The following is a 56940-nucleotide window of genomic DNA, read 5'->3' on the forward strand; positions in this document are numbered from 1 at the left end:
TGCTCGAAGCCCTGCACGAGCCGCTCTCGGGCATCGTCAGCGCGGTCAAGCTGGCGCTGGAGCAGACCCCGCCGGAACTGTGCGCCGACGTCGCCGAGCGCGGCATCGTGCTGACCGGTGGTGGCGCCCTGCTGCGCGACCTGGACCGTCTGATCTCCGAGGAAACCGGCCTGCACGTGCAGGTGGCCGACGACCCGCTGACCTGCGTGGCCCGGGGGGGCGGCCGTGCGCTGGAGCTGGTGGACATGCACGGCAACGAGTTCTTTGCGCCGGAGTAAGCCGTACCGGCCCTGTTCCAAGGACGCGCCCCTGCGGCGTGATGCCGGTGGCGTGCGCGCCACGCCGGGCATCGCAGCGCTGGGGCGTTGTCGCATCCCCAACACCTTTTCCAGTCGAAGCCTGTCGTGCCGCCCTATGCCGGTCCTCCCGTAGCCTCCCGCCAGGGTGATGCCAGCAGCCCCCTGCGGCTGCTCGCCTACCTGGCCCTGGCCATTGTCCTGATCGTGCTCGACGACCAGGCCGGCTGGCTGGCGCGCCTGCGCGCGCAGGCCAATGTGCTGGTGCAGCCGGTGTGGGCCCTGGCCGGATTGCCGGGCAGGCTTGGCACCCAGGTCAAGGACAACGCGGCCAGCCACAGCCAACTGGTGGCCGAGAACCGCGAACTGCGCAACCAGCTGCTGATCGCCAATGCGCGCCTGACCCGCCTGCAGACCGCCGCGCTGGACAACGCCCAGCTGCGCGAGCTGCTGAACGTGGCCGAGCGAAGCGGCCTGGACGTGCAGCTGGCGCCGATTCTGGACATCGACCTGGATCCGGTGCGCCAGCGCCTGGTGCTGGCCGCAGGCACCCGCGACGGGGTGCACGTGGGCCAGGCGGTGATCGACGCGGGGGGCCTGATGGGACAGGTGATCGCCACCACCGGCAACAGCGCCACGGTGCTGCTGCTGACCGACCCTGACCACGCCGTGCCGGTCACCGTCGCGCGCAATGGCGTGCGCCTGATCGTCTACGGGCGTGGCGACACGCTGGAACTGCGCGACATCCCGCTCAGCGCCGGTGTCGAAGTAGGCGACGAGATCGTCACCTCGGGCCTCGGCGGTCGGTTCCCGGCCGGTTTCCCGGTGGGCAGCATTACCGCGCTGCGCCCGGACGACACCCATGCCTTCCTGGTCGGCGAACTCAAACCGGCCGCCCAGCTCGACCGTGGCCGCGACGTGCTGCTGCTCAGGCCCGGTGCTGCCATCCACGTTCCGCCGAACCTGCCGCTCTCCGAAGCCGCCGGCGGCCCGGCGGCCGCACCGGCCACCCTCCCGGCCTCGGCCCCGCCGGCCGCCACCCCGGCCGTGCCGGCCGCTGGCCGGCAACCGCAGCCCTCTGTCCCAGCCCCGGCCCCGGCCCCGGCATCGCCGGCCGTCGCGCCCCGCGAAACGGACGCAACGCCGCCGGAGGAACAGCGATGAGCCGCCTGCGCGACAAACCCTGGGTGCTGCCGGTCAGCCTGGTGCTGGCCCTGCTGCTGGGCCTGCTGCCGCTGCCGGCGCTGCTGCAGCCGCTGCGGCCCTACTGGCTGGCGCTGGTGCTCGCCTACTGGGTGATCGAGGCGCCCGACCGGGTCGGCCTGGGTATCGCGTTCGCCAGTGGCGTGGTGGCCGACCTGCTGTACGGCGGGGTGCTGGGCGAGCAGTCGCTGCGCCTGGTCATGCTGACCTTCATCCTGCAGCGCTTCCGCGCGCGGATCCGTTTCTTCCCGATGTCCCAGCAGATGCTGGCCATCGGCGGGCTGCTGTTCAACGACCGCATCGTCAGCGCGGTCGTGCACATCGTGGTGGGCGAGCCGACCCTGCCGTGGTCGTACTGGTGGGCGCCGCTGCTGGGCATGGGGCTGTGGCCGCTGGTGTTCGTGCTGCTGGACGCCGTGCGTTTCGGACGTCGCGGGCGCTGACATGCACATGCGTCGCCAGGCCAAGAACCCCCATGCCGAGGCCGAGCAGTTCCGGCGCCGCGCCGCGCTGGGCTTCCTCGGCGTGCTGGTGTGCCTGATCGGGCTGGGGGCCTGGTACTTCAAGCTCCAGGTGCTCGACCACGACATCTACGCCACGCGCTCGGAAGCCAACCGGATCAAGCCACGTCCGGTGGTGCCGGGGCGCGGAATGATCTACGACCGCAATGGCCGGCTGCTGGCCGAGAACGTGCCTGCGTTCCGGCTCGACATCACCCCGGACAAGGTCAAGGACATGGACGCCACCCTGGCCGGGCTGGCGACGATCCTGGACCTGAGCCCGGAAGACATCGAGACCTTCAACAAGTCGCGCAAGGCGCGCCGCAGCTTCCTGCCGGTGACGCTGAAGCTGCGTGTCACCGACGAGGAGATGGCGCGCTTCGCGGTGGACCGCTGGCGGTTCCCGGGGGTGGAGCTGGAGCCGTACCTGACCCGGCGCTATCCCTACGGTGACCTGTTCGCGCACATCATCGGCTACGTCGGCCGCGTGGACGACAAGGATCTGGAAATGCTGGGCGAGGGCAACGCCGCGCTGACCCACATCGGCAAGTCCGGGCTGGAGCGCTATTACGAGGCGCAGCTGCGCGGCAAGGTGGGCTACGAGCAGGTCGAAACCAACGTGCAGGGTCGTGCGATCCGCACCATCGGCCGGGTCGCCGCCCAGTCCGGCAGCGACCTGCGACTGTCGATCGACGCCGATCTGCAGCGCGCGATGGTGGCCGCCTTCGGCGACTTCGAAGGCGCAGCGGTGGCAATGGACCCGCGGACCGGTGAAGTCCTGGCGATGGTCAGCCTGCCGTCCTACGACCCCAACCTGTTCGTCAACGGCATCTCCCATGCCGACTTCAAAGCGCTCAACGACAACCCCTCGCGGCCGCAGTTCAACCGTCTGGTGCTGGGTGGCGTGGCGCCGGGTTCGACCATCAAGCCGCTGATCGGTTTGGCCGGCCTGGACAGCGGCGTGCGCAAGCCCGAGGACAAGATCCTCTCCACCGGCATGTTCTACCTGCCCGGCACCTCGCGCGGCTGGGGCGACGCCAACCGTGGCGGGCATGGCTGGACCGACCTGCGCAAGTCGATCACCCAGTCGGTCAACACGTACTACTACAGGCTGGCGCTGGACATGGGCATCGAGCGCTTCGACCAGTACATGGGCTACTACGGCTTCGGTGCGCCCACCGGTATCGACCTGACCGGCGAGATCGGCGGCATCCTGCCGTCGCCGCAGAACAAGTACAAGGCGCGCAAGGAGCGCTGGTACCCGGGCGACACGGTCAACGTCAGCATCGGACAGGGCGACTGGAAGGTCACCCCGCTGCAGCTGGTGCATGGGGTGGGGGGCATCGGCAACGGCCAGCTGCGCACGCCGCACCTGGTGATGCAGGAGCGCGCCGGATTCGACGCCGAGTGGACCGCCGTGGAAGCCGGTCCGACCAAGCCGATCAGCCCCAACGCCAGCAACCTGCAGGCAGTGCGCGAAGGCATGATGGGCACCATGCGCCCAGGCGGCAGCGGTGCGCGCGCGGCGGCCGGCGCGCCGTACACCATCGCCGGCAAGACCGGTACCGCGCAGGTGATCAGCCGCCGCGGTACCGCCGCCGTCAATCCCAAGAGCCTGCCGCTGCACCTGCGCCACCGCTCTCTGTTCGTCGGCTTCGCGCCGGCGGAAAACCCGGTGATCGCGCTGGCGATCGCGGTCGAAGGCGGCGGCTACGGCGGCTCGGCGGCCGCGCCGATCGCCCGCAAGCTGTTCGACGCCTGGCTGCTCGGCAAGATGCCCGACGGCCTGGAGCCGCTGGACAGCGAGCGCGGCACCACCGCGATCGGCATCACCGCCGTTGACGGCGGCGATGTCAACGTGCGCCAGGCCGGCGACGCGGCGGCGGCCGCGCTGGCGCTGCTGCCGGTGCAGGTGGGGGTGCCTGCCGCGCCCGAGCCTGCGCCGCTGCCCACGCCGCTGCCGGGTGCACCGCTTCCGCCTGCGGCCGCCCCGCCCACCGCGCCGGAGCGCAGCCGATGAACGTGTTCCTGCGCTGGGCCACCGACATGGCGGCGCGCTTTGTCAGCACCCTGGACTGGGTGCTGTGCCTGGCCTTGGGCGCGCTGATGCTGATCGGCCTGGCGGTGCTCAAGAGTGCCGGCGGCGATGGGCTGGTGTTCGCGCAGGGCGCGCGCTTCGTGGTGGGTCTGGCGGCGATGTGGGCGATCTCGCGGGTGCCGATCCTGCGCATCCGCTCGGCCACGCCGCTGATCTATGCCGTGTCGATGATCCCGCTGCTGGCGGTGTTCGTGCTCGGCACCGGCAAGTACGGTCGCCAGTGGCTCGACCTGAAACTGTTCTACCTGCAGCCGGCCGAACTGCTCAAGGTCAGCCTGCCGATGATGGTGGCCTGGTACCTGCACAAGATGCCGCTGCCGCCGCGTTTCTCCACGGTGATGGTCAGCGCGGTCATCATCGGCGTGCCCACCGGGCTGGTGATGCTGCAGCCGGACTTCGGTACCGGCGTGCTGATCGCCGCCAGCGGCGCGTTCGTGCTGCTGCTGGCCGGGCTGCCGTGGTGGTGGGTGGGCGTAGCCGTCGGCGGCGTTGCCGCTGCCGCGCCGGTGGCCTGGATCTGGCTGCTGCGGCCGTATCAGAAGGACCGCATCATGATGTTCCTGGACCCGGAGATGGACGCGCTCGGCGCGGGCTGGAACATCATCCAGTCCAAGATCGCGATCGGCTCGGGGGGCTTCGATGGCAAAGGCTGGGGGCAGGGGTCGCAGTCGCACCTGAACTTCATTCCCGAGCAGACGACCGACTTCGCCTTCTCCGTGCTCAGCGAAGAATTCGGCTGGATCGGCGTGGCCGTCGTGCTGGCGCTCTACCTGGTGGTGATCGGGCGCTGCCTGTGGATCGCCAGCCAGTCACGCGACTCCTATTCGCGGCTGCTGGCCGGTGCCACCGGCCTGGCGTTCTTTGTCTACGTGCTGGTCAACGGCGGGATGATCTCCGGCCTGCTGCCCGTGGTCGGCGTACCGATGCCGCTGATCAGCTACGGCGGCACCTCGGCGGTATCGCTGCTGGCCGGCTTTGGTCTGGTGATGGCCGCGCGCACCTACAACCCGGTGCACGGCGGCTACGGCTGAGCGTGACGGCGTCCGCGCCATCGCTTCCTGTGCCCGCCACGGCCAGGGGGGGCGTCATGTGCACGTTTCACGACGAATGACGGTGGTGACGTTTTTCACCTTTCGCGTCCGCCTGGCGAACGCCCTGTTGCCCTGATCCGGCTGGAGAGCCCTGTCCTGCAATGAGCCGTTGCCGGGACACACGCAGCGGGTTGCCGCGGCTCGTATCAATCTTTCCGGCGCTGACGCCTGTGGCGGGTTGCTGCGCGGTGAACGGCTGTCGCAGGCTCCGCCACCACGAAGTCCTCCAGGATGGCGATGCGCAGGCAATGGATGGTGATGGGTGACCTGACCAGCAGCAGCGGACGGGTGATTACCGGTTCCCCGTTCACCGACATCGAGGGCCTGGCCGTCGCACGTGTGGGCGACCGCGCCACCTGCCCGCTGCACGATGGGATTTTCCCGATCGTTCAAGGCGATCCGACCCTCCTCATTGACGGGCAGCCAGTGGCGCTGCACGGTCACCGCATCGCGTGCGGATGCCAGCTCCTGTCCACCCGGCAAACGCTGGTGTATGTGGAGGACGACCTGGGCGAGTCCAGGTCGGCTGCGCCAGCGGTACCGCCAGTGGGAGCCCCGTTCGACAAGCCTGCGGTCTGTCTGCCGTGCCTGTTGGCGGCCGCCTTCAACGGTTCGCCATTGCTGGCGCGCGCATGAGCAGCCCGGCAGCGTTCGCGCTGGTGGATAGTGCGGCCGCGCCGTGGCTGATCGTATTGCCGGCAGGGAGTATCCAACGTCCTGTCCACCACTGGATGAACAGCCTGGGACAGAGTGCGGCCGGCGTCACCACGCTGACCGCGAGCGTTCCGTTCGGGGTGCTGTTCCAACATCTGCAGGCGCAGCTGGATATCGCGCTGCCCGATGGCAGCCTGGCCCTGATGCGCTTCTATGATCCCCGCGCATGGTTGCGCTACTGCGATGTCCTGACCACGCTGCAGCGGCTGACCCTGCTTGGTCCGGTACAGGAATGGCAGGTGACCGTGCGGGGCCAGTTCTGGCGCGTCAGCCGCGCCGACCTGGAGCGAACACAGGAGGCCGTCGATGCTGCAGCTGAGCGCTGAGCAGTACGCGGCGTTGTGCCTGCCCGACGCGGGCGGCTTCGCGGCGCCGCTGGCGGCAGAAACCCGGCGCGATTTCCCTGCAGAGACCGCCGGGCGCAGCGATGCGGACCTGCAGCTCGAAGTGGGCACCAGCTACCGGTACGCGGTCTCGGCGCTGCGCATCACCCACCTGCCCGTGCTGGTGCGCTGGGTGAAAGCCGATGTTGCCTGGGCGCGCGGCCTGCGCGACCAGGCGATCACCGCAGTGTGGTTCAACGAAACCGGCAGCCCCAACGCCACCGCCGCCGATCTGCTGGCATTGCTGGCGGCCGCACCGCTGGCCGGGCCGCTCTCCTGCGGTTCCACGCCTGTCGACAGGTCACCGGTTTTCGGGCGTACCTGGGCATTGGTCGGGCCGACGACACCCGTGGCGCAGGCGATGCCGGGCGACCGGCCAGCGCATGGCGAGGGACGCCAGTGGACGCATCGTCAACGAATCCCACAAAAAGTGAGAAGTGGCGCACAGATACGATGCTACTTGATCCTGATCAATGGACTTGTCGCAATCGGCCTGCACAATGGCGGCCCGCCAGCAACGACGCGTCGAGCCAAGCGATGCGCAGGGGAGTTTGGCGGGGAGCAGTTGACCTCATGGGCACATGGGGCGAGGCGCGCGCTGGGGAGATGCGCGCCGCGCCGGTGCCGACCTGGTCGGTTTGGCCGGTTGCGTCTGCGGGGATGGGGACGCAACCGGCAAGACCTTACGGCCGCCATCGGTCCAGATGAATGGGGCACCCTCGAACCGGCAATCCAGTTGACGCCGCAATTCGTTGTGATTCATGGTGTTAGGGGTTTTAATTCATCCATGACCTGCTAACCTGCCTCGATGATTCGACGCACTCTGGCCTGCATGCTCACGCTCGGTTTGGTCGCCTGCGCGACCCAGCCGCCTTCTCCCGCTCCGTCGCCGCAGGCCTCGGATGCCCCGAACAAGCCCGCCCACGGGCACAAGGGACCGGCCGAAGCCGCGCCGGAAGCGGCGGCTGCCACGGCGCCACCGGTCGACCTGACCCCGGTGCCGTTCGAGGTCGCACGCGCCCGTTTCGTCCGTGATACCGCCGCGCGCTACGGCATTCCTGCCGCGCACATCGAGGCCACCCTGGCGCAGGCGCAGATCCGCGATCCGATCATCGCCGCGATGTCGCGCCCGGCCGAACGGGTCAAGCCGTGGAACGAGTACCGGCCGATGTTCATCAGCCAGGCGCGTATCGACGGCGGCCGGGCCTTCCTCGCCGAACACCGCGGCGAACTGATGCGGGTGCAGGAACGCACCGGCGTGCCGGCCGAGGTGATCGTGGCGATCATCGGCGTGGAAACCAGCTATGGCCGCAACACCGGCAGCTACCGCGTGCTCGACGCGCTGTACACGCTGGCCTTCAAGTATCCGCGCAGCGGCGACCCGGCCAAGCTGGAGCGCGAGGTGCGCCGCGAGCTGTTCTTCCGCGATGAGCTGGCGCGTCTGTTCGCGCTGACCCGCGATGAAAAGCTGGACATTCTCTCGATCAAGGGCAGCTACGCCGGCGCGATGGGCATGGGCCAGTTCATGCCGTCCAGCTACCTGGACTACGCGGTGGACGGCAACGGCGATGGCCGCCGCGACCTGTTCACCAGCTACGACGACGTGTTCTCCTCGATCGCCAATTACTTCGTCAGGAAGGGCGGCTGGGTGCGCGGCGGTCCGGTCGCGGTACCGGCCACCCTGCAGGCCGGTCGCGAGCCGTTCGATCCCACCGACTGGACCCCCACCTGGACCCTGTCCGATCTGGCCCAGCGTGGCTACCAGCCCGGCATGCCGGTCGCCGCCGGCCTGACCGCAACGCCGATCACGCTGGAAGCCAGCACTGGCAAGCAGTACTGGCTGGGCTTCCAGAACTACTACGCGATCACCCGTTACAACCTCTCGAAAATGTATGCGATGGCCGTGTACCAGCTTTCCCAGGCCATCGCCGGACAGGAGCTGCCGCCGGCATGAACGCAACCGCACGCTTCAGATGGCTGATCCCGGGGATGTTGATACTGGCGCTGGCCGCCTGCAGCAGTGCGCCGAAGAAACCGGCCGCCGGCATCGGGGACAGCAAGCCCGCCGGGACGGTGGTGCAGGGCAAGGGCAAGGGCGGGCGTCCGGCGCATTGCCCCGACGGCTCGCCGTACGCGGCCGCCGCCGAGGACCCGTCCACGCGCGGCGATTACCGCGCCGGCGGCCTGTACAAGCCCGGCGTCAATGACAGCACGCCTACCTATATTCCTAATGTGGCCTGCATTCCCGAGCCGGAGGTGGTCGACCTGCCGCGCTCGCCGGTGGGCAACAAGTCGCCGTACGTGGTGCTGGGCAAGCAGTACGAGGTGATGGACAGAACCGCTGGCTATGCCGAGAAGGGGACCGCGTCGTACTACGGTGCCAAGTTCCACGGGCGCCTGACCTCCAACCGCGAGGTGTACGACATGTACGCGTTCACCGCCGCGCACAAGACGCTGCCGCTGCCGAGCTTCGCGCGGGTCACCAACCTGGACAACGGCGAGTCGGTGATCGTGCGGGTCAACGACCGTGGCCCGTTCCACGACGGCCGGGTGATCGACCTCAGTTATGCCGCCGCCGTGCGCCTGGGCATCACCCAGCGCGGCACCGGCAATGTGGAGGTGCGCGCGCTGAGTCCGGGCCAGGACAACCTGCTGGCGTCGGCCGACAAGCCGTCGCGGCGTGAGCGCCGCGAGGCCGCCACGGCGGCCAGGGCGAGCGAGATGGACGCGCTGGTCGGCAAGCTGCCGGCCGCGGCAGCGGCCACCGCCCGCACGCCCCCCAAGGCCGGGGCCGAGGCCTACCGGTACCGCGTTGCCGACAGCGCCAAGCCGGGCAACGCGGACAACTTCGATGCCTGGATGCGCGACAACGGCGTGCGCGTGGCGACCGGCAAGCCGGCGGCGACCCAGGCTGCACCGACCGACAGTGCGCCGGTGAGCGTGGCCGCGTTGCCCGCCGCCGCGCCCCGGGCACCGATGCCGGTGGCTGCCGCGCCGGCACGTCCGGCCGCCGGCGCCAGCCTGCCACAGCAGGTGCTGGGCAGCGTGCTGTTGCAGGTGGCCAGCTTCGCCAGCCGCGACAACGCCACGCGCGCGCTGGGCCAGCTGTCCTCGGCAGGCATCGCCGGGGCCAGCCTCAGCGACATCGTCAGCGGCGGTCGCACGCTGTGGCGCCTGCGGGTGCCGGCGCCCGACCATGCCAGTGCCTCGGAACTTGCCGGCCGCATTGCCGGTCTGGGCTTCGGGGCGCCGCAGATCGTCAAGGACTGACCTTCACGCCGGCATGCGGTCTGCACCGCGTGCCAACGCTCCGTGGGCCTACAATGGCCGTTCTCCTTCCCTCTCCCCTTGGCGCCCTCCAGGAGCTTGCTGTCCGATGAAATTCCGCTTTGCCGCCGTTGCCATGACCACGACCCTGTTCGTGGGCCTGGTTTCCGCCCAGACTCCCCTGCCGACCCCGGCGCCGACGCCCGCACCTGCGGCCGCCCCGGCGACGGTAGCCACGCCGCCGGCTCCCGTGCCGAGCGTTTCCAAGGCCTGGGTGCTGATGGATTACGCCACCGGGCAGGTGCTGGCCGGTGAGAACGCGAACGTGCAGTTGGCCCCGGCCAGCATCACCAAGGTGATGACCTCGTACGTCATTGCCGCAGAGGTCAAGAACGGCAAGGTCCGTCCCGACGACCAGGTGATGATGACCGAGCGCGCCTGGCGCGAAGGTGGCGCCGGCACCGACGGCAGCTACAGCGGCTTCCCGGTCAACCAGACCGCGCGTCTGGAAGACATGGAAAAGGGCATGGCGATCCAGTCCGGCAACGATGCCGCGATCGCGCTGGCCGAGCACGTGGCTGGCAGCGAAGAAGCCTTCGCATCGCTGATGAACAGCTACGCCGCCAAGATCGGGATGAAGGACTCGCACTTCGTCAACGCGCACGGCCTGAGCGCGCCGGGCCACCACAGCACCGCCTACGACCTGGCCCTGCTGGGCCGCGCGATGGTGCGCGACTACCCGGAGACCTACGCCTACAACAAGGTGAAGGAATTCACCGTCGGCAACATCACCCAGCCCAACCGCAACCTGCTGCTGTGGCGCGACCAGAGCGTGGACGGGATCAAGACCGGCCACACCTCCGAAGCGGGTTACTGCCTGATGAGTTCGGCGCAGCGTGGCGACCAGCGTCTGATCGCCGTGGTGCTGGGCGGCAGCTCGGAGAAGCAGCGCGCCGACGACAGCCTGGCGCTGTTGAACTGGGGCTTCCGCTTCTTCGAAACGCACCGCATGTACGAGCCCGGCAAGGTCGTGGCCGAGCACAAGGTGTGGAAGGGCAAGGCCGACAACGTGCAGCTGGGCGTGGCGCAGCCGCTGCTGGTGAGCGTGCCGCGCGGCCGTTACAACGACCTGAAGCCGAGCATTGACGTGCCCAAGACGCTGGAGGCGCCGTTCACCGCGGGCCAGCAGATCGGCACGCTGAAGGTGATGCTGGACGGCAAGGTGGTCGCGCAGGCCCCGCTGGTCGCCGTGGCGGCAGTGGAAGAGGCCGGCTTCTTCAAGCGCCTGTGGGACAGCTTCTGGATGTGGTGGGAATCGGAATGACGCGGTAGAGCCGACCGTGGGTCGGCTGCCCGGTGTGCCGGCGGCATGAACGCCGGCGACAGGCAAAAAAAGACCGGCCGATGCCGGTCTTTTTTTGTGCCGGCCAGCGGTCGGCATCGGCTGGTGTGGCGTGCCTCAGAGCGAGCGGCTGATGGTGAAGCTGCCAAACACCGGCGCTTCCTTCTGGCCGTCGAACTCGCGGGTGCTGTGATAGCGGGCGAGGGCGAATTTCCAGCGGCCGCGCATGACCGCCAGACCGTAGCCGAGCTGGCCCACGACGTGGCGCTTGTCCACGCTGTGGCTGTTGCGGAACGTATTGCCGTCCAGAGTGATGTCGCGGATCACCCAGGCCACATCGCTGGTGCCGAACAGGTGCCAGGACCAGCCGCCGGGCTTGCCGCCGCGGGTGGGGGCGGTGTTCTCGCCGGCCGGGCGCAGCGGGGTGCTGCCGAAGTCGTCGGGGAGCTTCCAGCCGAAGCGCACTTCGGCACCGCCGTTGAGGTGCGTGGCGAGGTTGCCCACCGCGCCGCCGTAGTGGCTGATGGCATCCCAACCCCAGCCGCCGGCGTTCATGCCCGCATCACCGGGCCAGCGGCGCATGCGCTCGTGGGTCAGCATGAAGACCGGTTCGTTGTGCAGCTGGTTGTCCCAGCCCTGGAACTTCTCGTCGCCGAGCAGCTCGTGAACCGCGTTCTGCACCTGTTCGCCCTGCGCCCACGGCCCGACCACGCCCAGCGAGAGCTGGGTGGTCTGCAGGCGGTCGCCGCGGCGGGCGTTGTAGCCGAAGCTGGCGATCAGCACACCGGCATAGGGACGGTCGTCTTCGATCAGATCCTTCCGGGTGAAATCGGTCGGAGTAAAGATGCCCTGGGCGAGGCTGAAGATCATGTTCTGCTGCTCGAACTCACCGGGATGCAGCGATTCGAGGTGCTGGTTCACCCAGCGCGCCATGCGCGGCAGGCAGGGGTCGTCGGTGTAGTCGACCAGGTTCGGCGAGACCAGGGTCAGCTGGGCGCCGTTGGTATAGCCCTGGTCCTGGTCCTTGCCGCCGAACAGATCGTTGTCGACGCGGAAATTGACCTGGGGCGGATGCTCGCGCATCGCGTCGGGGCCGCACGTGGGGGCGGCATGGGCGGCAACGCAGAGGGTGGAGGCCAGAAGGCCGGACAAGGTACGTGCTGCGGCGGTGCGCTTGGGGTGTGCGGGCATGGGCAAGCTGCTTTTTCTGTCGTCTTTTGCGGACATACGGTACAGCCAGCGGTGGACCGGATCGACTACGCGATCGTCACCGGTCTGTTGCGAAACGCAGGGTTTTCCGGCCGTGGCCGCTTCTGCGGCCCGCCGCCGTCGGCGCGGACTCCCGTGCCGACGCCGGCGAGTCAGCTCCCGTTGTGGTTGGAGGGCCTTTGCCATATCCTCCGCCGTGGCGTCAGGGGACGCCGCAAAAGGATTCGAGTCTGCGCAGGCAGGCCCTTCTCAACCCACGGATCGCGCTTGGCCTTCAATGGCAGCGCTGGATGACACACATGATCAAATCGCATTCGTTCGCCCACCTGCTGGCGTGCGCCACGTTGGGCGCGGGCCTGATGACCGTCAGCACGCCGGCGTCGGCCGGCCTGCGCGACGCCTTTGGCAGCCGCGCCTCCGCGCAGGAGCAGAGCAAGGCCGGCCAGGCCGAGATTCCCGTATGCAGCAAGCCGCTGGGCACCATCGCGGTGATCGAGCCGGAGGATGTGGTGAACTGGTGGACAGGCCAGCAGTTGCCGGCACCGTCGCGCCTGATCAAGGTGTTCGTCAGCAAATCCAAGTGCTTCACGCTGGTGGACCGGGGCGTGGGTCTGGCTGCCTCCCAGGCCGAGCGTGCCTTGGCCGCCGACGGTGAGCTGCGCGGCCGCTCCAATGTCGGCAAGGGTCAGATGCGTGCCGCCGACTACGTGCTGATTCCGGACCTGATCTCGCAGAACAGCGATGCCGGCGGCAGTGCCATCGGCGGCCTGATCAGTGGCCTGGTGGGGAGCAAGGCGGGTTCGGTGGCCAGTGGCCTCAACCTGCGCAGCAAGACCGCCGATGTGACCTTGAGCCTGACCGATGTGCGGTCCTCCGAACAGGTGGCCGTGGTGGAGGGCAATTCCAAGAAGACCGACCTGTCCTGGGGGGCTCGCGGCAGCCTGTTCGGCGGTGGCGGCCTGGGCGGCATGGGCGTGGGCGGCTATGCCAACACCGAAATCGGCCAGGTGATCACGCTGGCCTATCTGCAGGCCTACACCAATCTGGTGGCCGAGCTCGGCGGCCTGTCCGGCAACCCGGCCGCGTCCAATGTCAGCCAGGCCGTGACCATGCTCAAGCCGGGCCGCCTGCTGGCCAATGCCAAGGGCACCGGTGCGGCCGTGCGCTCGCTGGAGCCGGGCATGCTGCTGTATCCCACCGGCGTCAAGGAAGGCGCGATGTGGGAAGTGGAAGACGAAATGGGCAACAAGGGCTGGGTCAACTCCACCCTGATGGAACTGGCCCGTTGATCCGGCAGGGAGGTGGCGGCTGACCGGCCGTCACCTTCACGCAGCCTCTTGGGTTTGGTGCCCGGCGACCCGATAATGGGCGCATGGAGATCAAGTCTGACAACCCCGACCACGGCTTCCAGTTCCCCGGCCAGTTTGAACTCAGCGCCATGGGCGCGGCTGGCAAGGAGCTGGAACGCGAACTGCCGCGCCTGCTTGAGCTGGCCGGTCTTGAAGTACTGACCGAGCGGGTCAGCTGGAAACACTCGTCCAACGGCAAGTATGTGTCGGTGCGGCTGGTGTTCAAGGCCGACAACCGCGAACAGTACGACGCTGCCCACACCGCCCTGCGCGATCACCCGGAAGTGAAGTGGACGCTGTAGGCGCCTGCTCCACCGCATCTGCCCCGGGCACCCGGGCGGCGCAGCCGGCATGGGTGCGCGACCTCGGCCGCCAGCCCTACGCGCCGGTCTGGCATGCAATGCAGCGTTTCACCGATGCCCGTACCGACGACACGCCCGACGAGCTCTGGGTGGTCGAGCACGACCCGGTGTTCACCCTGGGCCAGGCCGGCAAGGACGAGCACGTGCTGGCCCCCGGCGATATCCCGGTGCTGCATGTGGACCGCGGCGGCCAGGTGACCTATCACGGTCCCGGGCAGCTGGTGGTGTACCCGCTGCTGCAGCTGCGGCGGCTGGGCATCGGTGTGCGTGACTACGTCTGCCGGATCGAGCAGGCGATCATCGACACGCTGGACGAATGGAATATCGGCGCTGAACGGCTGGACGGTGCGCCGGGCGTCTATGTGGGCGGGGCCAAGGTGGCCGCGCTGGGCATCCGGGTCCGCCGTGGCTGCACCTTCCACGGGCTGTCCTTCAACGTGGCGATGGACCTGGAGCCGTTCCGCCGCATCAACCCCTGCGGCTATCAAGGGCTGCAGGTGACCTCGGTGCTAGACTTGGGGGGACCGTCCGGCATGGCGGCCGTCACGCCGGTACTGCTGGGCCATCTGGCCCGCCAGTTCGGCCTGGACCTCCAGCCCGCCACCGAATTGCCCGATCTGATAGACGCGGCCTGAACGCCGCCGACCAAGGCCATGACTGAAACCACCGCTCGCATCATTCCCCTGCAGGTCGTGCAGGGCGACACGCCGTCCGCCGCGCCGTTGCAGGCCGGGGTCAAACAGCTGGGCGGTGACAAGATCGGCCGCTCGCCGGTGCAGTTCGCCGACGCGCCGGTGCTGCGCAAGCCGTCGTGGATCCGTGTACGGATTCCGTCGGGCAACGCCGTGCAGACGCTGAAGGCCAAGCTGCGCGAGAACCGTCTGGTGACGGTCTGCGAGGAGGCCAGCTGCCCGAACATCCACGAGTGCTTCAGTCACGGCACGGCAACGTTCATGATCCTGGGCGAAGTCTGCACACGCCGCTGCTCGTTCTGCGACGTGGCCCACGGCCGGCCCAAGCCGCCGGATGCCAACGAGCCGGCCAGCCTGGCGCAGACCGTGGCCGACATGGGCCTGAAGTACGTGGTGGTGACCAGCGTGGACCGCGACGACCTGCGCGACGGCGGTGCCCAGCACTTCGCCGACTGCATCGGGGCGATCCGGGCGACGTCGCCGAACACGCGCATCGAGGTGCTGACCCCGGACTTCCGCGGCAAGGGCCGCATGGAGCGGGCGCTGGATATCCTGGCCACCAATCCGCCGGATGTGTTCAACCACAACATCGAAACGGTGCCCGACCTGTATCGCAACGTGCGCCCGGGTGCGGATTACCAGTGGTCGCTGACGCTGCTGAAGAACTTCAAGGCGCAGCATCCGTCGATCGCCACCAAGTCCGGCATCATGCTGGGCCTGGGCGAGGACCTGGACCAGGTGCGCGCGACGATGCGCGATCTGCGTGCCCACGACGTGGACATGATCACGATCGGCCAGTACCTGCAGCCGACCGCGCACCACCACCCGGTGCTGCGCTACTGGACGCCGGAGGACTACAAGGCGCTGGAGGTCTACGGCTACGAGCTGGGCTTCAGCCATGTGGCGTCCGGCCCGATGGTGCGTTCGTCCTACCACGCCGACGTGCAGGCCAAGGGCGCCGGCGTCGCCTGACCGCCGACGCCACGGCGCCTCGCGGCCATCCGGCCGGCCGGGCACGGCTGGCCCGGGCCAGGACACGCCGTGACCCCCATCCCCGGGGGCTCGATCGCGGCATCCCTGCCGCCAGCGATGCTGATCCGGGGCAGCCGCCCCCGGCGTCCAGAGCGCGCCGTTGCAGGCCGCACCGGCCGCGACCGCGTCAGCGTCCTGCCCCGATGTGTCTTCTCCGCGCCATTCACAATTTGCTACAGGGCCCGGTTTAGGCTGGAAATCCCTGTTGCGCCGGGTGGATGACAAACCTCGCAACTTTCGGCACTGTCGTGTGGTCTGATCCGCACGCAGTCTTCTCCCTGGCAAGGTGCCACGAGCTCGTCCATGAAATTCAAAGCCCCCGCATTCCTGTTGGCCCTGGCGCTCACCGCGCCGCTGGCGCTGGCCGCATACGCCGACTCGCCGGCGCTGCCGTCGGCGGCCACCGCCGACCAGGCGACCACCTCCAAGCTGGTCTATGGCCTGTTGTCGGACAGCCGTTACGCCTATCGGCCGCGGGCACTGGATACGGCCACCTCCAAGGACGTGTTCAAGCGCTATCTGGAAGCGCTGGATGGCAGCAAGCAGTTCTTCACCCAGGCCGACGTCACCCGCTTCGCGCCGTTCGAAGCGAACATCGCCACGGCGATCCGCGGCGGCGAGCTGGAGCCGGCGTTCCAGGTGTTTGCCGTGTACAAGCAGCGCGTCGGCGAACGCGTGGCGTATGCGCGCAAGCTGCTCAAGCAGGAGTTCGACTTCAGCACCCAGGACCGCTTCGAGTACGACCGCAAGGACGTGCCGTGGGCGGCCAGCGATGCCGAACTGGACGAGCTGTGGCGCAAGTCGGTCAAGAACGACTGGCTGCGCCTGAAGCTGGCCGGCAAGCCCGCCGCCGAGATCCGCAAGACGCTGGACAAGCGCTACGCCACGCTGGAAAAGTCGGTCAATGAGTTGAAGGGCGAGGACGTGTTCCAGTTCTTCCTCAATTCCTACACCAGTGCCGTCGATCCGCACACCGATTACTTCACCCCGCGCACGGCCGAGAACTTCAACCAGGCCATGTCGCTGTCGCTGGAAGGCATCGGCGCGCAGCTGCAGCGCCAGGACGACATGGTGGTGATCCGCGAGATCATTGCCGGCGGTCCGGCTGCGGTGAACGGCACGCTCAAGCCGGGTGACCGCATCGTCGGTGTCGGCCAGGGCAAGTCCGGTCCGCTGGAAGATGTGATCGGCTGGCGCATCGATGACGTGGTGGCCAAGATCCGCGGCAAGAAGGACACACAGGTACGCCTGGAATTCATCCCGGCCGAAGAGGGTGTGGACGGCAAGCATCACACGCTGGTGCTGACCCGCCAGAAGGTGCGCCTGGCCGAACAGGCCGCCAAGGGCGAGACCCTGACCATTCCCGGCAAGGACGGCGAGCCCGCGCGCAAGGTCGGCGTGATCAAGCTGCCGACCTTCTACCAGGACTTCGAAGGCCGTCGCCGCAACGCGGCCGACTATGCCTCGGCGACCCGCGACGTGGCCAAGCTGCTGGCCGGCTTCAAGGCCGACAAGCTCGACGGCGTGGTGCTGGACCTGCGCAACAACGGTGGCGGTTCGCTGGACGAGGCGATCGAACTGACCGGCCTGTTCATCGAACAGGGCCCGGTGGTGCAGGTACGCGAATCCGGTGGCCGCGTCACCGTCAACAGCGACCGCAGCGCAGCGGTGGCCTGGGACGGTCCGATGGCGGTGCTGATCAACCGCGGGTCGGCCTCGGCCTCGGAGATCTTCGCCGGCGCCATCCAGGACTATGGGCGTGGCCTGGTGATCGGTGAAACCACCTTCGGCAAGGGCACGGTGCAGAACATCGTGGACCTGGACCGCTGGCCGAGCGGAGAAACCCAGCGCTTCGGCCAGGTCAAGCTGACCATCGCGCAGTTCTTCCGCGTCAGCGGCAGCAGCACCCAGCACAAGGGCGTGGTCCCGGATCTGGCCTTCCCGGCCAGCGTGGATGCCAGCGAGTACGGCGAGAGCACCTACGACAACGCCCTGCCGTGGACCCGCATCGCCGCCGTGCCGCACACCCAGTACGGCAATTTCGGCCCGCTGCTGCCCAAGCTGGAAACCCGCCATGCCGCGCGCATCGCCGCCGACAAGGAATTCCAGTGGTGGAATGAAGACGTGGCACAGTTCCGCGCCGAGGCGGCCAAGAAGTACGTGTCGCTCAATGAAGGCGAGCGCCGTGCCGAACGCGAGAAGCAGGACGCCCAGCGCAAGCAGCGCCAGGCCATCCGCAAGGAACTGGGCCTGGATCTGGACCCGCTGGCCGACGACAGCAACGATGACGGTCTGACCGGCAACGAGCGCGACATCGTCAAGGATGCCGCGCGCGAGAAGGCTGCCGAGAAGCGTCCGGACCCGCTGCTGCGCGAATCGGCCTCGATCCTCGCCGACGCGGTGAACCTGCTGGAAGCCGACCGCCCGCTGTCGGCGCAGGTGCTGCCGCAGTCCACGGCCGTGGGCCGCTGGGCCGATTGACGACGAAGGGGAGCGCCCGGCGGTGGCCGGCTGCTCTCCGTCCCGTCACAGACACACCGCGCGCGAGCCGACCAACGGTCGGCTCCACTGCGGGCTGCGCCGGTGAATGGGGGCGCAACGCGGGGAACGGGATGCGTGCCGTGTAAACCTGGCGCTTACGCGGGCAGGACTATGCTGGGCGGGTCTGATCCTGCAGGAGCGTCCATGCGGCTGTACCACGCACTTCCGGCCGGCCTGCTGGCCGCGTCCGTCCTGACCGCCTGCGGTGGTCGCGCCGCCGACAGCACGCTGCTCCGCGAATCCTTCGATTCCGGGGATACCTATTCGCGCAGCGTACCCGGTGATGCGGCGCATGCCTGTGAGGCGGCGCGGCGCACGCTGCTGAGCCAGGGCTATGCCATTGCCCGCGCCGGCAGCGATGCCGTGGAAGGCAACAAGAACTTCCAGCCGCGCGAAGACGAACACGAGCAGCTGGTGCTGCGCATTTCCTGTGCGCCGCGCGACGACCAGGCGCTGGTATTCGTCAGCGCGGTGCAGGACCGTTATGCGCTGAAAAAGAGCCCGACCTCGGCGAGCGTCGGCGTCGGCGCCATCGGCTCGGTGTCGCTGCCGTTCGGCAGCAACGACGACTCGCTGGTGAAGGTGGCCAGCAGCACCGTGCAGGACGCCGATTTCTACAAGCGCTTCTTCGACCGCCTGCAGGAGTACCTGCCTGCGGCAGCGGCCGCGCCCCCGCCGGCCCCGGTCGAGCCGGTGCCGGCACCGCGCCCTGCGGCGCCCCCCACCCCCGAACCGGCGCCATCGCCGGTGCCGGCAGCGGAGAGTCCGGCGGACGCGGGCTGAGCGGGCGCATCGGATGAACGTGCGGATGCCCAGGTGCGCGCTGCTGCGGGCCCTGCTGCTGGGAGGTCTGCTCGGGCCGTCCTTGGCCTCGGGCCAGTCTGGCGGGTGCGCGCAGGCGCTGCTGACCGAACTGGGGTGGCGCATCGACGTGGCCGACATTGCCGAGCCCGTCGTGTACGGTGGCCCGGTCTGCGAGCGCGCCGACCTCGCCCAGGCGCAGGCCGCCGGCGACCTGCGCGTGCAGATCCCCGCGCGCTGGAGCGAGGCCCAGCGTGACAGCGTGCTGCAGGACCTGTTCGAGGACCCGGCCACGGTCTGCGCCTATGCGTTTCCGCTGGGCCAGGCCGCGAGACGTGCCGCCACCCGCCTGGAGGCGAACGACGGCTTCCGCTTTTCCGCGCTGCAGCTCGGCTGGATCGGCTTCGGCGCGCGTGGCGCGCAGGCGCAGGGATGGGCGGGTTTCCGCAGCTTCGGCCGCGGCTACCAGCCGGCGGCCGGCAACAGCGCGGCGCTGGACGCGTTCTACACCGGCCGCGTACGCGCCGAATGCGGGGTAGGGCGCCAGGTTGCCCAATTGGCGACCCAGCGCGAGCTGTACGGCGATGCCGCCTTCGATGCGGAGTTCGCTCCGGGTGAGCTGTCGATCGGGACCTTCCTGACCCTGCACCAGACCGACAGCATCCTGCTGGGCCGGCATGCCGGCCGGTTCTTCGCCGACGGCAAGGCGCGACGGACCGCGCAGCGCGGGCGGCAGGCATTCGTTGGCGCACCGGGATTCATCGAACACGTGTTCGACCGCCAGTATCTGGACGACATCAACAACCAGGCCGAGAACTTCATGGTGGTGGACGTCGGCGATGCGGCGGCGCGCGCGCTGCGCACGCACGGCGGCTTTGCCCACTACGACGCGGTCAACCGACGCATCTGGACGCTGGCCACGCAGTTGCCCGGTCCTGGCCCACGCCGCTTCGAGCGGCTGCTGATCGAGCGTGACCCGATCGCGCGGCGGGAGGTGCCGGAGGAGAAGCGGGCGCTGCTGGCTGAACTGGACGCCCTGCTGGACGATCCGTTCTACCGGGAGTTCCTGATTTATGTGCACCCACGCGGTATACGTCCCATCGGGTATCACGTGGCCCGCCTGCTCGACCGCAATCCGCGCACACCGTTCGCGATCGAGCTGGGGCTGCACAACCTGCATACCACGCTGTACCGGCGCTGGATCGACGCACGCCTGCGGCAGTGCGCGGCCGGGGTGCCGGCTCCCCACACGAATTCGCAAGCTGAGCAAAGGTGATCGATGGACATTGCAATGATTGGACTGGGGCGCATGGGCGCCAACATGGCCGAACGGCTGCAGCGCGGTGGGCACCGCGTGATCGGCGTGGACCCCGGTGAAGGCGCGCGTGCCAGCGCGGCCGCACGCGGGATCGAGGTCACCGCGGCGGTCGCCGATGCGCTGGCCGCCTTGCCGGTGCCGCGCGTGGTGTGGCTGATGGTGCCGGCCGGCGAGGTGGTGGACCAGACGCTGGCGTCGCTCGCCCCGCATCTGGCCGAGGGCGATGTAGTCATCGACGGCGGCAATTCGTACTACAAGGATTCCATGCGCCGCGCCACGCAGCCGCTGGCCGACGGTGTGACCTACCTGGACTGCGGGACCAGCGGGGGGGTGTGGGGCCTGCAGGAGGGCTACAGCCTGATGATCGGCGGCGATGCGGCGGCCGTGGAGCGCGTCGGCGCGATCTTCCGCACGCTCGCGCCGGCGGCCGACCGCGGCTGGGCGCATGTGGGTCCCAGCGGTGCCGGCCACTTCTGCAAGATGGTCCACAACGGCATCGAGTACGGCATGATGCAGGCCTACGCCGAAGGCTTCGCGCTGATGCAGCACAAGTCCGAGTTCAACCTGGATCTGGCCGAGGTCGCCAGGGCCTGGCAGCACGGCAGCGTGGTGCGCTCCTGGCTGCTCGACCTGAGCGCCGATGCCTTGGGCCGCAACCCGCAGCTGGACGGCATCGCGCCGTACGTGGAGGACTCCGGTGAAGGCCGCTGGACCGTGGCCGAGGCGATCGACCTGGACGTGCCGGCGCCGGTGATCACGCTGTCGCTGCTGGAGCGCCTGCGTTCGCGTGACAAGAACTCCTTCAGCGACCGCCTGCTGGCGGCGATGCGCAACGAGTTCGGTGGCCACGCCATCCACCCGAAGGGGTGAGCCGGCGGTTCACTCCAGGGCGATGCGCGCGCCGTGCGCGGCGCTGCGCTGGCCGGCATCGAGCAGGCGCATCACCTGCATCACCTGCGCGGCGGTGACCGGCGGTTCGCCCTGGCCCAGCATCGCGTCGCGGAAGGCGGCGTAGCAGGCGCGGTAGTCGCCCGGCAGGTTGTCCACGCTGCTGCGGTGCGCGTGCCCTTCGGCATCGACCACCACCCGGTGTCCATGCACCGGGTCGATGCCCCAGCCCGGGGCACCGGGCGCGATGCCGCGGCGCAACTGGTCTTCCTGCACATCGCGCCCTTCCTTGACCCAGCTGCCGGCGCTGCCATGCACGGCAAAGCGCGGCGTGCCGGCGGCCACCAGCGAGCCGGCGTGCAGAATCGCGCGGTGTCGCGGGTAATGCAGCACGGCATGGACGTAGTCGTCGCTGCGCGCGTGCGCGCGCTGCGCCAGCAGATCCACGCTGATCGCCTGCGGCCAGCCGAACAGCTGCAGCATCTGGTCGAGCAGGTGCGGGCCCAGGTCCATCCACAACCCGGCACCGGGGCCGTCGCCTTCGCGCCAGCGGTCGCGTACCTGCGGCCGGTATCGGTCGAAATGCGAGTGGCACTCGGCGATCTCGCCCAGACAGCCTTCGGCCACCTGCTGGCGCAGGGTCAGGAAATCGGCGTCGTAGCGGCGGTTGTGGAATACGGTGATGACGCGCTCGGCGGCGAGCCCCGCCTGCAGGAGGGCGTCGGCCTCGGCCACCGACAGCGCGAACGGCTTGTCCACCAGTACATGCTTGCCTGCGGCCAGCGCGGCATGGGCCAGCGGCGCGTGGGTATCGTTCGGCGTGGCGATCACCACGCCATCCACCGCGGGATCATCGAACAGCTGCTGCGGATCGGCGCAGATGCGCACGTCGGTGAACTCGCGCAGCAGTTGGTCGCGCCGCGAACTGGCAATGCCGTGCAGCACCAGGCCGGGCGTGTGCCGGATCAACGGCGCATGGAACACACATCCGGCCAGTCCGTAGCCGATCAGCCCGATATTCAACGCGGTGGCCATGTCGCACTCCACGAAGCAGGGGGAATGCAGAGCGTACCGGCTGCGCATGATGCACGGAAATCTGAACGGCGGTGCAGGAAGCTGAGCGGTTCACAGCAGCGTTATGCCGCGGCGACGTGCTGCACACGGCGCTGCATCGACACTGGGCCCACCAACCCGCAGGAGACATCCGAGATGACCCTTACTACCCGTAATCTGCTTGCTGCTTCGCTGGCCTTCGGTATGGTGCTGGGCACGTCCTCGGTCATGGCCAAGACCCCGCCCAAGAGCACCGACGCGGCGGCGATGACCCATGCCGACACCCATGACTCCGCCGAACCGGTGACCGACAGCTGGATCACCACCAAGGTCAAGGCCGACCTGCTGACCAGCAAGAACGTCCCCGGCACCGAAGTGAAGGTGGAGACCGTCAACGGTGTTGTCACCCTCAGTGGCACCGTGGCCAGCCAGGCCGAGCATGACAAGGCCGTCCGCGTGACCCAGGGCATCAAAGGCGTCAAGCGCGTCGATGCCAGCGCACTGAAGGTGGCCGCTGCCCGCTGATTGGCCGGTACATCCCCGCACCCGAGGGGGCGCGCCATCCGGCGCGCCCTTTTTTATGCGTTCATCAGCCCGGTCCACCACCGTATTCACACATGGGCTGCGGTATATTGGCCATTCCGCCACCGCAGGTGTGGCGCGCTTGACGGCCTGCCGCGGGTGCGCATGGCCAGTCACGGCACAGTGAGCTGACGAGGGACTATGGCACTGGTTTTCAGTGATGAAATCTGGGATCGCTGGCGCTTGCCAGCACTGGGACTGGCGGCGATCGCCATCATCGTGGTGCCGTGGCTGACGCAGCGCAAGCTGCAACAGGAAAACGCCAATGCGATGGAGTGGGTGAGTCATACCCAGCAGGTGGGCGTTGCGCTGTACCAGCTGCAGGCCGACGTCCGCGACGTGGAATCGGCCGCGCTGACGATGTCCAAGGGCATCGACGCGCCCGGGCTGCGCGAGCGCATGGCCCAGACCAACGACATCCCCACCCGGTTGTCCAAGTTGGCGATGCTGACCCAGGACAACCCCGACCAGCTGGTGCGCATCGGCCGCATCGAGTCCATGCTGGAACGGCGCATGGAGCTGGCCAAACAGTTGGCGCGCTCCTCGCCGACCTCCGACCAGCGCCAGCTGGTTCAGGACATGACCACCCGCTACCCGATCCGCAACCTGGTCGAAGACCTGCAGAAGCACGAGGAGAATCTGCTCGCCCAGCGGACCGCGAACCTCGTCAAGCAACAGCGGCAGAGCGACATTATCTCGTGGAGCGCGCTGATCGTGCAGCTGCTGCTGCTTTGCCTGGTGCTGTGGCTGCTGCACCGGCAGATCGGCCACCGCCTCAATGCCGAACGGCAGTCGCTGCGCTCGGCCGCACGCGCGGCCTCGGTGCTGCATACGGTGCGCGAACCCATCGTGCTGCTGGATCGCCAGCTGCGCGTGCAGATGCACAACCCGGCCTTTGCCGAGCTGTACGGTCTGGATGAGGCCGATTCGCCCGACGGCATGGCGCTGGACACCGTCGGCGATGGCGCCTGGAAGGACGCGGTGGTGCGCCAGCGCCTGACCGATGTGCTGGTGCGTGGCCGCGAACTGTGGGACTACGAACACGAGCAGCGCACGGCGGACGACGTGTCGCGCACGATGCTGATCAACGCGCGGCGCATGCCGCTGCCGGACAAGGACGACGAAGTCGTCCTGATGACCGTCAGCGATGTCACCGTGCAGCGTGCGGTACAGCAGCGCGTGGAGGAACTGAACCGCCAGCTGGAAGGCAAGGTCGAGCAGGTGTCGGAGGTCAATCGCGAACTGGAAGCATTCAGCTATTCGGTCTCGCATGATCTGCGCGCGCCGTTGCGGCATGTCGCCGGCTTCTCGGACAAGCTCACCCGCCACCTGGGCGAGGAGGCCGACGAGAAGACCCAGCATTACCTCGGGGTGATTTCCAACTCGGCGCGGCGCATGGCCGCGCTGATCGACGACCTGCTGGTCTACTCGCGCCTGGGTCGGGCGGCGATGCGCCTGCAGGCGGTGGACATGCAGTCGCTGGTCGCCGACACCCGCTCGATGCTGGACGCCAACCTGCAGAGCGAAGCCGAGGCCAGCGGTGTCCAGCGGCAGGTTGAGTGGTCGATCGCCCCGCTGCCGATCATCGTGTCCGACGAGAACATGATGCGGCAGGTCTGGCTGAACCTGTTGGGCAACGCAATCAAGTATTCTTCCACCCGGGATCCGGCGCGGATCGAGATCGACTACAAGCTGCAGCCCGATGGCAGCCACCTGTTCTCGGTACGCGACAACGGCGCCGGCTTCGACATGGCCTACGCCGGCAAGCTGTTTGGCGTGTTCCAGCGGCTCCACAAGGCCAGCGACTACCCAGGTACGGGCATCGGCCTGGCCAGCGTGCGCCGCGTGCTGACCCGGCACGGTGGCCGCATCTGGGCCGAGTCGGTGGTCGACCAGGGCGCCACGTTCCACTTCCTCCTTCCTCCTGCACTCGACGCAATCAACAAGGGCTCTGCCGCATGACCGCACTCCGTACCATCCTCCTTGCCGAGGACAGCCCCGCCGACGCCGAGATGGCGGTCGACGCGCTGAAAGAAGCCCGCCTGGCCAATCCGATCGTGCACGTCGAAGACGGCGTCGAAGCGATGGACTACCTGCTGCGTCGTGGCGCCTTCGCCAACCGCGAGGAAGGTCTGCCGGCGGTGCTGCTGCTGGACATCAAGATGCCGCGCATGGACGGCCTGGAAGTGCTGCGCGAAATCCGCAGCACCGACGAGCTCAAGCGCCTGCCGGTGGTGATCCTGTCCTCCTCGCGCGAGGAGAGCGATCTGGCCCGCAGCTGGGACATGGGCGTGAACGCCTACGTCGTCAAGCCGGTGGACGTGGATCAGTTCTTCGGCGCAGTGCAGACCCTGGGCAAGTTCTGGGCCGTCATCAACCAGGCTCCGGAACTCGAGTAATCCCATGCCGCTGACCGGCCCTGCGTTGGGTGCACTGCGTGTCCTGCTGATCGAAGACTCGCCGGAAGACGCTGAACTGATGTGCGAGCAGATGCTCGATGCCGGCCTTGAGGCCAGTTTCGAGCGGGTCGAGAGCGCCGATGAACTGCGCGAGGCGCTGGAGCGCTTCCTGCCGGACATCGTGCTCTCGGACCTGAGCATGCCCGGCTTCTCCGGCAACGAGGCCCTGCAGATCGTGCGCGCCACCTGCCCGGATGTACCGTTCATCTTCGTGTCCGGCACGATGGGTGAGGAAAACGCGGTGGCGGCCCTGCACCAGGGCGCCAACGACTACATCATCAAGCACCATCCGGCGCGACTGCCGTCGGCGGTGGCCCGCGCCGTGCGCGAGGCGCGCAGCGGCATCGAACGCCAGCGCGTGGAAGCCGAGCTGATGCGCGCCCAGCGGCTGGAAAGCCTGTCGCTGCTGGCGGCCGGGCTGAGCCACGACCTGCGCAACATCCTGCAGCCGCTGCTGATCATGCCGGACCTGCTCAAGGCCCGCACCGAGGACCCGCAGCTGCACCACCTGGCCGACGTGATCGCCGAGTGCGGCCGGCGCGGCCACGAGATGGCCGAGTCGATGCTCTCCTTCGTACGTGGCTCGCGCAAGCCGAGCGAGCACATCTGCATCGCCCATCTGTTCGAGGCGGTCGAGCTGCTGCTGCGCAGCAACCTCCCCGACAAGGTGACCCTGCAGCTGGACGTGGCCGAGGAAGGCCTGGCGGTGGATGCCAACTACACCGAACTGCAGCAGGTGCTGTTGAACCTGTCGTTGAACGCGATCCAGGCCATGCCCGGCGGCGGACGCCTGACCCTGCGCGCGGCAGCGGACCTGGACGGGAAGGGCGAGGACTGGCTGCGCATCTCGGTGACCGACGAAGGCACCGGTATGGACGCCGACACCCTGTCGCACCTGTTCAATCCGTTCTTCACCACCAAGGCCAACGGCACCGGTCTGGGCCTGATTTCGTGCAAGCGCATCGTCGAAGGCGCGCACGGCAGCATCCATGTGGACAGCGTCCCCGGCGTGGGTACCCGCTTCGACCTGCTGCTGCCGATGCAGGAGCTGGCGGCCCCCCACGAGGCCATCGACGGGCCGATCGCCGCCGGTGCCGGCCAGTCGATTCTGGTGGTGGACGGCGAGGCCACGCGCCTGTCCCTGCTCGGCAACGCATTGTCCAGCCAGGGCTACCACCTGCAGTTGGCCTCCGACGGTGCGGCCGCGCTGCGCTGGATGCAGCAGGAGGCGATGCCGGCGCTGGTGATCGCCGATGCCGGCTCCAAGCTGCTCTCGGCCAGCCATCTGCTCGGCGAGATGGCGTCGCTTGGCTATCGAGGGCCGGCGCTGGTGCTGGAAGAAGCCGACGTGACCGTGCCGCTGGCGGTGTTCCCGCCGGCCATCAACGTGCACGTGCTGCGCAAGCCGCTGGAAATGCAGCAGGTGTTCCGCTCGGTGGCCGAGGCGCTGGAGACGGCGTAAGGGCGTCTGCAAGGGCATACCGGCCAGCGGCCGGTACCTGCATCAGTGTTCCCAGGGAAACGCCGGCAGGCTGGCAACGGCCTGCTCGAGTTTGTGCGACCAGCTGCCGTGGATTTCGGCATACAACGGCGAATCGCCGGCCAGCCGCATGCGCTGGCTGATGCGCAGGTCGCCGTCGCGGATCAGTACCAGGTCCATCGGCAGGCCCACCGACAGGTTTGAGCGGATGGTCGAATCCAGCGACACGATCGCGGTGCGCGCCGCGTCTTCCAGGCGGGTCTGCGGGCGCAGGATGCGGTCCAGAATCGGCTTGCCGTACTTGGACTCGCCGATCTGCAGGAACGGGGTTTCCGGCGAGGCCGCGATGGCGTTGCCCAGCGGGTAGATCATGTACAGGCCCGGGTGCTCGCCGGCGATCTGTCCGCCCAGGATCAGGGTGGCGTGGGTGACGATGCCATCGTGGCCGGCGTCCTGCGAGGTGGCATTGACCTGGCTGTCGACCAGCACGCGGCCAACATACTCGGCGACCTCGAACAGGTGCCGGTACGCCCGCAGGTTTTCCGCGCGCTGCTCCTCCACGTCCCGGCGCAGCCGCGAGATCAGCAGCTGGGTGGTGGCCAGGTTGCCGGCGGCCATGATCACCAGGGCCGCTTCGCCCGGAAACTCGAACTCATGCAGCTTGCGGTGGACGCGGACATCATCCAGCGAGGCGTTGGTGCGGGTATCGGCGGCGAAGACCAGGCCTTCGTTCACCTCGATGCCGACGCAATAGGTCATGTCGGTGTCCTATGATGTGCACCCCGATTCTATGCGGTGGCCGTGACGGCACCATGTGGATTCGCCCCACGCACGCTGAATACCATGACCACTGCGCTCCTGAGCCTGGGCAGCAACCTGCAGCCGCAACAGCATCTTCACGCCGCGGTGGAGGCCCTGCGCGCGCGCTTCGGCGACATCCGCGTCTCCCCGGCCTACCGGACGGCGGCCGTCGGCTTCGACGGTCCGGCATTCCTCAACAACGCGGTGGTGATCGAGACCGACCTGCCGCTGGACGCGCTGGATGCCTGGCTGCACGCGCTGGAAGACGCCCACGGGCGTGATCGCAGCGGCCCCCGTTTCAGCGACCGGACCCTGGACATCGACGTGGTGTTCTATGGCGACCTGATCGTGGAAGGGCCCGGCCACCTGCGCATTCCGCGCCCCGAGCTCAAGCACGCGTTCGTGCTCAAGCCGCTGGCCGACATCGCCCCGGACTTCATCGACCCGGTCAGCGGGCTGGACCTGGCGACGCTGTGGCGGGCACATGGGCAGCACCACGACCGCTTCGAGGAAGTGGCGCTGTAGGGCCGGCCGCTGACCGGCACCCATGTCAGGTGAGCTGGCGGCCGCCATCCACACGCAGGGTGTGGCCGGTGATGAACGGGGCGTCGCTGACCAGCCAGTACACGGCTTCGGCGATCTCCTCCACGGTGCCGGTGCGGGCCAGTGGCGTGCGGGCCAGCAGCGCCTGCTGCGCGAAATCGTCCTTGCCCTGCTCGGGCCAGAGGATCGCGCCGGGCGCCACCGCGTTGACCCGGACCTTGGGGGCCAGTTCCAGCGCCAGTGACCGGGTGACCATTTCCAGTGCCGCCTTGGCCGCGCTGTAGACCGGATGGTCGCGCATCGGCTGGGTACCGTGCAGATCGGTCAGGTTGACGATGCTGCCCTGGTGGCGGCGCAGCTGCGGCGCGGCGGCCTGGGCCAGCAGCAGCGGCGCGCGCGCGTTGACCGCGAACAGGTCGTCCCAGTGCTCGGCGGTGATCTGGCCGAGCAGGGTGGGGTAGAAGTTGGAGGCGTTGTTGACCAGCGCGTCGAGCCGCCCGAACTGCGCCACGGTCTGCTCGACCAGGTCGGGCAGGGCGTCGGCATCGCGCAGGTCGGCCTGCAGGGCCAGCACGCTGCCGGGGCGCAGCATGTCCAGGTCGAAGGCCATCTGCTGCAGCTCGGCGGTGGAGGTATGGGCGTGCAGCACCACCGACCAGCCGCAGGCATGGAACTGGCGGGCGATGGCCGCGCCGATCCGGCGCGCACTGCCGGTGATCAGCGCCACGGGCGCGGTGTCGGTCATCGGGGGTAACTCCCTGCTCGGCTATGCTGTGCATTGTCACCGCAATCGCCCGCGCCATGCATTCCCCACTGCCCCTTCCCGAGTCCGACGCCCTGGCCCACAGCGAGACGCTGGCCGCCGCCCTGCGTGAGGAAATCCTCGCCAATGGCGGTGCCATGCCGTTCGCGCGCTTCATGGAGCTGAGCCTGTACGCCCCCGGGTGGGGCTACTACAGCGCCGGCGCCAGCAAGTTCGGCAGCGCCGGCGATTTCACCACCTCGCCGGAAATCGGCTCGTTGTTCGCCGCCACCGTGGCCAACGCGGTCGCGCCGGTGATGCAGCAGCTCGGCCCGCAGGCGCGGTTCCTGGAACTGGGCGGCGGCAGCGGCGCGTTCGCCGAGATCCTGCTCAAGCGCATGCTGGAGCTGGATGCGCTGCCGGACCGCTACGCGATCCTGGAGCCCAGCGCGGACCTGCGCGAGCGCCAGCGCGAACGCCTGGAAAAGGCGCTGGTACCGCCGCTGTTCGCGCTGGTGGAATGGCTGGACGGGCCGTTCGACGACGACTGGGACGGCATGGTGTTCGCCAACGAGGTGATCGATGCGCTGCCCACGCCGCGCTTCCTGGCCAAGGACGGCATGATTTACGAGGAAACCGTGGAGCTGGACGCGCAGGGCGCGTTCGTGCGCGGTGCGCAGCCAGCCGACGCGCTGCTCGGTGCGGCCGTGCGGCACGTGGAGGCCTACCGCGAAAAGCCCTTCGCCGACGGTTACCGGTCCGAGCTGCTGCCGCAGCTGCCGTACTGGATCCAGGCGGTGGCCGGCGGCCTCAAGCGTGGCGCGATGCTGTTCGTGGATTACGGCTATCCGCGCAACGAGTTCTACCAGGACGAGCGCGACGACGGCACGATGCGCGCGTTCTACCGCCACCACGTCCACAACGATGTCTACCGCTGGCCGGGCCTGCAGGACCTGACCGCGTCGGTGGATTTCACCGCGCTGGCCGAGGCCGGCACCGGGGCGGGGTTCGAGCTTGCCGGCTACTGCACGCAGGCCAGTTTCCTGCTCGGCAACGGCCTGGACGGGCTGCTGGAGAAGGCGGAGGCGCGCACCGACGAGATCGGGCGCGTGCGCCTGCGCGACCAGGTCAAGAAACTCACCCTGCCCACAGAAATGGGTGAGCGCTTCCAGGTGATGGGCTTCCAGCGCGATGTGACGTTCGAGGCCGCATTCCTGCTCGGCGACCTGACCTGGCGCCTGTGAGGTGGCAGGCATCGTCGTGTTGAAGCCATTGCGCTGGCCGCGGGTGTGGCTGGCGCTGTGGTGGCTGGCGATCCTGGTCACGGTCACTGTCTGCCTGATCCCGCCACCGCCGTTGGCGTTGCCGGAGAACAGCGACAAGGTCGAGCACTTCCTGGCGTATTTCCTGCTGGCTTCGGCGGCGGTCCAGATCTACCGGCCACGTGCGCCACTGGCATGGGCAGCGGTGGGCCTGGTTGGCCTGGGCATCGGCATTGAAGTCGCGCAGGGTGCATTGACCCGCGACCGCATGGCCGACCCGATGGATGCGCTGGCCAACAGTCTTGGCGTGTTGGCCGGTATGGCGCTCGCGTTCACCCCGCTGCGCGATCTGCTGGTCCGCCTGCGCGGGTAAGCCACCGCACCCATCGCAGGTCGTGCCGGCCAGCGGCCGGCACGACCCCTTTGGGGTGAACCCTACTTCGGCAGCAGGGTCAGTTCGTCCAGTACCCACATCGTCGGCCGGGTGTCGCCGGTGAAGCGCACGCACAGGTTCTGCGTGCCCTTGAGCGAACGCGGCAGCGCGGCCTCCAGGGTGATGAAGCCGTCCTTGCCCGGTACGGCGGGCAGCGGCACGGTCGCCAGCGGGGCTCCATCGCACTGGCCGTTGAGGATGTCCATCTCGCCGTGCGCGCTGCGCGCAGGGCTGAATCGGCGCTGCGGCTCGTCGTGGGCAAGCTGGAAGTAGTACGGAATCTGGCCGGCACGCACGCGCAGGCGCGCGATACCGTCCAGGTCCGCGTCCTGCCAGAACCAGCACGGATTGAAGATGTTGACGTTGAAGATCGCCCGCGCGCCGTCGGCCGGGCCGTCGTCTTCCAGCCGCAGCAGCAGCTTGCCTTCGCCCGGGCACAGCGCCAGGTGCTCATCGGTGCGGCTGAGCAGCGAGGCGGCGGTGATATCGAAGCGGCTGGCCGCACGGGCCAGCGCCTTGCCGTCGAAGAAGGCGGCCGCCTGCAGCGCGACCGGCAGCGGCTGCTGCAGGGGCGTGCTGTAGCGCGGCGACTGTGGCGTGACCGCGCTGCCATCGGTGCTGTAGCGGATCTCGTAGCCCAGCGGATTGCGCAGCGTGAGTGTGGCGGTGCCGGCCTTGCGGTCGTCGCGGGTGTCCAGTTCCACCTCGAACGGGGTCTGCGCGTAGGCGATCCCCATCGCCTGCCAGCGTTGCAGCTGGGTCGGCAGACGTGCGAGGAAGTCGCCGTAGTCGCGGCGTTCACGCGGCGACCAGCCGGTTTCGGCCACGGCGGCCAACCGAGGGAACAGGTTGTGCTGCAGGCGCGCGTAGCTGCGCGTGTGCTCGGTGAACATGTTGGCCTGCAGGCCGAGGATGTGCTGCTGCTTGTCGCGCGCCAGCGCGTCGGGGACCGGCTCGAAGCCGTACACGCGCGCCAGCGGCGTGGTCAGCGGGCGGCCCGGCGGTTCGTTGTCCGAGGTGGTCTGCAGGTAGTCCATGTACATGTCGGTGACCGGCGACATGATCACGTCATGCCCTTCGCTGGCGGCCTTCAGGCCCCCCTCGGTGCCGCGCCACGACATCACCGTGGCCTCCGGCGGCAGGCCGCCTTCGAGGATCTCGTCCCAGCCGATCAGGCGGCGGTCGTGCTGTTCCAGGTACTTCTCCAGGCGCTTGATCAGATGGCTCTGCATCTCCATCTCGTCGCCCACGCCAAGCGCGCGCATGCGGGCCTGCACCCGGGCCGAGGCTTTCCACTGGTCCTTGACCGCTTCATCGCCGCCCACATGCACGTACTTGGCGGGGAAAAGCGCGATCACTTCCTCCAGCACGTTCTCCAGGAATCGGAACGTGCTTTCCTCGGTGTTGAACAGGTTCGGGAACACGCCCCATTCGCTCAGTGGCGTGAGCGGGGTATCCAGCGTGCCCAGTTCGGGGTACGCGGCAATCGCGGCGGTGGCATGGCCGGGCACGTCGATTTCCGGAATCACCTGGATGTGGCGCGCGGCCGCATAGGCGATGACCTCGCGGATCTGGTCCTGGGTGTAGAACCCGCAGTACGGGCGCGGCGCGCCGGTGGCCGGATCGCGGCCGCCGTCGCCGGCAGGAATGCGGCAACTGCCGACCCCGGTCAGCTTCGGGTAGCGCTTGATTTCCATGCGCCAGCCCTGGTCGTCGGTGAGATGCCAGTGGAAGGTGTTGAGCTTCTGTTCGGCCATCGCGTCGAGCACGCGCTTGATCTCGTCCAGGCTCTGGAAGTGGCGTGCCGAATCGAGCATCAGCCCGCGCCAGCTGAAGCGCGGGGCATCGTCGATGCGCAGCGCCGGCACAGTGCCACCCGCGCCCGTGGTAGCCAGCTGTGACAGGGTCGCCGCACCGTAGAACAGGCCTGCTTCGGTGGCGGCCTGCACGGTCACGCCGGTGCTGCCGGTGCGCAGCTGATAGCCTTCCGCGCCGGTCTTGAGCGCCTTGTCGAGCACGAAGCGCACGCCCTCCTTGCCGCGGCCCGCCTGCACCTGCAGCGCCGGGCCACCGCTGTCGCGCAGCAGGGTGGTGAACTGCCCCGCGACGCGCCGCGCGGCATCGCCCTCGGCATGGACCGGCGTCGTGGCGGTGACGGTGTAACCGGCACCGTCGATGCGTTCGACCCTGGCTGGCACGGGCATCAGCGGCAGCGAACCGGGCAGAGCGCGCGGGCCATCGGGTGCCAGGGCATCGGCGGCCTGGGCCAGCGGTGCGAGGGAAGCAGCCAGCGCGAACGTCAGCAGCGACAGCGAGGTACGACGGGTGCGGGTGAGCATCGGGTCATTCCTTTGTAGCGAATCGGGGTCCACCTGTAAAAACGGGCCCGGAGGTCCGGGCCCGTCGTTCAGGCGTTCAGCGTACTGCGTCGGGAATCAGAACTTGAAGTGCAGGGTGGCCATGTAGCGGCGGCCGCTCTTGTACTTGCCGGCCAGATGCTCCTTGTCGCCCAGGTACTGGAAGTAGGTTTCATCCAGCAGGTTCTGTGCGTCGATGTTGAGCGACCAGTTCTCGTTGAAGGTGTAGCCGACGCTCGCACCTAGTTCGGCGTAGTCGTCCACGCTGGCGGGGGCGGCACCGGCCACGTAACCGCCGGCCAGGTAATGCGAGCGCCAGTTGTAGGTCAGGCGCGCGTTGATCGGGCCCTTCTCGTAGTACGGGCTGAAGGCCACCGCATTGCGCGACTGGTACGGCAGCGGATCACCGGTGTTGTTCTCACCGTTGGCGTAGGTGTAATTGGCGGTCAGGCCGAAGCCGCTTTCACCGAAGGGCTGCTGGAAGCTGATATTGAAGCCCTTGACGTGGCCGCTGCCGGCGTTGCGCGGACGCTGGATGCTGTAGTCGCAGTAGCCATCGGCCGCGCAGCCGTTGGTGCCCACGATGTTGGCCCAGTTGGCCGGCGAGGTATCGCGGATCGAGTTGTACTGACGCTCGATGGTGGCCGAGGTGTCGATGTAGTTGTCGATCTTCTTGTAGAACACCGACCATGCGACCACCGACTGCGGGGCGAAGTAATACTCGGCCGACAGGTTGTAGTTCCACGACTCATACGGGGACAGATTGGCGTTGCCGCCGCTGCCGGTGAGCTGGGTGTCGTTGAGGAAGGTGTTGTTGACCATCTGGTTGTACGGCGCCCAGGCGATCACCTTGGCGGCAGCGAAGCGGAACACCCAGTCGCTGTCGGTATCCCAGGCCAGGCTCAGCGACGGCAGGATGAAGTCTTCGGACTTGGTCCGGGTCTGCCACTTGCTGTCCAGGTCGTCCAGGGTCGGCGTGCCGCCGTAGACGAAGCCGCTGCCCTTGGTCTTGGAATCGACGTAGCGCACGCCGACGTTGCCGCGCAGCGGGCCGTTGGAGAAGTTCAACTGTGCATAGGCGGCGTTGTTGGTCTGCTGCAGGGCCCAGCTGTTGTTGAGGTAGCTGGACGGATCCGGGTTGGCAAAGTCCAGCGGGCTGCCCTTGACCCAGTTCAGCACGTTGTTGCGGCCGGCCTGGATGTGGCGCGACTGGTCGTCGCCGAAGCCCTGGATGTCGGTCAGCCCGATGGTGCCGACGTCGGCCAGGCTGCCCGGACGGACGCCGCCGTAGACGTTGAGCTTGAAGTCTTCGTCATGCTTGCCGTGACGCACGCCGAACTGCAGCTGGTTGAAGATGCTGTCGAACTGGACGTTGAAATCCAGCTGGGCGTAGCTGTCCTTGCTCTCGGTGGAGAAGACGCCGTTGTTGCCGAACCAGCCACCGGCGGAGTTCCACTTGGCCGGATCGCGCGCGTCGGTCGGGTTGTCGAACTTCAGGCCATCGTTGATGTTCCAGCTGTACGCACCGTTGTAGAACGGCTCGATGAAGTACTGGGCCAGATCCTTGTTTTCCGACTTGCTCTGGCCGGCCTGGCCACTCACGCCCCAGCGCTCGCCCTTCCAGGCGCCACGCAGGTCAAGGCCCTTGGTGGTGACTTCCGATTCGCGCACGTTGTTGTCGTAGATCACCGTGCCGCTGTTGGCGGTGGCGCTGGCGTTGGAGTGGCCGCTGGTGGCCACGCCGTTGCGCACGCCGCCAAGCTGGTCCACCGCACCGACGGTGCCCGGATTCCAGGTCAGGAACGAGTACATCGACTGGTTGTAGTTGTCGAAGCTCTCCTTGATGTACAGGCCGCTCAGATTGAACTCGAGCGCATCGGTCGGCTTGAACTGCAGGTTGACCACGGCGCTGTCGCGCTTGCGTTCCTGCTGGAACCACGCGGCGTTGATCGAGTTGGGCACGTCCACGTCACCGGCCACGCCGGTGGCATTGGTGAAAGTGGAGGCCTTGGCATAACCGAACACTTCGATGCCCTGGCGGTCCACGGCTTCTTCGTAGTGCTGGGCCGACACGGCGATGCCGAAGGTTTCCTCATCGTTCTTCCAGCTGTACAGCGCCGACGCATTCGGCTTGCCTTCGCTGGCCTGCTGGCTGTAGCTGTAGCCGATCGAGGCAGCCACTTCGTTCTGCTTGAGGTCCAGCGGCTTGCGGCTGTGCATCAGCACCGTGCCGCCCAGGCTGCCTTCGGTCAGGCGCGCTTCGGACGACTTGATGATTTCCGCACGGCCCAGGATCTGCGGCGAGAGCAGGGTGTAGTCGAAGCCACGGTTGGGCTGCTCGCCGTACAGCCAGATCGCCTGGGCGACCGGGTGGTTGTCCAGGAAGGTCAGATTGAGGCTGGGATCGGTGCCGTCGATGCTGACGCGCTCACCCTGGCCGAAACGACGGTCGAGGGTGACGCCGGGGATCTGCGACAGCGCCTCGGCGACGTTGGTGCTCGGGAACTTGCCGATGTCCTCGGCGGTGATCGCTTCGGACACACCGACGTTGTTGCGCTTGGTGTCCAGCGACTTCTCCAGGCTGGCGCGGATGCCCACGACCTGCACGGTGTCCAGGTCCTGGGGCGTCTGCTGCGCGTGGGCGCTGAAGGCAAGACAGCTGAAAATGGCTGCCGAAAGCAGACTCTTGCGGTGGTTCATGATGTCTCTCCTCATCAATCCGATGGTTCGCCAGCGACGGCGTGCGGTTGGTTCGACCTTGCCGGGCGCCCGTTGCCGGTGCGCGTCTTTCTCTGCCACGTACTGCGTGTTGCGTTGTCCGGTGCGCCCGCTCAGGCGTCCTGACGGCCCAGGTACCAGCTGGCGGCGCCGATGACGCCCAGCTGCCCGTGCTCGACCACCTTCACGGGAATGCGTTCCAGCGCTTCGCGCATCGGCCCCTTGTTGAGGTAGCGCTCGACGAAACTGCTGTTCAACAGGAATTCGCGGATCTGCGGCAGGATGCCGCCGGCCAGGTACACCCCACCGGTGACGCCGTATTGCAGGGCCATGTCGCCGATCGTGCTGCCGAGCAGCCCGCAGAACACCTCCAGCGCCTGGCGCGCCTGCGCGTCCTGGCCGGCCATCGCCGCAGCGGTGATCGCATCCGGACTGGCCAGCGTGGGGGCCTGGCCGTTGATCGCGCACAGCGCGCGGTACAGATTCATCAGACCCGGGCCGGACAGTGCCTGCTCGACCGACACGTGCGACCGGTCGCGCAGCATCTGCCGCACGATCGCCATTTCCAGTTCGGTGGTGGTGGCCAGGGTCGGTTGGCCGGCTTCGGTCGCCAGCACCACTGCCCCGTGCGGGGTGGGAATCCACACGGCCGCGCCGAGTCCCGTGCCGGGGCCGACCACCAGGGTCGGGCCGCGCGGCGCCGTGGCCGGTCCGGTCAGCTGCAGCACACCGCTGGCATCGACCTGTGCGGCGGCATAGGCCACGGCTTCGAAGTCGTTGACGATGTAGACCTGGTCCAGGCCGACCTCACGTTCGATCTGCCGGGCCGACAGCGGCCACGGCACGTTGGCGGTGATGACCGTGCCGTCGTCGCGCGCATAGCCGGCCGTGGCGACCACGCAGTGGGCCGGGCGCGGGCTGTCGGCCAGGAACTCGGCCAGGATCGCGCTCAGCCCGGGGTAATCGGCGTTGCGGAACTTGCGGTACTCCAGCAGCTGCACCGGATGGTCCGGATCCTGGCTGGCCTGGACCCGGGCCACCCGCACATGCGTCCCGCCCACGTCGGCGGCCAGGAACGGCGGCACCGCCGGGGAGGCGGCATGGGCCTGGACAGAGTGGGCAGCTGCGGTCACACGGACTCCCTTGGGTGCGCACGGCCAGGCTGCTGCCCGGCGATTGAGGCGGAGTCTGTAATCGTTCTGACAACGATGTCAACGATAACCTCCGACTTTCGATGGTGCGCTGCAACGGGCGGTTGCGCGCGAAAACGTTTTCACCGCACTGCCGTCATGTTTTCGCAAACGCGCTGAAAACCGGCGCTGTACGCCGGTGCTGCAGGCGCAGCGCAGCGGTTTGCGCAGGTGCAGCATGACCGGATGGCAGCGCGGGGCCGCAGCAAGTTGTTGACAAAGACAGCGGGCACGTCGAATAAATGTGACAACGTTGTTCCCAGCCATTCGTCCGACGCCGCTCTGCGCGCCGTCGATGCAGGAGCCTTCCAGATGTCTGCAGTGCCTGCTGCTTCCGCGCGTTCCAGCGTGGTCACCTCGATCCTGATCATCGGCGTGCTGTTCTTCCTGATCGGCTTCTTCACCTGGCTCAACGGCCCGCTGATCACCTTCGTCAAACTGGCCTTCGAGCTGGACGAAGTCGGCGCGTTCCTGGTGCTGATGGTGTTCTACCTGTCCTATTTCTTCCTTGCGCTGCCGGCATCGTGGATCCTCAAGCGCACCGGCATGAAAAAGGGCCTCAGCCTGAGCCTGCTGGTGATGGCGGCCGGCGCGGTGGTGTTTGCCCACTACGCGCAGCAGCGCTGGTATCCCGGCGCGCTCAGTGGCCTGTTCGTCATCGGCAGCGGCCTGGCCCTGCTGCAGACGGCCGTCAACCCGTACATCAGCATCCTCGGCCCGATCGAGACGGCCGCGCGGCGCATCGCCCTGATGGGCATCTGCAACAAGATCGCCGGCATGCTGGCCCCGGTACTGATCGGCACCCTGGTGCTGCACGGTATCGGCGACCTGGATGCGCAGGTGAAAGTGGCCGATGCGGCAGCCAAAACGGTGCTGCTCAATGACTTCGCGGCCAAGATCCAGCTGCCGTACATGGCGATGGCCGGGCTGCTGGTGGTGCTGGCGGTGGGTGTGCTGTTCTCGCCGCTGCCGGAGCTGAAGACCGCCGAGGCCAACGCCACCCCGGCACGCGCGGCCGGCGTGGCCGAGCGCACCAGCATCTTCCAGTTCCCGCACCTGTGGCTGGGTGTGTTGTGCCTGTTCGTGTATGTCGGCGTGGAAGTGATGGCCGGCGACGCGATCGGAACCTACGGCCACGGCTTCGACCTGCCGCTGGACCAGACCAAGATGTTCACCTCGATCACCCTGGGCGCGATGCTGGTGGGCTATCTGGTCGGCTTGGCGCTGATTCCGCACCTGGTTTCGCAGTCGCGCTACCTGAGCATCTCGGCCGTGCTGGGCGTGGTGTTCTGCGCCGGTGCGCTGCTCACCCACGGCTATGTGTCGGTGGGCTTCGTGGCCGCGCTCGGCTTTGCCAACGCGATGATGTGGCCGGCGATCTTCCCGCTGGCCATCCGGGGCCTGGGCCGCTTCACCGAAACCGGCTCGGCGCTGCTGGTGATGGCCATCGCCGGTGGCGCGATCATCCCGCAGGCGTTCGCCGTGCTGAAGCAGCATATCGACTTCCAGTGGGTGTTCGCCGGCCTGATGATCCCGTGCTACCTGTACATCCTGTTCTACTCGGTCCGGGGTCACCGGGTCGGCCTGTCCCGCGACGGCCAGTGATCGGCGATCATGGACGCTCCACGGAACCTGCAGGACAAGAGCATGCGCAGAGCGACCATCAAGGATGTCGCCGAACGGGCCAAGGTGTCGTTGAAGACCGTTTCGCGCGTCATCAACAATGAGCCCTCGGTGATGCAGGCCACGCGGGCACGCGTGCTGCGCGCGATCGCCGAACTGGACTACGAGCCCGATCCCGCCGCGCGCAACCTGCGCACCGGCACCACGCTGGTGGTCGGGCTGGTCTACGACAACCCCAACCCGTACCACATCATCGGCGTGCAGAACGGCGTGCTGGCCGCTTGCCGCGAGACCGGCTTCGGGCTGCAGATCCATCCGTGCGACTCCAGCTCGCCGATGCTGGCCGAGGAACTGGCCGACTGGGTGCAGCGTTCGCGTCTGGCCGGGCTGGTGCTGACCGCGCCGATGTCCGAACGCCGCGACCTGGTCGCGGCGCTGACCGCGCGCGGTATCAAGCTGGTGCGCATCATTGCCGCCACTGCCGACCCGGAAGACGGTGCCTGCGTGTTCGTCGACGATCGCGAGGCCGCCTACGAGATCACCGAGCATCTGATCCAGCTTGGCCACCAGCGCATCGGCTTCCTGTGGGGCGGCAGCTCGCACCGCTCCAGCGGCGAGCGCCATGCCGGTTACGAGGCGGCGCTGCGCGATTACGGCATGACCATCGACAAGCACCTGGTAGTGCAGGGCGACTACACCTTCGATGACGGCTTCCGCGGCGCCCGCCGTCTGCTGGCGCTGCGCGAGCCGCCCACCGCGATCTTCGGCTCCAACGACGAAATTGCTGCCGGCGTGCTGGCGGCGGCCAAGTCGGCCGGCATGAACGTGCCCTACGACCTGTCCATTGCCGGCTTCGAGGACAGCCCGTTCTCGCGCCAGTCGTGGCCGCCGCTGACCACCGCCAAGCAGGCCACCGAAGACATCGCACGGCACGCCGCGCGCCTGTTGATCGCGCAGCTGCGCAGCGATGCCTACGACGATGCGCCGCTGCAGCTGCAGAACCAGGGCTTCGTGCCGCAACTGGTGGTGCGCGGTTCCACCGCCCCGATGCGCCCGCAGGGTGCACGCCCTCCCTCTCCTGAAACGACCTGAGTCCCCATGTCCCTGCCTGCTCCCCACGAGACCCTGATGTACCGCGAAGCTGCGGAAGCCGCCGACGTGATCGCCGCGCAGTTCGCGCGCAACCAGGTCGCGGTGGAAACGCTGGCAGCGAGCCTGCGCGCCGCGCCGCCGCCGTTCGTGGTGACCTGCGCGCGGGGCAGCTCGGACCATGCCGCCACCTATGCCAAGTACCTGCTGGAAACCCGGCTCGGGCTGGTGACCGCGTCGGCGTCGCCGTCGGTGGGCTCGGTCTATGAGGCACCACTGCAGTTGCGCGGGGCGCTGTACATCGTGATTTCGCAGTCCGGCAGGAGTCCTGACCTGCTGCGCAACGCGGAGGCCGCGCGGGCGGCCGGCGCGCGCGTGGTGGCACTGGTCAACGTGGAGGATTCGCCACTGGCGCAGCTGGCCGAGACCGTGATTGCGCTTGGCGCCGGTGCCGAGCGCAGCGTGGCGGCGACCAAAAGCTATCTCGCCTCGCTGTCGGCGATCCTGCAGCTGGTGGCGTACTGGAGCCAGGACGCGGCACTGATCGCCGCGCTGCGGGTGCTGCCCGACGCGCTCCGCCAGGCCTGGAACAGCGACTGGTCGTCGCTCACCGAGGGTCTGGTGCCGGCGCACAACCTGTTCGTGCTCGGCCGCGGTCTTGGCCTCGGCGCGGCGCAGGAAGCAGCACTGAAGTTCAAGGAAACCTGCGGCCTGCATGCCGAGGCCTACAGCTCGGCCGAGGTCAAGCACGGCCCGATGGCGCTGGTCGGCCCGGGCTTCCCGGTGCTGGCCTTTGCCCAGCCCGACGAAACCGGCGCAGGCACCCGTGCCGTGGTGGAGGAGTTTGCCGCGCGTGATGCGCAGGTGTGGCTGGCCGATGTGGGCGGCGACCTGGCGCTGCCGGCTGCGCCGCATCCGGCGTGCGCCCCGCTGCTGGCCGTGCAGGCCTTTTACCGCGCGATCAACGCGCTGGCACTGCGTCGTGGGCACAACCCTGACCTGCCGCCGCATCTGAACAAGGTGACGGAAACCGTCTGATGAAAACCGTGCTGCGCAATGCCCGCATCCTGGCTGGCGATGACTTCCGCGACGACCTCGCCGTCGTGATCGAAAGTGGCCGCATCACCGCGCTGGTGTCCGATGCCGCGCCCACGCTCGGCCAGGCCGACGAACAGGTGGATCTTGGCGGCGGCTGGCTGCTGCCGGGCTTCATCGATGCGCAGGTCAATGGCGGCGGCGGCGTGCTGTTCAACAACACGCCGGATGTGGCCACGCTGCGCACGCTGGCCCAGGCGCACCGGCGTTTTGGCACCACCGGCCTGCTGCCCACGCTGATCAGCGATGACCTGCAGGTGATGCGCAGCGCCATCGCCGCCACCCGCCAGGCCATCATCGATGGCGTGCCGGGCGTGCTCGGCATCCATCTGGAAGGGCCGTACATCGCGCCGGCGCGCAAGGGCACGCACGATGCCAGCAAGTTCCGCGTGCCCGATGCGGCCGAGATCGCGCTGGCGGCGTCGCTGGACAACGGCGTCACGCTGCTGACGCTGGCCCCGGAACGGGTGCCGCTGGACAGCATCCGCGCGCTGGTCGAGCGGGGCGTGGTGGTGGCCGCCGGCCATACCGCCGCCAGCTACGAAGAGGCCCGTGCCGGCCTGGAGGCGGGCATCCGCGGTTTCACCCACCTGTACAACGCGATGTCGCCCCTGACCGGTCGCGAGCCGGGCGCGGTCGGCGCGGCACTGGAAGACCGCGACAGCTGGGTGGGCATCATCGCCGATGGCGTGCACGTGCATCCGGCCAGCCTGCGCGTGGCGCTGGCGGCCAAGCCGCGCGGCAAGGTCATGCTGGTCACCGATGCGATGCCGCCGGTGGGTGCGGAGGACCCCAGCTACGTGCTCTATGGCGAGGTCATCACTGCGGTGGATGGTGTGGTGCGCAACGCGGCCGGCTCGCTGGCCGGCTCGGCGCTGGACATGGCCACGGCCGTCCGCAACGCGGTGCAGCTGCTGGGGCTGCCGCTGGCCGAGGCGGCGCGCATGGCGTCGACCTATCCGGCGGAGTTCCTCAACCTGGATGATCGCTACGGCCACATTGCCGAAGGCCATCGCGCCGACCTGGTGCTGCTGGACGATGCGTTGCAGGTGCGCAGCACGTGGATCGGCGGCCAGCGCGAAGACGCATGAGCGTCGCTTCATCCCCGCGCATGGGCTCGATCGATGCACTGCGCGGGCTGACCGTTGCGGCGATGCTGCTGGTCAACAATCCGGGCGACTGGGGCCATGTATATGCCCCGTTGCTGCACGCGGACTGGCATGGCTTCACCCCGACCGACCTGATCTTCCCGCTGTTCCTGTTCATCGCCGGCGTGTCGATGGCCTTCAGCCTGGTGCCGCGTGCGCACGACCCGGCGGCGCGGCCGGCGCTGCGTCGCGGGCTGCTGCAGCGCGCGTTGCGCATTCTGGTCGCTGGCGCATTGCTGCACCTGCTGGCGTGGTGGTTGTTCGAGCTGCCGGCGTATCGCCTGTGGGGCGTGCTGCAGCGGATCGCCGTGTGCGTGGCGGTGGTGGGCCTGTTGGCGATCCACACCCGTGCGCGCACGCAATGGGGGGTGATGGGCGTGCTGCTGTCCGGTTACGGCCTCGTGCTGCTGAGCGGCGCATCGCTCGACCCGTGGGTGAATGTGGCCAGCCGCCTGGATACCGCACTGTTCGCCCCGATGCTCTACACGTACACCACCGAAACCGGCCTGGGCCACGATCCGGAAGGACTGCTGAGCACTGCCGGCGCCATTGCGACCACGCTGCTGGGCCTGCGCGCCGGTGCGTGGCTGCGTACCGGACAGCTTGCCCGGCTGGGCGGCCTGGCCCTGGCGTGCGTGGCCCTTGGCGCGCTGGCGACCCTGTGGCTGCCGCTCAACAAGCACCTGTGGACGCCCAGCTTCGTGCTGTGGGCCGGTGGCCTGTCGGTGCTCGCGCTGCTGGCCGCGCATCTGCTGGTGGATCGCTGGGGCGCGCCGGCGCTGGGGCGGCGCTTCGGCGTCAACGCGATTGCGGCCTACCTCGGGTCGTCGGCGATGTCGCTGGTGCTGGTGGCCAGCGGCGTGTGGGCCACGGCATACGCCTGGTTGGCGGCCCGGCTGCCGTCGGCATCGCTGGCATCGCTATGCTGCGCGCTGGCCTTCGTGACGCTGTGGTGGGGCGTGATGTGGGCGCTGGACCGGCGGCGGATCTACCTCAAGATCTGAATCCGTGGCGGCCTGCACGCCGTGCCGGCTATGCTCGGCACGGATCGACACAAGGAACACGTGGATGCAGAACCGGAACGCCCGATCATGACGCCGCTGCAGCACACCGCCGAGGCGCTGCGCCGGCGGGGCAGCCGCACCGACGCCATCGATGCGCACGTGGCCGACCTGTGTGGCGTTGCCTCCGTCGCAGAGGCACAGCGCCTGCTGGCGGTGTTGGAGACCGACGCCGATGCACTGGATTGGCCGCGTGACCGCGACTATGCGGCGCTGGCGTTGCAGGCGGCCGCCCCCACTGCGGTTCCCGAGGTGGCGCGGCTGATGCTGCGCAGCGCGCTCGCGCGGGCGCAATGGTGCGCAGCTTGTGCAACGTCGGGGGCTGAAGGGCTGGCGCGCTCGCAGCATGTGCTCGAACTGCAGGCCGCACTCGACTCGCAGGCCTGAGCGCACGGCTCAGTCCAGCGTGACGTCACCGCGCAGCACGGGATAGGGATTGAGCGACTCGCCCTTCCACCATTGCCGTTCCGCGCCCAGACGGTGGATCTCGAAATGCAGGTGCGGCGCGTCAGGTGACGCATTGCCGGTGCTGCCGACATAGCCGATCACCTCGCCGCGCCGGATCGCTTTTTTCTCCGCAATGCCATCGGCATAACGCTGCAGGTGCGCGTAGTAGTAGCAGTAGCGTCCGCTCGGCTCGAACTGGTACAGCGTGAGTCCGCCGCGTTCGCTGTCGAACAGCTTTTCCACCGTGCCATCGGCCACCGCCAGCACCGGCGTACCGGCGGGGGCAAGGATGTCGATGGCATCGTGCACGCGGCCTTCGCTGCGCGCATCGGTGAAGGTGTCCTGCAGTTGGGTGGCGGCGATGCCCTGCACCGGCAGCAGCAGGCTGCCGGCGGGTGCGGACGCTGCCGGCGCGGAGACGGCAGGCGCGGCAGGCGTGATCGGTGGCGCGGCAGCGGATGCCGTTGCCGCCGCCACGGCCGGTGCGGAAGCGGAATGCGCCACCTCTGCGGGTGAAGTCGATGCCCGTGGGGCGGCCGGCGGCGCCAGCACCCATACGCCGAGCACGCCGGTCACCAGTCCCACCGCCAGCAGCAGTCCGGTCTTCATCGTCTACTCCTGCATCACCACCGGCACCGACGCATCCACCGCGTCGGCAACCTGCAGCGCATCCCAGTTGGTCATGCGCACGCAGCCGTGTGATTCGGTTTTGCCCACGTGGCCCGGCTCGGGCGTGCCGTGCAGACCGTAGTGCGGTTTGGAGAGGTCGATCCAGACGCGGCCGACCGGATTGTTCGGACCCGGCGGCAGGGTGGCCTTGCCTTCGCCCTTGCGCGCATCCCAGAACAGTTTGGGGTTGTAGTGGAAGGTCGGATCGCGCGAGATGCCGAGGATCTTCCAGGTGCCGATCGGCAGTGGATCGTGCCGGCTGCCTGACGACACCGGGAACTGCGCGTACACCTTGCCCTGCGCGTCGAACAGGCGCAGCGTCGACTCGGATTTGTCGATCACCAGCCTGGCCGCCTTGGGCAGGGTGGACGGCGCGATGTTCGGCACCTGGATCGCCGTGCCGGCCTTGCTGAAATCGACACCGGGATTGAGCGTGCGCAACAGCACCGGATCGGCATGGAAGCGCTCGCCAAGGGCCTCTTCCACGGAGGCGAAGCCCAGGGCTTTCAGCTTGGCCTGCGCGGCCGGGGTGTCCGGTACCGGCTGGAAGGGGCCGGCGACATCCTCGGCGGTCAAGGTGTAGCGCGCCAGCACGTCCACGCGGTCGGCCTGCAGTGCCTGCCACGTGGCGTCATCCAGCTCGCCGGTCACCTTCAGGTCGTGGGCGGCCTGAAAGCCGGACACTGCGCGCTTCTGGTTGGAGCCGGGCAGGCCATCGATCTGGCCGGGGGAAAAGTGCGCGCGGTCGAGCAGCACCTGCGCATGCAGGTCCGACCGCGGCCCGGTCGGCACCGACGCGGTTTCAGCAATCGGCGTGGGCAGGGCGGGGGTCTGCGCGATGGCCGGTGCGGCGCTCGCCAGCGCCGCGCACAGCGCCATCGGAAGCAGGGCAGGCAGGCATCGGATCATCGGCAACTCCAGCAGGAACAGGGTCTCACCATGCCCCACTGCGCTGCGCACCCGGCGTGAAACGGCTGACTGCCGGATGAGCGGTCAGCGTGCCGCGCTGATCGCCTTGATGCGGGCCCGTGCCAGCGCCTCGCCAATGGCGGGGCCGGCGAGCCCCTGTGTATCCAGGTCGCGCGCCTGCACAGCGAGGGCAGCCTGGTGCAGCCGCGTAAGCGTGGCGCCCTGCGGGTAGTCGCTCTCCTCGAAGCCCAGCCGCCCGCGCTTGTCGGCCTCGCAGCACACCGCGATCCGTGCGATGCGCTCGGGGCGGCGGAAGGCGTCGCAGCGCGCCAGCAGCTCGAGCACGGTGGCGTCGCGCAGCTCGTCGATGCGGTGCACGTTGAGATGGTCGCGGCATACCGCTTCGGCGAGCTGGCGGTGCTCCAGCGGGATCTTCAGCCGGTCGCACAGCGCCCGCAGCGGGGCCAGCCCGCGCTGCTCGTGCATGATATGGCGCGGCCATTCCTCCGGTGGCGTCAGGCCTTTGCCGAGGTCGTGGGTCAGCGCGGCAAAGCCGACCAGATCATCTCCCGGCGCCAGCCGTGCGGCCATGTCGCTCACCATCTCCTGGTGCACGCCGGTATCCACCTCGGGATGGAACTCGGCGCGTTGCGGCACCCCGTACAGCGCCTCCAGTTCGGGCAGGATCGGGCCGAGTGCGTGCGCATCGTGCAGGGTGCGCAGGAACGCCGAGGGGCGGTTCGAGGCCAGCACCCGGCGCAGCTCCTGCCAGACCCGCTCGGGCACCAGCATGTCGAGCTCGCCGCTCTCGGCGATCTGCCGCATCAGCGCCATCGTCTCGTCGGCCACGGTGAATCCCAGGGGGGCGAAACGCGCCATGAAGCGTGCCGCGCGCAGCACACGCACAGGGTCTTCGACGAATGCGGGCCCGACGTGGCGCAGCACGCGCTGCTCGATGTCGCGCAGGCCGCCATAGGGATCGACCAGCTCGCCGGTCGCCTCGTTGCAGGCGATCGCGTTGATGGTGAAATCGCGCCGCAGCAGGTCGTCTTCCAGTGTCACCGACGGATCGGCATCCACCACGAAGCCACGATAACCACGACCGGACTTGCGTTCGGTACGCGCCAGCGCATATTCCTCACCTGTGTCCGGGTGCAGGAATACCGGAAAGTCCTTGCCCACGGCCTTGTAACCGAGCGCTTCCATGTCCGGCTGGGTAGCACCGACCACCACCCAGTCGCGGTCGCCGGGCGGACGCTGCAGCAGGCGGTCGCGTACCGCGCCGCCGACAAGATAGATCTTCATGCGGGCAATGATGCCACGGCCTTCCCGGACGCGGTCGCCGCGGCTCAACCCGCGCTCGGCAGGCTCGCCCGCGCGGTCGGCGTCACCTGCGCGGCGAGGATCAGTCGCCGCCCTTGTCGGCGTTGGCCGCGCACGTGAAGCTCTTGCGCCTGGCCTGCAGACGCCCGTTCATGCGGTCGCTGACCGGCAGCGCGTCGCCGTTGAGGCGCCAGTCGTAGATCACGCTGAAGGCCAGGATGCGCGCCACGTACTCGCGGGTTTCCTTGTAGCTGATGGTCTCGATCCAGATGTCCGGATCAAAGCCCGGCCGCTGCGTCTGCCAGCGCGCGGTCGGCGTGGGACCGGCGTTGTAGGCGGCGATGGTGACGTAGGGCAGGCCCTGATACTTGTCCATCAGCTGGCGCAGGTAGGCGGTGCCGATGGCGATGTTGGTGTCCGGGTCGTACAGGCTGGCCGCACCGCCGTAGTTGGCCAGGCCGATCGACTTGGCCACGCTGGCGCCGGTCGCGGGCAGGACCTGCATCAGGCCCATCGCGTTGGCCGGCGAGCGCGCCTTCGGGTTGAAGATGCTCTCCGCGCGGATTTCCGCCGCCACCCAGGCCGGGTCGATGGCGTTGCGCAGCGACTCGCGGCGGATGGTGTCGTCGTGGTGGAGCGGGAAGCGCAGCGCGTACAGGCGCTGCTCGTCCGGGGTCTTGCCGAGCGAGAACACCGCTCGGTCGAACCAGCCGTTGTCACGCGCCACCTCCACCGCGATGCGGCGCTGCGTGGTGTCGTAGCGGCTCAGCGCATCGTTCCACTCGGCCACGGCCCAGCCGCTGCGTTCGATCTTGAACAGCTCCATCGCGCGCACGATGGCCGGGTCGCGTGCGACCGCCGCCTGCGCCTGCCTGCTGTCGTTGGGCTCCCACGGGCACAGCGTGTAGGGCTGGCCGAGCTGGTCGGCGGCGAGGAAGCCGTGGAAGGTGGCGGCGCGTGCGGCCTCACGGTACACCGCCTGGGCCTCGCTGCGTCTGCCGGTCTTCTCCAGCATGCGCGCTTCGAAATAGCGCCAGCGCGAGTCGTTGCGCTGGGTGCTGCCCATCTTGCGGATCGCGGTGAGCGCCTGCGGCCAGTCACCGCGCGACAGCGCTTCGCGCACGCGCCATTCGTGCAGCCGTTCGTCATACGCCGATTCGGGTACGGCATTCAGGCGTCGGGCGGACTCGGGCCCGTACGACGCCACGGTCCACAGCGCGATCTGGTACAGCACCTGCGCCTGCTGGACAGCGCTGAGCTGCAGCGCGCTGGCGTACTGCGGCAATTGCTGCTCGGTGGCGCCCGGATCGGCCTTGGCCAGCTTGGCCAGGCCATCGGTGGCGATGCGCTGGCTGCGCGCCGTGCGCGGCCAGTTCAACGCGCTGGCATTGGGCTTGTCGACGAACGCGGCGTAGGTGTTGGCCAGCGCCAGATCGGCGGCCGGCAACCCGCGTGCGGCACTGCGCATCACCGCCGGCTGGCCCTCGTCGGCGGCCGCGTCGATGCGCGCCCAGCGCAGTTCGGCGCTCAGCCCGCCCTTGGCATCGAGCACGGCAAACACCGCATCGCAGGCGTCGGGCAGGGACTTGCCGGTGCTGCGCCAGATCGCCTGGGCCTCACTGGTCCACTGGGCGTCGGCTTTGCCGGTGGCCTGGCGCGCGTTGAGCTGGGCACAGCGCAGGCCGACGTTGTCGGTGGGCACCCAGTTGGCCAGCAGGGTCGGCCAGTCCTGGCGCCGCGCCACGGCGGGCAGCCATACGCTGCGGAAACTCGATGCCACGGCCTGGCCGTTGTACCGCTTGAGGAAGTCCTGCGCCTGGGCATTGCCCACCGTATCGATGGTGCGGCGCAGATTGGCGTATTCGAGCCAGCCGTACAGCGGGTGGCGGCTCAGTGCGGCGGCCTGGGCCGGGTCGTACTGACCGCGCTCGGCGTTGTCGATGGCGGCCTTGAGCTGCGCGCGCTGGGCATCAAGCGACTGCGCGCCGGCGTCTGCGGCTGCGGCGATGGCAAGCGTGCCGAGGAAAAAGAGGGGGAGTGCATTCATCGTCAAAGCATAACGGCGCGGCGTGAAGGGCGGTGCGCGCCAGCCGACTCGAACATGAACGAACACCGCCCTTCGGCGCCGCGTCCGATCCACCTGCGCGGGGATGCCGGCCACCTGCACAGGCTGCGCATCGGGACCGGTCCGGTGGGCCCGCAGGGAACGGTGCTGCGCGACGGCGCCTGTTCGGATTTGTCGAAACGACGTGAAAGCGGGGTCGTCGTCACGTCGCGACATTTACAGGTTGTTTACAAAGGAGACACTGCCGTCAGCAGGGGGGGACGGCAGTCCAGCCCAACATTCCTTTGGAGAGAGAGCGAATGAACGACCTGCATCGCCGCCCGTTGGCGGTCGCTGTATCGCTGTGCCTGTTGTTGGCTGCTCCGGCGCTCGTCGCCGCGCAGGATGCACCCCGCGCCACCACGGATCTGGATCGGATCGAAGTCACCGGGACGCGCATCAAACGCGCCGAGGTGGAAGGCCAGGTGCCGGTGCAGACGCTGACCCGCGACGACATCGAACGCACCGGCTTCAACTCGATCGGCGAAGTGCTGCAGCAGCTCACCGGCTCGGGCTCGGCGCTCAACGCCAAGTTCAACTCCTCGGGCAACTTCGGCTTCCCGCCGGACGGCAGCGGTGTCGGTGCCGGCTCGGCGCAGGTCGATCTGCGCCACCTGGGCGCCAAGCGCGTGCTGGTGCTGGTCGACGGCATCCGCTGGGTCAATGAATCCTCCGCCTCGGGCGTGGGCGCGGCCACCGACCTCAACACCATTCCACTGGCGATCGTGGAGCGCATCGAAGTGCTCGAGGATGGCGCATCGTCGCTGTACGGGTCCGACGCCATCGCCGGCGTGGTCAACATCATCACGCGCCGCCAGTTCGATGGCGCGCAGGTGACGATGAACTACGGCGAGTACAGCAAGGGCGACGGCACCCAGAAGGGCGTGGACCTGGCCTGGGGCACCAGCGGTGACCGCTACACATTGTTCCTCGGCGCCAGCTGGACCAAGCAGGACCCTGTGTATGCGATCGACCGCGAGCAGTCTCGCTTCCCGATTCCTGGCACCGGCCTGTCGTTCGGCAGCTCGGCCACGCCGACCGGGCGTTTCCGTTTCATCGATCCAAACACGGGCATTGAACACAATCTCACGCCCAACAACGGCGTTACGTCTCCGGTCTTCAATGGCGCCGGAGGCTGTGATCGTACGGACGACTATCACTGCTTCGGCACGCCGGACCGGTTCAACTTCGCCGAGTACAACATGGTGCTGACGCCGTCCGAGCGCAAAGGTCTCTTCGGCCAGTTCCGCTTCGACATCACCGACAACGTGCAGTGGTACATCAAGGCGCTGGGCAACCGCCGCGAATCGACCAACCAGGCCGCACCCGAGCCGCTGTTCTTCGGCCCCGACGGCGCTACCGGCAATCCGCTGGCCGACAACATCGTGATCTCGGCGCAGAACCCGTACAACCCGTTCGGGTTCGACCTGGACTCGTCCGACAATCTGCTGGTGATCGGCCGCCGCCCAGTGGAGGGCGGCGCGCGCGTGTTCGAGCAGAAGGTGACGACCCAGTACTTCGCCACCGGCCTGGTCGGCCAGTTCGAGGCGGCCGACCGCAGCTGGTTCTGGGACGTCAACGGCATGTACAGCAAGAACAAGGCCGAGCAGACCAACTACGGCAGCTACAACATCTACAACATCAACCTGGCGCTGGGCGATCCGGCCCTCTGCGCAGCCACCGCCGGCTGCGTGCCGCTGAACATCTTCGGCGGTCCCGGCACCATCACGCCGGACATGCTGCGCTGGATCCAGCCGGTGGTACGCGACCGCAGCCAGAACGAACTGAGCCTGTTCACCGCCAATCTGAGCAGCGACCTGTTCACCCTGCCGGCCGGCCCGGTGTCATTCGCGGCCGGCGTGGAGTACCGCAAGTACGAAGGCTGGTACCAGCCCGATCCGCTGACCGTGGCCGGGTACTACAACGGCGTCCCGTCTCTGCCCACGTCCGGCTCCTATGACGTCAACGAGGCCTACCTGGAGCTGAGCATCCCGATCTTCGCCAAGAGCGCCATCGGCGAGAAGCTCGACCTCAGCCTGGCCGGACGCTACTCGGACTACTCCACCTTCGGTGGCGAGTTCACGCCCAAGTACGGCCTGCGCTGGCAGGTGACCAACGACTTCGTGCTGCGTACCACCTATGCCGAAGGCTTCCGTGCGCCCTCGATCGGTGAGCTGTACGGCTCCGCAGCGCGAGCGGACCTGCAGCTGTTCGACCCGTGCTCGGTTGGCCTGGGCGGTACGCCGCCGCGCGGCAGCGCCGCCAACTGCGCCGCGCTGGGGGTGCCGGCCGGCTTCCAGCAGGCCAACTCGCAGATCTCGGTGACCACCGGCGGCAATCCCGCGCTCGATCCGGAAACCTCGCGCAGCTTCAGTGCCGGTTTCGTGTGGAGCCCGTGGTTCGGCAGCAATGCATCGTGGTCCGAGCGCTTCGATGTGGAGGTGACGTTCTACCGCCACACCATCGAAGGGGCGATCCAGGCGATCAACGCCCAGACCCAGCTCGACCTGTGCGTGGACACCCTGGACCCGCTGTACTGCGATGGCATCACCCGCGCTTCCACCGGCGCGGTGAGCGGCTTCAACAACCGCCTCACCAACCTGGGTTCGATCAAGACCGACGGCTGGGACGTGGACCTGTTCTGGACGCTGCCGCAGAGCGACATCGGCCAGTTCAAGCTGGCCTGGAAGAACACCTTCGTCGGCCGCTACGAGGCACTGGGCGCCGCCGGCCAGCGGCAGCCGCAGGAACCGGGCGTGGAAGTGGTGGACAGCTCCATTCCCGAGTGGACCAGCAACGCCAGCCTGCTCTGGTCGCTGGGCCGCTGGAATGCGTCGTGGACGGTGCGCCACATCTCCAAGCTGACCGAGGAATGCGGCGATGCGTCGGCGTTCCCGGTGTGCAGCAACCAGGTGGCCGGCACCAACGAGCTGGCGGCGATCACTTACCACGACCTGCAGCTGGGCTACAAAGTGGACTGGCTGAAGGGCCTGCAGCTGAGCGCCGGGTTGAACAATGCGTTCGACAAGGACCCGCCGATCTGCCTGTCCTGCTCGCTCAACGGCTACGACGCGTCCACCTACGACATCCCGCGTGGCCGCTACTGGTACCTGCGCGCGGACCTGCGGTTCTGATCCAGAGCCGTACCCGGCAATGACCCATCGGGGCGCCGTCAGGGCGCCCCGGTGCGTTTCCGCCACGGGCCAAGCGCATGGCGTATTCCGGCCACGCCGCGCAGGCGGACGACCATCGCCCTATCATGGCGGTGCCGTGCACGCGCGCACTGCACCCCTTTGTCACCGACGGTCGTCATGAGCCTGCATACCTGGTGGATCTTCGCCGTTACCGTGTTCGTGCTGTGCGGCACGCCGGGGCCGAACATGCTGCACGTGATGACCCGCAGCGTGCGCGTCGGCTTCCGCCGCAGCATCGCCGCGATGGCCGGCTGCCTGAGCGCGCTGGTGCTGGCGCTGTCGATTTCCGCAGCGGGCCTGGGCGCGGTCCTCAAGGCCTCGCCGCTGGTCTTTGATGTGCTGCGCTATGCCGGCGTGGCCTATCTGGTCTACCTGGGCATCAACGCCTGGCGCGGCGGCGACGCGCCGCTGGACGTGGGCAACCCGGCCGCGATCGCGCCCACGTCGCGCCGCATCCTGTTCCGCGACGGCTTCATCATTGGCATCAGCAACCCCAAGCTGCTGCTGTTCGCCTCGGCATTCCTGCCGCAGTTCGTCGACCTCGGCCAGCCGCAGCTGCCGCAGTTCGTGGTGCTGGTGAGTACCTTCGCGGTGATGGAGGTGTTCTGGTACGCCGTCTACGCCGCCGGTGGCCACAGCCTGGCCGGCTACCTGGCCCGTCCGGGTCTGCGCAAGGTGTTCGACCGCGTGGTCGGCACGATCTTCATCGGGTTCGGGCTGGCGCTGCTGCGCGCGCGGCCCTGAGCAGGTGCCGGCCAGCGGCCGGTATTACGGCGATGTCGTGGGTCGATCAACGACCGGATCGATCCGGTGCGGTCCACGCCCGCAGCAACGGCAGCGGATCGTAGGCTCCCGTGCTGCCGTAGATGCCCCAGTGCAGGTGAGGCGGGGTGCCTTTGGCGTTGCCGCTGTCGCCGACGTAGCCGAGCACGGTCCCGGCCTCCACCACCTCGCCGCGGGACAGCCCCTCGCGCCAGCCGTCCAGGTGCGCGTAGTAGTAGCGCTCGCGCGCCGGTCCCAGTATCCAGACCTGGCGACCGCCGAGTCCCCCGTCACGGATGTCCGCCACGATGCCCGGCGTGGCGCTGGTCACGGCGGTACCGCGGGGAGCGAAGATGTCGAGCCCGGCATGGGTGCGGTCGCGTCCGCGCGGTGCGCCGAAGGTGTCGGCGATGCGCCGGGCCGCGACACCGTCCACCGGCACCGGCAGCGCCTCCGGTGGCGCCATCCGCGACAGCGCCCACAGCGCGCGTGGGGCTTGTGCCCACGGACTGTTCCACAGCACACCCGCCAGCACGGCAAGGACGGCCAGCACCAGCAGCCGCACCAGCCAGCGGCGCACGCGCCAGGCGGCCGAGCGGTGGGGGCCTGGCGGCGGGGAGGACGGAGCGTGCGGGTCCACGGGCATCGACGTCGGTGTCCGGCGGGAACGGGGAACAGACTAGCAGGCCGCGTGTGCACACAACGCACGCGTGATGCCCCTGTGCAAAGAGCCTGGCAATGCCCGGCTCTCTGTGTGCTGCGTGGCGCATTGCGTGCCCGGTCAGAACGACCAGGTGAACGTGATCGAGCCGTTGCGGCCGTCGCCGTACGCGCCGTAGCCGTTGATCTGCGACAGGTATTTCCTGTCCAGCAGGTTGTCGAGGTTGGCCTGCACACTGAACGCCGGCGAGATGCGGTAGCGCACGAACGCACTGACCAGCGCGTAGGCATCCTGCTCGATGCGACCGTAGGCCGGCACCGGGTAGTAGATGCGGTTCTGCCAGTTCGCGCCGCCGCCGACGGTGAGATCGGTCATCGACTGCGGGGTGTAGCTGGTGAACAGCTTGATCGTGGTCTGCGGCAGGTTGGTGTTGATGTCCGCATCGTTGATGTCCTTGGCCACGTAGCGCGACGCGCCAACCGTGGCATTCCAGCCCGGGGCCAGCTCGCCGTTGAGCTCCAGTTCGACACCCCGGCTCACCGTGCCGCGCGCGGCGATGTAGGCAAACTCGTTGAGGCTGCCGTCCACCGGAAGGGTGGTGGCCTGACCCACGTTGTCCTGTTCGATGCGGAACACCGCCAGCGACGCATTGAGGCGGTTGTCGAACCAGGCACCCTTGACGCCGACTTCGTAGCTCTTGCCGTCGACCGGGTCGAGGTAGCTGCCGTTCTGCTTCTTGAGCGTCTGTGGCTGGAAGATCTCGGTGTAGGCGGCGTAGGTGCTCCAGGTGTCGCTGAGGTCAAAGACCAGACCGGCGTACGGGGTCGTGACCGTGTGCGAACGGTCGGCGTCTTCGCCTTCGCTCTTCCAGTCGGTGTAGCGCGCGCCGAGAATCAGCTTCAGCGGATCGGCCAGCGACAGACGGGTGGCGGCGTAGCCGGCCTTCTGGGTGATGGTGCCTTTGCTGGCCAGCGCCAGCGCGTTCCAGTTGGGTTCGGCGATGTTGCCGGTCCAGTCCAGGTAGCTGCGGAACGGGTCCCAGGGGCGGCCCTCGCCCCCGACCTGGTAGTCGCCATAGTTGGCGTACCTGCGCTTGTTGTAGCTCAGCCCGGCCATGAACTGGTGCTCGCGGCCGAACAGCTGGAACGGGCCCTCCACGAAGCCGTCGATCGCGTCGACCTTGCGCTCGGTGTTGTAGAACCCGGCCGACGGCGAAACCCCCGCACCGGTCACCGGATCCAGCAGCGACGCGCCCGTGGTCCAGTCGTTGTAGGCCGGGTAGAACAGCTTGTCGTCGGCCCGGGTCTCATCGTGGGTGGCGCCGACGCGGACCTTCCAGTCGTTGGCGAAGCCATGCTCCAGCGTGGCGAACGCGCGTTTGCTGGTGGTGTCCCAGTAGGTCCACTTCGCGGCGGCATTGAACGCCTCGTCGTAGCCGGTGGGGCTGCCGTCGGCGAACAGCATCGGGAACCCGCCCCACGTCGCCCCGTTGGCGCGCTTCTGCTGGTAATCGTAGCCCACGCTCAACTGGGTATCCGGGGTCAGGTCGGCATCGATCACCGCATAGCCCAGCGTCTTGTGCTGGTTGTAGCGGTCCATCTGCGATTCGGTGTCCAGGTAACTGCCGATGACGCGCGCGCGCACCGAGCCGCTGGCGTTGAGCGGAGTGGTCACGTCCACGGTGGAGCGGGTGCGCCCCCAGCTGCCTACGTTCACCGACACGCTGCCGGTCAGCTCGGCGCTGTCGGCGTGCTTGCGGATCAGGTTGACCGAGGCCGACGGGTTGCCTGCGCCGCTCAACAGGCCGGTCGCGCCGCGCACCACTTCCACGCGGTCATACAGCGCCAGGTCCAGGCCGGAATCACCGTAGCTCCAATTCTGCACCATCTGCGTGGGCAGGTTGTCGAACTGGTAGCTGTCGATATAGAAGCCGCGCGCGTAGAACTCGGTCCGCTCGGTATCGGACTGGGTGCTGCTCACGCCGGTGGTGTTGGCCAGCACGTCGATGATGTCATCGAGGTTCTGGTCCTCGATGCGCTGGTGGCTGATGATGCTGATCGACTGCGGAATCTCGCGGGGAGCCAGGTCGAAGCGGGTGCCGGCGGAGGTCCTGCGGACCGAATAGCCTTCGGCACGCTCGCCCTTGACCACCACCTTGTCCAGCGTGGTGGCATCGGCGGCGACCTGGGCCAGGGCAGGTGCGGTGGACAGCGCGCACAGCGCGGCGAACAGGGCCTGCGACAGGCGGCGCTGGGGCAGGGGGCGGGGCATCACAACGGACGTACGGGGCATCGGCGGTTCCAGGGCGCGGGCACGCGCGGCCGATGTCCTCGAGGGCCAGGCGCTGCCTAGTGGGTGGGGGACGGTGCGACGCTGGCGAGGCCCTGCGGAGCAGGACCGTGGCTGCGCGACCGATGATCGCCGTGCCTCCCTGGCACCGACGGGGTGAGGATATGGTAATGGGAAGCATTACTATTGCCAATTCAGGTACGCCGGGGGCGGTCAGCCACGGCATCGGCTTAACATCGTCCGCCGTAGCGTGGGCGCGGTTCTTCCCGGATGACCGCCATGATTGCGCGCAACACGATCTGCCTGTGGTTCGACGGCACCGCCCTGGACGCTGCCACCTTCTACGCCCGGACCTTTCCGGACAGCGCGGTCACCGCTGTCCACCACGCCCCTGCGGACTTTCCGTCCGGCAGGCAGGGCGACGTGCTGACGGTGGACTTCACGGTGGCCGGCATTCCCTGCATCGGCCTCAACGGCGGGCCGGCATTCCGGCACAGCGAGGCCTTCTCGTTCCAGATCGCCACCGACGACCAGGCCGAGACCGACCGCCTGTGGGAGGCCATCGTCGGCAACGGCGGCGAGGAAAGCGCCTGCGGCTGGTGCCGCGACAAGTGGGGGCTGTCCTGGCAGATCACGCCACGCGTGCTCAGCGAGGCCGTCACCAGCAAGGACCCGGCAGTGGCCAGGCGCGCCTTCGAGGCGATGATGACCATGCGCAGAATCGATGTGGCCCGCATCGAGGCCGCCGTGCGCGGCTAGGCGCAGCGGCCGCACCGCGGTAACGGATCCACCCTGCCCACCCGAGAAGGAGAATCCATGAAGAGGATGTTCATTGCGTGCCTGGCCGCCATCGCGTTGCAGGCCAGTCCCGCGCCGGTCACGGCGGCCACGCCGGCCGTATCGCCGCTGGCCGGCCGCTGGGTGATCGACGTGGCCACGCTGCCGATGCCGGTGGCGCAGCGGCCCCGGCGCGTGGTGCTGGAATTCAAGGACGCCGGCAACGGCCGGTGGTCCACCCGCGCCGAGATCGTCGACCCCAGGGGCGCCACGATGACGGCCGACAGCACGCTGCCGCTGGATGGCACGCCCGGCCCGATCACCGGCAACTACGGCGCGGACGTGGCCTCGCTGAGCATGCCGGCGCCAAACGTGCTGGTGATGCAGCTGGTCGACCACGGTACCCCGGCCTCGACACGCATCTACACTGTGGCCGCGGATCGCGACCGGATGACCGAATCCAAGGCGTTCTTCAGCCAGGATGGCAAGCCGATCCTGATGACCATCCACTTCACGCGGGTACCCTGACGACGCCGCCGGAGCGGCACGTCCTGCCCTCGCCTGGCACGGAGGATGCCGGTCTCCTGCAGGCGTTTGATGCGGCGCTGCGCGGCCGGGGCGGACAGGTGCACGACGTCGGTGGTCCTGCGCGGCGGCGTGGCGTTGTCGCGCTGCAGGATGGCCGGGATGGCGCGGTCGAAGCCGTCGGGGCGGTGGGCGGCGGTCATGGATGCGCGAAACATGCAGGGAGGCGTCTGCCATCGAGTCCTTGCTTCGGGCCGCGCGCACTATGATGGCGCGATGTCGACCTCACGCCATGCTTCGCTGATTCCCGTCCTGGCCGTCCTCGGTTCGGTCACCGCCCTGTCGGTGGGCACCTCCTTTGCCAAACAGCTGTTTCCGCTGATCGGCGCGCAGGGCACCAGCGCGCTGCGCGTGGGCTTCTCGGCGCTGGTGCTGCTGGCGGTGTTCCGGCCGTGGCGGTGGACCACCACGCGCGCCGATGCCGGCGCGATCGTCCGCTACGGGATCACCCTGGGCGCGATGAACCTGATGTTCTACATGGCGCTGCGCACGATCCCG

General features: G+C 68.4%; 51 protein-coding genes (2 of these 51 only partly in view). 37 read left to right on the forward strand and 14 right to left on the reverse strand.

Translation table 11 applies throughout. From position 1 onward, the window contains the following. From ACPEH8_RS07125 to ACPEH8_RS07175, 11 genes are all read left to right on the forward strand, one after another. A protein-coding gene (locus tag ACPEH8_RS07125; protein WP_017355500.1) for a rod shape-determining protein crosses the window boundary here: on the forward strand, positions 1–278 show its end. It extends 769 nt beyond the left edge of the window; the window shows 278 of its 1047 coding nt (coding positions 770–1047); its start codon lies beyond the left edge, outside the window; it ends in the stop codon at positions 276–278. A 126-nt stretch (positions 279–404) separates the two neighbouring features. Next, positions 405–1460: a rod shape-determining protein MreC gene (gene mreC, locus ACPEH8_RS07130; protein WP_423666390.1), complete on the forward strand. Its 1056-nt coding sequence runs from the start codon at positions 405–407 to the stop codon at positions 1458–1460. Then, entirely contained in the window at positions 1457–1942 is a 486-nt protein-coding gene (mreD, locus tag ACPEH8_RS07135; protein ID WP_136005149.1) for a rod shape-determining protein MreD, read from the forward strand. Before mreC ends, mreD begins: the two co-directional genes overlap by 4 nt. Before the next feature lies 1 nt (position 1943). Beyond that, entirely contained in the window at positions 1944–4019 is a 2076-nt protein-coding gene (gene mrdA, locus ACPEH8_RS07140) for a penicillin-binding protein 2 (protein ID WP_153164789.1), read from the forward strand. Next, positions 4016–5128, forward strand: coding sequence for a rod shape-determining protein RodA (gene rodA, locus ACPEH8_RS07145; RefSeq protein ID WP_423666392.1), 1113 nt, complete (start codon positions 4016–4018; stop codon positions 5126–5128). Before mrdA ends, rodA begins: the two co-directional genes overlap by 4 nt. A 318-nt stretch (positions 5129–5446) precedes the next feature. After that, positions 5447–5824, forward strand: coding sequence for a PAAR domain-containing protein (locus ACPEH8_RS07150; RefSeq protein WP_423666394.1), 378 nt, complete (start codon positions 5447–5449; stop codon positions 5822–5824). Beyond that, positions 5821–6228, forward strand: coding sequence for a DUF4123 domain-containing protein (locus tag ACPEH8_RS07155; RefSeq protein WP_423666396.1), 408 nt, complete (start codon positions 5821–5823; stop codon positions 6226–6228). Before ACPEH8_RS07150 ends, ACPEH8_RS07155 begins: the two co-directional genes overlap by 4 nt. Further along, the gene (locus ACPEH8_RS07160; protein ID WP_423666398.1) at positions 6209–7084 is read left to right on the forward strand and encodes a hypothetical protein; all 876 of its coding nucleotides are present in this window, start codon (positions 6209–6211) and stop codon (positions 7082–7084) included. Before ACPEH8_RS07155 ends, ACPEH8_RS07160 begins: the two co-directional genes overlap by 20 nt. 9 nt (positions 7085–7093) lie before the next feature. Next, positions 7094–8239, forward strand: a complete 1146-nt coding sequence (gene mltB / locus ACPEH8_RS07165) for a lytic murein transglycosylase B (RefSeq protein ID WP_136005134.1) — start codon at positions 7094–7096, stop codon at positions 8237–8239. Further along, entirely contained in the window at positions 8236–9555 is a 1320-nt protein-coding gene (locus ACPEH8_RS07170; RefSeq protein ID WP_423666399.1) for a septal ring lytic transglycosylase RlpA family protein, read from the forward strand. The genes mltB and ACPEH8_RS07170 overlap by 4 nt, the downstream gene beginning before the upstream one ends. 106 nt (positions 9556–9661) lie before the next feature. Then, entirely contained in the window at positions 9662–10876 is a 1215-nt protein-coding gene (locus ACPEH8_RS07175; protein ID WP_017354319.1) for a D-alanyl-D-alanine carboxypeptidase family protein, read from the forward strand. 135 nt (positions 10877–11011) lie between these two features. Here the strand turns inward: ACPEH8_RS07175 and ACPEH8_RS07180 are convergent, their stop codons facing one another. Continuing rightward, complete coding sequence (locus ACPEH8_RS07180; RefSeq protein ID WP_017354320.1) at positions 11012–12085, reverse strand: lipid A deacylase LpxR family protein; 1074 nt, start codon at positions 12083–12085, stop codon at positions 11012–11014. Positions 12086–12402: 317 nt separating this feature from the next. Between ACPEH8_RS07180 and ACPEH8_RS07185 the strand changes: the two genes are divergently transcribed. The 8 genes from ACPEH8_RS07185 (at position 12403) to gnd (ending at position 21068) form a co-directional block, all read left to right on the forward strand. After that, positions 12403–13392, forward strand: a complete 990-nt coding sequence (locus ACPEH8_RS07185; RefSeq protein ID WP_017354321.1) for a CsgG/HfaB family protein — start codon at positions 12403–12405, stop codon at positions 13390–13392. A gap of 83 nt (positions 13393–13475) precedes the next feature. Further along, complete coding sequence (locus tag ACPEH8_RS07190; protein ID WP_017354322.1) at positions 13476–13754, forward strand: DUF493 family protein; 279 nt, start codon at positions 13476–13478, stop codon at positions 13752–13754. Next, positions 13742–14449, forward strand: a complete 708-nt coding sequence (gene lipB, locus ACPEH8_RS07195) for a lipoyl(octanoyl) transferase LipB (RefSeq protein ID WP_423666401.1) — start codon at positions 13742–13744, stop codon at positions 14447–14449. The genes ACPEH8_RS07190 and lipB overlap by 13 nt, the downstream gene beginning before the upstream one ends. Before the next feature lie 18 nt (positions 14450–14467). Then, the gene (gene lipA / locus ACPEH8_RS07200) at positions 14468–15478 is read left to right on the forward strand and encodes a lipoyl synthase (protein WP_136005127.1); all 1011 of its coding nucleotides are present in this window, start codon (positions 14468–14470) and stop codon (positions 15476–15478) included. A gap of 363 nt (positions 15479–15841) precedes the next feature. Beyond that, positions 15842–18019 (forward strand): carboxy terminal-processing peptidase, encoded by a 2178-nt coding sequence (locus tag ACPEH8_RS07205; protein ID WP_136005123.1) that lies wholly within the window; start codon positions 15842–15844, stop codon positions 18017–18019. A 204-nt stretch (positions 18020–18223) separates the two neighbouring features. After that, on the forward strand, positions 18224–18862 hold the full coding sequence (locus ACPEH8_RS07210) for a DUF2242 domain-containing protein (protein ID WP_423666402.1): 639 nt from the start codon (positions 18224–18226) through the stop codon (positions 18860–18862). 25 nt (positions 18863–18887) lie between these two features. Next, the gene (locus ACPEH8_RS07215; RefSeq protein WP_423666499.1) at positions 18888–20156 is read left to right on the forward strand and encodes a hypothetical protein; all 1269 of its coding nucleotides are present in this window, start codon (positions 18888–18890) and stop codon (positions 20154–20156) included. Between the two features lie 3 nt (positions 20157–20159). Then, positions 20160–21068 carry a phosphogluconate dehydrogenase (NAD(+)-dependent, decarboxylating) gene (gene gnd, locus ACPEH8_RS07220; protein WP_423666404.1) on the forward strand — a complete coding sequence of 303 codons (909 nt, stop codon included), beginning with the start codon at positions 20160–20162 and terminating at the stop codon, positions 21066–21068. Between the two features lie 9 nt (positions 21069–21077). On the opposite strand, the gene ACPEH8_RS07225 is transcribed toward gnd, so the two are convergent. Next, positions 21078–22121, reverse strand: coding sequence for an oxidoreductase (locus ACPEH8_RS07225; RefSeq protein ID WP_423666406.1), 1044 nt, complete (start codon positions 22119–22121; stop codon positions 21078–21080). Positions 22122–22295: 174 nt separating this feature from the next. Here ACPEH8_RS07225 and ACPEH8_RS07230 point away from each other — a divergent pair, with 174 nt between their 5' ends. From ACPEH8_RS07230 to ACPEH8_RS07245, 4 genes are all read left to right on the forward strand, one after another. Then, positions 22296–22664 (forward strand): BON domain-containing protein, encoded by a 369-nt coding sequence (locus tag ACPEH8_RS07230; protein WP_017354411.1) that lies wholly within the window; start codon positions 22296–22298, stop codon positions 22662–22664. A gap of 198 nt (positions 22665–22862) precedes the next feature. Further along, on the forward strand, positions 22863–24683 hold the full coding sequence (locus ACPEH8_RS07235; protein WP_423666408.1) for a sensor histidine kinase: 1821 nt from the start codon (positions 22863–22865) through the stop codon (positions 24681–24683). Next, on the forward strand, positions 24680–25120 hold the full coding sequence (locus tag ACPEH8_RS07240; protein WP_153164784.1) for a response regulator: 441 nt from the start codon (positions 24680–24682) through the stop codon (positions 25118–25120). The genes ACPEH8_RS07235 and ACPEH8_RS07240 overlap by 4 nt, the downstream gene beginning before the upstream one ends. 4 nt (positions 25121–25124) lie before the next feature. Continuing rightward, positions 25125–26642, forward strand: coding sequence for an ATP-binding response regulator (locus ACPEH8_RS07245; protein ID WP_287250386.1), 1518 nt, complete (start codon positions 25125–25127; stop codon positions 26640–26642). A 42-nt stretch (positions 26643–26684) separates the two neighbouring features. On the opposite strand, the gene ACPEH8_RS07250 is transcribed toward ACPEH8_RS07245, so the two are convergent. After that, a complete protein-coding gene (locus tag ACPEH8_RS07250; RefSeq protein WP_017354407.1) occupies positions 26685–27419 on the reverse strand; it encodes a proteasome-type protease in 735 nt (244 codons plus the stop codon). 84 nt (positions 27420–27503) lie between these two features. On the opposite strand from ACPEH8_RS07250, the gene folK reads away from it, so the two are divergent. After that, positions 27504–27986 (forward strand): 2-amino-4-hydroxy-6-hydroxymethyldihydropteridine diphosphokinase, encoded by a 483-nt coding sequence (gene folK / locus ACPEH8_RS07255; RefSeq protein WP_153164783.1) that lies wholly within the window; start codon positions 27504–27506, stop codon positions 27984–27986. 25 nt (positions 27987–28011) lie between these two features. Here the strand turns inward: folK and ACPEH8_RS07260 are convergent, their stop codons facing one another. Then, positions 28012–28749, reverse strand: coding sequence for a pteridine reductase (locus ACPEH8_RS07260; RefSeq protein ID WP_017354405.1), 738 nt, complete (start codon positions 28747–28749; stop codon positions 28012–28014). 56 nt (positions 28750–28805) lie between these two features. Between ACPEH8_RS07260 and ACPEH8_RS07265 the strand changes: the two genes are divergently transcribed. Both ACPEH8_RS07265 and ACPEH8_RS07270 read left to right on the forward strand, forming a co-directional pair. Next, positions 28806–29990: a class I SAM-dependent methyltransferase gene (locus ACPEH8_RS07265; protein WP_026070494.1), complete on the forward strand. Its 1185-nt coding sequence runs from the start codon at positions 28806–28808 to the stop codon at positions 29988–29990. Between the two features lie 10 nt (positions 29991–30000). After that, on the forward strand, positions 30001–30381 hold the full coding sequence (locus ACPEH8_RS07270) for a VanZ family protein (RefSeq protein WP_246864022.1): 381 nt from the start codon (positions 30001–30003) through the stop codon (positions 30379–30381). Between the two features lie 62 nt (positions 30382–30443). Here the strand turns inward: ACPEH8_RS07270 and ACPEH8_RS07275 are convergent, their stop codons facing one another. From ACPEH8_RS07275 to ACPEH8_RS07285, 3 genes are all read right to left on the reverse strand, one after another. Continuing rightward, positions 30444–32780, reverse strand: a complete 2337-nt coding sequence (locus tag ACPEH8_RS07275) for a family 20 glycosylhydrolase (protein WP_166473451.1) — start codon at positions 32778–32780, stop codon at positions 30444–30446. Between the two features lie 96 nt (positions 32781–32876). Next, positions 32877–35498, reverse strand: a complete 2622-nt coding sequence (locus ACPEH8_RS07280; protein WP_017354401.1) for a TonB-dependent receptor — start codon at positions 35496–35498, stop codon at positions 32877–32879. 131 nt (positions 35499–35629) lie between these two features. Then, positions 35630–36649, reverse strand: a complete 1020-nt coding sequence (locus ACPEH8_RS07285; RefSeq protein ID WP_026070493.1) for a glucokinase family protein — start codon at positions 36647–36649, stop codon at positions 35630–35632. Positions 36650–37018: 369 nt separating this feature from the next. Here ACPEH8_RS07285 and ACPEH8_RS07290 point away from each other — a divergent pair, with 369 nt between their 5' ends. From ACPEH8_RS07290 to ACPEH8_RS07315, 6 genes are read left to right on the forward strand one after another with little or no spacing between them, the layout of a single operon-like run. Then, a complete protein-coding gene (locus tag ACPEH8_RS07290) occupies positions 37019–38311 on the forward strand; it encodes a sugar MFS transporter (RefSeq protein WP_017354399.1) in 1293 nt (430 codons plus the stop codon). A 42-nt stretch (positions 38312–38353) separates the two neighbouring features. Next, a complete protein-coding gene (locus ACPEH8_RS07295; RefSeq protein ID WP_026070492.1) occupies positions 38354–39421 on the forward strand; it encodes a LacI family DNA-binding transcriptional regulator in 1068 nt (355 codons plus the stop codon). 6 nt (positions 39422–39427) lie between these two features. Beyond that, entirely contained in the window at positions 39428–40456 is a 1029-nt protein-coding gene (locus ACPEH8_RS07300) for an SIS domain-containing protein (RefSeq protein WP_017354397.1), read from the forward strand. Beyond that, entirely contained in the window at positions 40456–41604 is a 1149-nt protein-coding gene (nagA, locus tag ACPEH8_RS07305; protein WP_017354396.1) for an N-acetylglucosamine-6-phosphate deacetylase, read from the forward strand. The genes ACPEH8_RS07300 and nagA overlap by 1 nt, the downstream gene beginning before the upstream one ends. Then, positions 41601–42665, forward strand: coding sequence for an acyltransferase family protein (locus ACPEH8_RS07310; RefSeq protein ID WP_136005105.1), 1065 nt, complete (start codon positions 41601–41603; stop codon positions 42663–42665). The genes nagA and ACPEH8_RS07310 overlap by 4 nt, the downstream gene beginning before the upstream one ends. Positions 42666–42725: 60 nt before the next feature. Beyond that, positions 42726–43109, forward strand: a complete 384-nt coding sequence (locus ACPEH8_RS07315) for a hypothetical protein (RefSeq protein ID WP_423666410.1) — start codon at positions 42726–42728, stop codon at positions 43107–43109. A gap of 9 nt (positions 43110–43118) precedes the next feature. Here the strand turns inward: ACPEH8_RS07315 and ACPEH8_RS07320 are convergent, their stop codons facing one another. The 4 genes from ACPEH8_RS07320 to ACPEH8_RS07335 all read right to left on the reverse strand — a co-directional run bounded on the left by ACPEH8_RS07320 (position 43119) and on the right by ACPEH8_RS07335 (position 48117). Then, positions 43119–43778 carry a M23 family metallopeptidase gene (locus ACPEH8_RS07320; protein WP_136005099.1) on the reverse strand — a complete coding sequence of 220 codons (660 nt, stop codon included), beginning with the start codon at positions 43776–43778 and terminating at the stop codon, positions 43119–43121. 3 nt (positions 43779–43781) lie between these two features. After that, complete coding sequence (locus ACPEH8_RS07325; protein ID WP_037590684.1) at positions 43782–44747, reverse strand: L,D-transpeptidase family protein; 966 nt, start codon at positions 44745–44747, stop codon at positions 43782–43784. An 84-nt stretch (positions 44748–44831) separates the two neighbouring features. Further along, positions 44832–46052 (reverse strand): multifunctional CCA addition/repair protein, encoded by a 1221-nt coding sequence (locus ACPEH8_RS07330; RefSeq protein WP_136005093.1) that lies wholly within the window; start codon positions 46050–46052, stop codon positions 44832–44834. A 100-nt stretch (positions 46053–46152) separates the two neighbouring features. Then, positions 46153–48117: a transglycosylase SLT domain-containing protein gene (locus ACPEH8_RS07335; protein ID WP_423666412.1), complete on the reverse strand. Its 1965-nt coding sequence runs from the start codon at positions 48115–48117 to the stop codon at positions 46153–46155. A 317-nt stretch (positions 48118–48434) separates the two neighbouring features. Between ACPEH8_RS07335 and ACPEH8_RS07340 the strand changes: the two genes are divergently transcribed. Both ACPEH8_RS07340 and ACPEH8_RS07345 read left to right on the forward strand, forming a co-directional pair. Then, positions 48435–51308: a TonB-dependent receptor gene (locus ACPEH8_RS07340; protein ID WP_136005087.1), complete on the forward strand. Its 2874-nt coding sequence runs from the start codon at positions 48435–48437 to the stop codon at positions 51306–51308. A 177-nt stretch (positions 51309–51485) separates the two neighbouring features. Next, positions 51486–52112: a LysE family translocator gene (locus ACPEH8_RS07345; protein ID WP_136005085.1), complete on the forward strand. Its 627-nt coding sequence runs from the start codon at positions 51486–51488 to the stop codon at positions 52110–52112. A gap of 46 nt (positions 52113–52158) precedes the next feature. On the opposite strand, the gene ACPEH8_RS07350 is transcribed toward ACPEH8_RS07345, so the two are convergent. Both ACPEH8_RS07350 and fhuE read right to left on the reverse strand, forming a co-directional pair. Then, entirely contained in the window at positions 52159–52776 is a 618-nt protein-coding gene (locus ACPEH8_RS07350; RefSeq protein ID WP_051008559.1) for a M23 family metallopeptidase, read from the reverse strand. Positions 52777–52911: 135 nt separating this feature from the next. Further along, a complete protein-coding gene (fhuE, locus tag ACPEH8_RS07355) occupies positions 52912–55083 on the reverse strand; it encodes a ferric-rhodotorulic acid/ferric-coprogen receptor FhuE (protein WP_017354780.1) in 2172 nt (723 codons plus the stop codon). Positions 55084–55359: 276 nt separating this feature from the next. Between fhuE and ACPEH8_RS07360 the strand changes: the two genes are divergently transcribed. Together ACPEH8_RS07360 and ACPEH8_RS07365 are read left to right on the forward strand one after the other, a co-directional pair. Next, positions 55360–55839 (forward strand): VOC family protein, encoded by a 480-nt coding sequence (locus ACPEH8_RS07360; protein WP_026070565.1) that lies wholly within the window; start codon positions 55360–55362, stop codon positions 55837–55839. A gap of 57 nt (positions 55840–55896) precedes the next feature. Then, complete coding sequence (locus ACPEH8_RS07365; protein WP_423666414.1) at positions 55897–56385, forward strand: LuxR family transcriptional regulator; 489 nt, start codon at positions 55897–55899, stop codon at positions 56383–56385. Here ACPEH8_RS07365 and ACPEH8_RS07370 read toward each other — a convergent pair. Next, on the reverse strand, positions 56280–56600 hold the full coding sequence (locus ACPEH8_RS07370; protein WP_423666416.1) for an AsnC family transcriptional regulator: 321 nt from the start codon (positions 56598–56600) through the stop codon (positions 56280–56282). The genes ACPEH8_RS07365 and ACPEH8_RS07370 overlap by 106 nt on opposite strands. Before the next feature lie 58 nt (positions 56601–56658). On the opposite strand from ACPEH8_RS07370, the gene ACPEH8_RS07375 reads away from it, so the two are divergent. Next, positions 56659–56940 carry the start of an EamA family transporter gene (locus ACPEH8_RS07375; RefSeq protein ID WP_017354777.1) on the forward strand. Its footprint extends 597 nt past the window's final position, so the window shows 282 of its 879 coding nt (coding positions 1–282); its start codon is at positions 56659–56661; its stop codon lies off the right edge, out of view.

Source organism: Stenotrophomonas sp. NPDC077461, assembly GCF_049545475.1.
In the GTDB taxonomy this organism is placed as follows: Bacteria; Pseudomonadota; Gammaproteobacteria; order Xanthomonadales; family Xanthomonadaceae; genus Stenotrophomonas; species Stenotrophomonas nematodicola.

Coding starts and splice junctions, on each gene's coding strand:
- mreD (WP_136005149.1), top strand. CDS start 1,457: ATGAGCCGCCTGCGCGACAAACCCTGGGTGCTGCCGGTCAGCCTGGTG.
- mrdA (WP_153164789.1), top strand. CDS start 1,944: ATGCACATGCGTCGCCAGGCCAAGAACCCCCATGCCGAGGCCGAGCAG.
- rodA (WP_423666392.1), top strand. CDS start 4,016: ATGAACGTGTTCCTGCGCTGGGCCACCGACATGGCGGCGCGCTTTGTC.
- ACPEH8_RS07150 (WP_423666394.1), top strand. CDS start 5,447: ATGGGTGACCTGACCAGCAGCAGCGGACGGGTGATTACCGGTTCCCCG.
- ACPEH8_RS07155 (WP_423666396.1), top strand. CDS start 5,821: ATGAGCAGCCCGGCAGCGTTCGCGCTGGTGGATAGTGCGGCCGCGCCG.
- ACPEH8_RS07160 (WP_423666398.1), top strand. CDS start 6,209: ATGCTGCAGCTGAGCGCTGAGCAGTACGCGGCGTTGTGCCTGCCCGAC.
- mltB (WP_136005134.1), top strand. CDS start 7,094: ATGATTCGACGCACTCTGGCCTGCATGCTCACGCTCGGTTTGGTCGCC.
- ACPEH8_RS07170 (WP_423666399.1), top strand. CDS start 8,236: ATGAACGCAACCGCACGCTTCAGATGGCTGATCCCGGGGATGTTGATA.
- ACPEH8_RS07175 (WP_017354319.1), top strand. CDS start 9,662: ATGAAATTCCGCTTTGCCGCCGTTGCCATGACCACGACCCTGTTCGTG.
- ACPEH8_RS07180 (WP_017354320.1), bottom strand. CDS start 12,085: ATGCCCGCACACCCCAAGCGCACCGCCGCAGCACGTACCTTGTCCGGC.
- ACPEH8_RS07185 (WP_017354321.1), top strand. CDS start 12,403: ATGATCAAATCGCATTCGTTCGCCCACCTGCTGGCGTGCGCCACGTTG.
- ACPEH8_RS07190 (WP_017354322.1), top strand. CDS start 13,476: ATGGAGATCAAGTCTGACAACCCCGACCACGGCTTCCAGTTCCCCGGC.
- lipA (WP_136005127.1), top strand. CDS start 14,468: ATGACTGAAACCACCGCTCGCATCATTCCCCTGCAGGTCGTGCAGGGC.
- ACPEH8_RS07205 (WP_136005123.1), top strand. CDS start 15,842: ATGAAATTCAAAGCCCCCGCATTCCTGTTGGCCCTGGCGCTCACCGCG.
- ACPEH8_RS07210 (WP_423666402.1), top strand. CDS start 18,224: ATGCGGCTGTACCACGCACTTCCGGCCGGCCTGCTGGCCGCGTCCGTC.
- ACPEH8_RS07215 (WP_423666499.1), top strand. CDS start 18,888: ATGCCCAGGTGCGCGCTGCTGCGGGCCCTGCTGCTGGGAGGTCTGCTC.
- gnd (WP_423666404.1), top strand. CDS start 20,160: ATGGACATTGCAATGATTGGACTGGGGCGCATGGGCGCCAACATGGCC.
- ACPEH8_RS07225 (WP_423666406.1), bottom strand. CDS start 22,121: ATGGCCACCGCGTTGAATATCGGGCTGATCGGCTACGGACTGGCCGGA.
- ACPEH8_RS07230 (WP_017354411.1), top strand. CDS start 22,296: ATGACCCTTACTACCCGTAATCTGCTTGCTGCTTCGCTGGCCTTCGGT.
- ACPEH8_RS07235 (WP_423666408.1), top strand. CDS start 22,863: ATGGCACTGGTTTTCAGTGATGAAATCTGGGATCGCTGGCGCTTGCCA.
- ACPEH8_RS07240 (WP_153164784.1), top strand. CDS start 24,680: ATGACCGCACTCCGTACCATCCTCCTTGCCGAGGACAGCCCCGCCGAC.
- ACPEH8_RS07245 (WP_287250386.1), top strand. CDS start 25,125: ATGCCGCTGACCGGCCCTGCGTTGGGTGCACTGCGTGTCCTGCTGATC.
- ACPEH8_RS07250 (WP_017354407.1), bottom strand. CDS start 27,419: ATGACCTATTGCGTCGGCATCGAGGTGAACGAAGGCCTGGTCTTCGCC.
- folK (WP_153164783.1), top strand. CDS start 27,504: ATGACCACTGCGCTCCTGAGCCTGGGCAGCAACCTGCAGCCGCAACAG.
- ACPEH8_RS07260 (WP_017354405.1), bottom strand. CDS start 28,749: ATGACCGACACCGCGCCCGTGGCGCTGATCACCGGCAGTGCGCGCCGG.
- ACPEH8_RS07265 (WP_026070494.1), top strand. CDS start 28,806: ATGCATTCCCCACTGCCCCTTCCCGAGTCCGACGCCCTGGCCCACAGC.
- ACPEH8_RS07275 (WP_166473451.1), bottom strand. CDS start 32,780: ATGCTCACCCGCACCCGTCGTACCTCGCTGTCGCTGCTGACGTTCGCG.
- ACPEH8_RS07280 (WP_017354401.1), bottom strand. CDS start 35,498: ATGAACCACCGCAAGAGTCTGCTTTCGGCAGCCATTTTCAGCTGTCTT.
- ACPEH8_RS07290 (WP_017354399.1), top strand. CDS start 37,019: ATGTCTGCAGTGCCTGCTGCTTCCGCGCGTTCCAGCGTGGTCACCTCG.
- ACPEH8_RS07295 (WP_026070492.1), top strand. CDS start 38,354: ATGCGCAGAGCGACCATCAAGGATGTCGCCGAACGGGCCAAGGTGTCG.
- ACPEH8_RS07300 (WP_017354397.1), top strand. CDS start 39,428: ATGTCCCTGCCTGCTCCCCACGAGACCCTGATGTACCGCGAAGCTGCG.
- nagA (WP_017354396.1), top strand. CDS start 40,456: ATGAAAACCGTGCTGCGCAATGCCCGCATCCTGGCTGGCGATGACTTC.
- ACPEH8_RS07310 (WP_136005105.1), top strand. CDS start 41,601: ATGAGCGTCGCTTCATCCCCGCGCATGGGCTCGATCGATGCACTGCGC.
- ACPEH8_RS07320 (WP_136005099.1), bottom strand. CDS start 43,778: ATGAAGACCGGACTGCTGCTGGCGGTGGGACTGGTGACCGGCGTGCTC.
- ACPEH8_RS07325 (WP_037590684.1), bottom strand. CDS start 44,747: ATGATCCGATGCCTGCCTGCCCTGCTTCCGATGGCGCTGTGCGCGGCG.
- ACPEH8_RS07330 (WP_136005093.1), bottom strand. CDS start 46,052: ATGAAGATCTATCTTGTCGGCGGCGCGGTACGCGACCGCCTGCTGCAG.
- ACPEH8_RS07335 (WP_423666412.1), bottom strand. CDS start 48,117: ATGAATGCACTCCCCCTCTTTTTCCTCGGCACGCTTGCCATCGCCGCA.
- ACPEH8_RS07340 (WP_136005087.1), top strand. CDS start 48,435: ATGAACGACCTGCATCGCCGCCCGTTGGCGGTCGCTGTATCGCTGTGC.
- ACPEH8_RS07345 (WP_136005085.1), top strand. CDS start 51,486: ATGAGCCTGCATACCTGGTGGATCTTCGCCGTTACCGTGTTCGTGCTG.
- ACPEH8_RS07350 (WP_051008559.1), bottom strand. CDS start 52,776: ATGCCCGTGGACCCGCACGCTCCGTCCTCCCCGCCGCCAGGCCCCCAC.
- fhuE (WP_017354780.1), bottom strand. CDS start 55,083: ATGCCCCGTACGTCCGTTGTGATGCCCCGCCCCCTGCCCCAGCGCCGC.
- ACPEH8_RS07360 (WP_026070565.1), top strand. CDS start 55,360: ATGATTGCGCGCAACACGATCTGCCTGTGGTTCGACGGCACCGCCCTG.
- ACPEH8_RS07365 (WP_423666414.1), top strand. CDS start 55,897: ATGAAGAGGATGTTCATTGCGTGCCTGGCCGCCATCGCGTTGCAGGCC.
- ACPEH8_RS07370 (WP_423666416.1), bottom strand. CDS start 56,600: ATGTTTCGCGCATCCATGACCGCCGCCCACCGCCCCGACGGCTTCGAC.